We start from the raw sequence: 57671 nt of genomic DNA, 5'->3' as shown, positions 1-57671 counted from the left end.
CGTGGACCTTGGCGTTGCCCTTGTGGACGACGTTGGCGCCCCAGCGGGTCAGGCCGTTGATCACCCGGTACACCGCGTTCTCGTTGCCCGGGATGAGGGACGAGGCCAGGATCACCGTGTCGCCGTTGACGATGCGGATCTGGTGGTCGCGGTTGGCCATGCGGGACAGGGCGGCCATCGGTTCGCCCTGGGAGCCCGTGCAGACCAGGACCACCTCGCTGTCGGGCAGGTCGTCGAGCGTCTTGACGTCGACCACCAGGCCCGGCGGGACCTTGAGGTAGCCGAGGTCTCTCGCGATGCCCATGTTGCGGACCATGGAGCGGCCGACGAAGGCGACCCGGCGGCCGTACTCGTGGGCCGCGTCCAGGATCTGCTGGATGCGGTGGACGTGGCTGGCGAAGCTGGCCACGATGATCCGCTTGCGGGCGCTGGCGAAGACCTGGCGCAGGACGTTGGAGATGTCCCGCTCCGGCGGGACGAAGCCCGGGACCTCGGCGTTCGTCGAGTCGGACAGGAGGAGGTCGATGCCCTCCTCGCTGAGGCGCGCGAAGGCGTGCAGGTCCGTGAGCCGGCCGTCCAGCGGGAGCTGGTCCATCTTGAAGTCGCCGGTGTGGACGACCATGCCCGCGGGCGTGCGGATGGCGACGGCCAGCGCGTCCGGGATGGAGTGGTTGACCGCGACGAACTCGCAGTCGAAGGGGCCGACGCGTTCGCGGTGTCCCTCCGCCACCTCGAGGGTGTACGGACGGATGCGGTGCTCCTGGAGCTTGGCCTCGATGAGCGCGAGGGTCAGCTTGGAGCCGATCAGCGGGATGTCCGGCTTCTCGCGGAGGAGGAAGGGGACGCCGCCGATGTGGTCCTCGTGGCCGTGGGTCAGGACGATGCCCTCGATGTCGTCGAGGCGGTCCCGGATGGACGAGAAGTCCGGCAGGATCAGGTCGATGCCGGGCTGCTCCTCCTCGGGGAAGAGCACGCCGCAGTCGACGATCAGCAGACGGCCGCCGTATTCGAAGACCGTCATGTTGCGGCCGATTTCGCCGAGGCCGCCGAGGGGCGTGACCCGGAGGCCGCCCTTGGGGAGCGCCGGGGGACGGCCCAGTTCAGGATGCGGATGACTCAAAAGACTCTCCTCAACCACACGCGCCACGTACCGGTGGGCACGTGGCGCGCGTGACGTTCGTGCAGAAGCAGTTGTCGTATGGGGTGCGGGCACCGGTGGCCCGCCTATTCAGTTGTGAAGTCCGTCCGGTCGTGCGGTGGTGCGAAGTCTGATGTCAGAGCTGTACCCCGCCGGCGGCAAGATCGATCTTGAGCTGCTCGGTTTCCTCGGGCGTGAGGCCGACCATGGGGGCGCGCAGCGGCCCGGCGGGCAGCCCCTGGAGGGCGAGCGCGGCCTTGGTGGTCATGACGCCCTGGGTGCGGAACATGCCGGTGAAGACGGGGAGCAGCTTCTGGTGGATCTCCAGTGCCTTCTGTACGTCACCGGCGACGTGCGCGTCCACCATGGCGCGCAGTTCGGGGGTGACGACGTGGCCGACGACGGAGACGAAACCGACCGCGCCCACCGAGAGCAGCGGCAGGTTCAGCATGTCGTCGCCGGAGTACCAGGCGAGGCCGGAGCGCGCGATGGCCCAGCTGGCGCGGCCGAGGTCGCCCTTGGCGTCCTTGTTGGCGACGATCCGCGGGTGCTCCGCGAGGCGGACCAGCGTCTCGGTGTTGATCGGGACGCCGCTGCGGCCGGGGATGTCGTAGAGCATGACCGGGAGCCCCGCGGCGTCGGCGATCGCCGTGAAGTGCAGGTACAGGCCCTCCTGCGGGGGCTTGTTGTAGTACGGCGTGACGAGCAGCAGGCCGTGGGCGCCGACGCGCTCGGCGGTGCGGGCCAGCTCGATGCTGTGCTGGGTGTTGTTGGTGCCGACTCCGGCGACGACGTGTGCCCGGTCGCCGACGGCCTCCAGGACGGCTCGTACGAGGTCCGCTTTCTCCGCGTCGCTGGTGGTGGGGGACTCGCCGGTGGTGCCATTGATGATCAGGCCGTCGTTGCCTGCGTCCACCAGGTGGGTGGCGAGCCGCTGAGCGCCGTCGAGGTCGAGTGCGCCGTCCGCCGTGAAGGGCGTGACCATGGCGGTGAGGACCCGCCCGAAGGGGGTCTGCGGAGTGGAGGTCGGAGCCATGGGTTACACGCTACTCGTTGCTCAGGACGGGGTCTGCCCTCGGGGGAGGCAGCAGGTCGGAACGGAAGTGGAGCCCGGCACTGCCTGCTCGGGGGTTCAAGCAGTGCCGGGTCCCTTTGATCAGGCTAGATGAAGTTCTCCAAACGCCGCAATCCGGACACTTCGCATGGTTGATGCGTACATCTGTGCCCGGCCGGTCGGCCCGGGGCCGCTCGCGCTACGGCGCGACGCGGCCGTTGGCGTTGAAGGCGGCGTGGGTGAGCGGCATGAGGCGGGCCCACTCCTCTTCCATCCTCTCGCCGACCATCTCGATCTCCCGCTGCGGGAAGGAGGGCACCTTGGCCAGCTCGTGCTGGGTGCGCAGGCCAAGGAAGTGCATCAGCGAGCGGGCGTTGCAGGTGGCGTACATCGACGAGTACAGGCCGACGGGGAGCACCGCGCGGGCCACCTCGCGGGCGACGCCGGCGGCGAGCATCTTCTGGTACGTCGCATAGGCCTGGCGGTAGGAGTCCTCCATCGCGCTGCCGACCAGCTCGTGCTGCTCCGGGGTGCCCTCGACGAAGACGTACTTGCCGGGGCGGCCCTGCTGCACCAGCTTGCGGGAGGCGTCCGGCACGTAGAAGACCGGCTGCAGCTCCCGGTAGCGGCCCGACTCCTCGTTGTAGGACCAGCCGACGCGGTGCCGCATGAACTCGCGGAAGACGAAGATCGGGGCGCTGACGAAGAAGGTCATCGAGTTGTGCTCGAACGGGCTGCCGTGCCGGTCCCGCATGAGGTAGTTGATCAGGCCCTTGGAGCGCTCCGGGTCCTTCTTCAGCTCGTCCAGGGACTGCTCTCCGGCGGTCGAGACGCGGGCGGCGAACAGCACGTCGGAGTCGGTCGCGGCGCTCTTGACCAGCTCGACGGTGATGTCGCTGCGGAGTTCGGTCTTCGGATCGTCGGCGGGGATGTCGGTCACGGTGTGGAGGGCCTTCCCAGTCATTCTCGGCGCTTGGCGAGCCCACTCTACGACCCGCCCGGGGGTGCCGATTCGGGCGTTCGGTGCCGTGCCGCAATGAAGTCGGTGAAACAGGGCACCTGGAGGGCCGTTCGTTCGTCTGTATGAGTAACAGCACTTCATTCCAGTCCCTGAAGGGAGACGCAGCCCCTATGATCCGCCGGCGTGAACCCGTGCCGTTCGCCTTCGTCGCCGAGGCCGACAGGTTCCGCAGCAATGTCACACCCCCGCCCCGCGAGCGGGCGTCCTTCGGCCAGCTGGCCGGACGCTGGCTCCTCGGCGTCACCGTCGTCGCCGGTCTCGTGGGCTCCCTGGTGATCGGGATGCCCGCCCTGTCGGCCGACCAGCCCTCCCCGCACAAGCAGCCGTCGCAGGCGTCCGAGGGACGCTAGGCGCGTTGGGCAGGGGCGGCCCGACTCCGTCCGGACCCCCGAGGGTGGTGACCGGAGACACAGGTCGGTAGCCTCACCGGGCACAACACTTGCCTTGGAACGAGTGAGGACCAGCCGTGCCCCTGCCCTTCCTGACGGCCGACCGCGCCTTTGACACGGCCGACGACGTCGCGCTGCCGTACGACGACCGCGACCTGTGGCGCCGGCCCTACCGGCCGGGGCCGTGGCGGGTGGGAGCGGCGGCGCTGATGCTGCTGCTCGCCTCGTTCGTCCTGTTCGCGGCGGTCATCATCGCGGCGACGGGCGGGCCGTCCTCCGCCGCGGTGGTCTTCGGCCTCGCGGTCGTGGTCATCCTCTGCGCCCTGCGGATGCTGCGCATGGGCGCGTGGGTGAGCGCGCACGGGGTGCGCCAGGTGGGCTTCTTCACCACGCGCACGGTGGCCTGGCAGCAGGTCGCCAGCCTGCGCACGGTGCAGCAGCCGGTGCGCTGGCTGGGCCTGCCGCGCACGGTGCAGGGGCAGGCGCTGCTGCTCGTGCGGCAGGGCCGGTCGACGGAGCCCTCCCCGCTGCTGACCACGCACAACTGCGACTTCCTCGCCCGCGACGGCGCCTTCAACCGGGCGGCCGACGCGGTGGAGGCGTGGGCCGACGAGTACCGACGGGGCTGACGCACTCGAGAGTCGAGACGCCGGGGCCCGGACCGCACAGCTGCGGTCCGGGCCCCGGCGTTCGGTACGGGCCCGCTCAGGCGGCCTCGACGTGCTGGTCGTCGTGCAGGGCGATCGCCCGTTGCATCGCTTTGCGGGCGCGCGGGGTGTCGCGGGCGTCGTGGTAGGCGACGGCGAGGCGGAACCAGGTGCGCCAGTCGCCGGGGCTGTCCTCCGTCTCCGCCTTGCGCAGGGCGAAGACCGCGTCGGCCGACTCCCGGTCGACGCGGCCGCTGGGGGTGCGCTTCAGCTCGTCGACGGGCAGTCCGCCCTCGGCGTCGAGTTCGGCGGCGAGCTGGTTGGCCCGGCGGACGAACTGGGTGTTCTTCCAGAGGAACCACAGGCCGATCACCGGCAGGATCAGTACCGCGACGCCGAAGGTGACGGTGAGGAGCGTGCCGGTCTGGATGAGCAGCACGCCGCGGCTGCCGACCAGGGCGAAGTAGAAGACCAGGACGGCGGCCGTGACGAGGTAGGTGATCTTCGCGCGCATCAGGGTGAGGGTCTCAGTTCAGGTCCAGGAAGTGTTCCAGGCCGAAGGTGAGGCCCGGGGTGGTGACCACCCGGCGGGCGCCCAGCAGGATGCCCGGCATGAAGCTGCTGTGGTGCAGGGAGTCGTGCCGGACGGTGAGGGTCTCGCCCTCGCCGCCGAGCAGGACCTCCTGGTGGGCGAGCAGGCCGCGCAGCCGGATCGCGTGCACCGGGACACCGTCCACGTTCGCGCCGCGGGCGCCGTCCAGGGCGGTGGCAGTGGCGTCGGGCGCCGGTGCGGAGCCTGCCTTCTGCCGGGCCTGGGCGATCAGCTGAGCGGTACGGGTGGCGGTGCCGCTGGGGGCGTCCACCTTGTTCGGGTGGTGCAGCTCGACGACCTCGACGGACTCGAAGTACGGGGCCGCGATCTGCGCGAACTTCATGGTGAGCACGGCGCCGATGGAGAAGTTCGGCGCGATGAGCACGCCGGTCTCCGGGGAGGCGTCGAGCCACGCGTTCAGCTGCGCGAGACGCTCGTCGGTCCAGCCGGTGGTGCCGACGACGGCGTGGATGCCGTGGCGTACGCAGTAGTCGAGGTTGTCCATCACCGAGGCGGGGGTGGTCAGCTCGACGGCGACCTGGGCGCCGGACTCGGCCAGCGCCTCCAGGCCGTCGCCCCGGCCGAGGGCGGCGACCAGCTCCATGTCCTCGGCGGCCTCGACCGCCCGTACCGCCTCGGAGCCGATCCGGCCCTTGGCGCCGAGGACGGCCACGCGCAGCTTGCTCATGTTGTGTTCGCTTCCTTAACCGAGAGACCGGGAGTGTCAGGCGACGGCGTCGTGCAGCCGGGACGCCTGCTTGTCCTTGAGCGGGCCGATGACCGACAGGGACGGCCGGTGGCCCAGGACGTCGCGGGCGACGGCGCGGACGTCGTCCGGCGTGACCGAGGCTATCCGGGCCAGCATGTCGTCGACCGACATCTGCTCGCCCCAGCACAGCTCGCTCTTGCCGATACGGTTCATCAGCGCGCCCGTGTCCTCCAGGCCGAGGACCGTGGAGCCCTGGAGCTGGCCGATCGCGCGGCCGATCTCGTCGTCCGTGAGGCCGTGCTCGGCGACGTGGTCCAGCTCGTCGCGGCAGATCTTGAGCACGTCGTGGACCTGGGAGGGCCGGCAGCCCGCGTACACGCCGAAGAGACCGCAGTCGGCGAAGCCCGAGGTGTACGAGTACACGCTGTAGGCCAGGCCGCGCTTCTCCCGGACCTCCTGGAACAGGCGCGAGGACATGCCGCCGCCGAGGGCGGTGTTGAGGACGCCCATCGCCCACCGGCGCTCGTCGGTGCGGGCCAGGCCCGGCATGCCGAGGATGACGTGGGCCTGCTCGGTCTTGCGGCCGATCAGCTCGACGCGCCCGGCGGCACGGATGGTGCGCCGGCCGTCGCGCGGGGCGAGCGGCTGGGCCACCGGGTCCTTGAGGGCGCCGGCCTTCTCGAAGGCGGCGCGGACCTGGCGTACGACCTTGTTGTGGTCGACGTTGCCGGCCGCGGCGACCACCAGGTGGGTGGGGTCGTAGTGCTTCTTGTAGAAGCGGCGGATGCGGTCGGCGGTGAGGGCGTTGACCGTGTCGACGGTGCCGAGGACGGGGCGGCCCAGCGCGTTGTCGCCGAACATGGTGTGCGCGAACAGGTCGTGCACGCAGTCGCCCGGGTCGTCCTCGGTCATCGCGATCTCTTCGAGGATGGCGCCGCGCTCGACGTCGACGTCCTCCTCCTGGATCAGCGAGCCGGTCAGCATGTCGCAGACCACGTCGATGGCGAGCGGCAGGTCGGTGTCGAGCACGCGCGCGTAGTAGCACGTGTACTCCTTCGCCGTGAACGCGTTCATCTCGCCGCCGACCGCGTCGATGGCGGAGGAGATGTCCAGGGCGCTGCGCTTGCGGGTGCCCTTGAAGAGCAGGTGCTCCAGGTAGTGGGTGGCGCCGTTCAGCGCGGGGGTCTCGTCGCGGGAGCCGACGTGGGCCCAGATGCCGAAGGTCGCCGAGCGGACCGAGGGGAGGGTCTCGGTGACGATGCGCAGGCCGCCGGGGAGGGTCGTCCTGCGGACCGTGCCGATGCCGTGCTCGCCCTTGATGAGGGTTTGGGTACGGGCGACGGCCCGCGCCTCCGAGGAGGTGCGGGCCGTCGCCTTGGCGCTACGGGACGTCACTGGTCGGCGTCGTCCTTCTTCTCTTCGCCCTCTTCGCCCTCGACCACGGGGATCAGGGAGAGCTTGCCGCGGGAGTCGATCTCGGCGATCTCGACCTGGACCTTCTGGCCCACGCCGAGGACGTCCTCGACGTTCTCCACGCGCTTGCCGCCGGCGAGCTTGCGGATCTGCGAGATGTGCAGCAGACCGTCCTTGCCGGGCAGCAGGGAGACGAACGCGCCGAAGGTGGTCGTCTTGACGACCGTACCCAGGTAGCGCTCGCCGACCTCGGGCATGGTCGGGTTGGCGATGCCGTTGATCGTGGCGCGGGCGGCCTCGGCCTGCGAACCCTGGGCGGCACCGATGTAGATCGTGCCGTCGTCCTCGATCGTGATGTCGGCGCCCGTGTCCTCCTGGATCTGGTTGATCATCTTGCCCTTGGGGCCGATGACCTCACCGATCTTGTCGACCGGGATCTTCACGGTGATGATCCGCGGTGCGTTCGGGGACATCTCGTCCGGCGTGTCGATCGCTTCCATCATCACGTCGAGGATGTGGAGGCGGGCGTCACGGGCCTGCTTGAGGGCGGCGGCCAGGACGGAGGCGGGGATGCCGTCCAGCTTGGTGTCGAGCTGGAGGGCGGTCACGAACTCCTTGGTGCCGGCGACCTTGAAGTCCATGTCGCCGAAGGCGTCCTCCGCACCGAGGATGTCGGTGAGGGCGACGTAGTGCGTCTCGCCGTTGATCTCCTGGGAGATCAGGCCCATGGCGATACCGGCGACGGGGGCCTTGAGCGGCACACCGGCGTTCAGCAGCGACATGGTGGAGGCGCAGACCGAGCCCATGGACGTCGAGCCGTTGGAGCCGAGGGCCTCGGACACCTGGCGGATCGCGTAGGGGAACTCCTCGCGCGTCGGCAGCACCGGCACGATGGCGCGCTCGGCGAGGGCGCCGTGGCCGATCTCGCGGCGCTTCGGGGAGCCGACGCGGCCGGTCTCGCCGACGGAGTACGGCGGGAAGTTGTAGTTGTGCATGTAGCGCTTGCGGGTCACCGGGGAGAGGGTGTCCAGCTGCTGCTCCATGCGGAGCATGTTCAGGGTGGTGACGCCCAGGATCTGGGTCTCGCCACGCTCGAACAGCGCCGAGCCGTGCACGCGCGGGATGGCCTCGACCTCGGCGGCCAGGGTGCGGATGTCGGTGACACCGCGGCCGTCGATGCGCTTCTTCTCCTTGATGACGCGCTCACGGACCAGGGACTTGGTCAGCGAGCGGTACGCGGCGGAGATCTCCTTCTCGCGGCCCTCGAACTGCGGCAGGAGCTTCTCGGCGGCGAGCCCCTTGACGCGGTCCAGCTCGGCCTCGCGCTCCTGCTTGCCGGCGATGGTGAGCGCCTGCGTCAGCTCGGGCTTGACGGCGGCGGTCAGCGCCTCGAGGACGTCGTCCTGGTAGTCCAGGAAGATCGGGAACTCGCCGGTCGGCTTGGCGGCCTTGGCGGCGAGGTCGGCCTGGGCGCGGCAGAGCACCTTGATGAAGGGCTTCGCGGCGTCCAGACCGGCGGCGACGACCTCCTCGGTGGGGGCCTCGGCGCCGCCCTCGACCAGCTTGATGGTCTTCTCGGTGGCCTCGGCCTCGACCATCATGATCGCGACGTCGCCGTCCTCCAGGACGCGGCCCGCGACGACCATGTCGAAGACGGCGTCCTCGAGCTCGGTGTGCGTCGGGAAGGCGACCCACTGGCCGCGGATCAGCGCGACGCGGACGCCGCCGATCGGGCCGGAGAAGGGCAGGCCGGCCAGCTGCGTCGACGCGGAGGCGGCGTTGATCGCCACGACGTCGTACAGGTGGTCGGGGTTGAGCGCCATGATCGTGGCGACGACCTGGATCTCGTTGCGCAGGCCCTTCTTGAAGGACGGGCGCAGCGGGCGGTCGATCAGGCGGCAGGTGAGGACGGCGTCCTCGGAGGGCCGGCCCTCACGACGGAAGAAGCTGCCGGGGATCTTGCCGGCGGCGTACATCCGCTCCTCGACGTCCACCGTGAGCGGGAAGAAGTCGAGCTGGTCCTTCGGGTTCTTCGAGGCGCTGGTGGCCGACAGCACCATGGTGTCGTCGTCCAGGTACGCCACGGCGGAACCGGCGGCCTGACGGGCCAGGCGGCCCGTCTCGAAGCGGATGGTGCGGGTGCCGAAAGTGCCGTTGTCGATCACGGCTTCGGCGTAGTGGGTCTCGTTCTCCACTAGTGATTTCTCCGATGCTTGTCGTCTTTTGTCCGCCCCGCCCGTGTGGCGGAGGGGACGGTGCCGGAGAAGCGTTCCGTGCAATGCGGGCCGGTCTTCGATCGAAGCACCCGGGGATCTGCCCCCGGGGGCCACTACCGAGGACCGGCGGCGGCGAGGCCCGCTTCTCCTCGTACGTCTTGTTCTTCTGTTACCACACTACAAAGGGGCGGCGACAGCGCGCACGTACAGCAAAGGGAGCGGCCCCCTTACGATGGGAACCGCTCCCTTCACGGCGTGCTATCGGGCGCCCGCCGCACCGCGGCGGATGCCGAGGCGCTCGACCAGCGCACGGAAGCGCTGGATGTCCTTCTTGGCGAGGTACTGCAGCAGCCGGCGGCGCTGACCGACCAGGATGAGCAGACCACGACGGGAGTGGTGGTCGTGCTTGTGGGTCTTGAGGTGCTCGGTCAGGTCGGAGATCCGACGGGACAGCAGAGCGACCTGGACCTCGGGGGAGCCGGTGTCGCCCTCCTTGGTACCGAACTCGGTGATGATCTGCTTCTTCACTGCGGCGTCGAGCGACACGCGTACTCCTCTTGGTCTGTGACTTGCCACCGAGTGCCCCCGGTCTACGTCTCGGGGGATCTTCCGTGACTCGGAAGGCGGGGATCCGCTGGGCGCGACCTCCAGGGCTCGCGGCTCCGGGGGCGCGTACACAAACGGCCGTCACACAGCTTACCAGCCCGTAGGGACGCCCCCGCCCGTCCCCCGTACCGGTGCCTCCATGGGTGAACCGCTGACCTGGCGGAACGGGGGCAAGTATGGTGACCGCACAGTTCGTTGGCACAGCAGGAAGGACCCAAGCCGCGATGGCCGAGGCCGAGGACAAGGAACTCCGAGCACGCAAGGACCGGGAGCGGGACGAGCTCTACGCCCTCGACATCTCCGGCGTCGAATGGCACAGCGCGCCGGGCACCGAGTCCCATGAGGAACGGGTCGAGATCGCCTACCTGCCGGAGGGCGCCGTCGCCATGCGGTCCTCGCTCGACCACGACACCGTGCTGCGGTACACGGAGGCGGAGTGGCGGGCGTTCGTGCTGGGTGCGCGGGACGGGGAATTCGACCTGGAGCCGACCGCGGAGCGGTCCGGGGGGGACGTCGAGTAGGAGGGGCGGGCGTACGGCACACCCTTCCCCGCCGCGAACGGAAGGGTCCGCCGTTCCTCGTGCGCTGCGCGAGGCGTCCCTCAGTCGCCGGTCATCGACCGCGCCGCGGCGTAGACGTCGAACACGGCTAGGGCCAGGGGGATCAGCGTCAGGAGCACGAACACTTCGGCGATCTCCATGAAGCGTCCCCAGAAGGGCGTCACGCCGCGCCGAGGAGTGACCAGGCCGATCGCGGTGACCAGCGCCACAGCCGCGGCGACCGCCGCCGCCAGCCAGACGCTGCGCAGGTCCAGGGCGGCGGTGTCACCCTGGAGCGCGTCCCGCACGTACTCCACCGGCGGGTTCAAGGCCAGCCCCAGACCGAGGAAGACCAGGCAGGCCAGGCCGGCGGCCAGCATGGCGGCGACCTGGGTGGTGTAGCGGAACAGCTGTGCGCGCATCACCATCGCGACGCCGGTGGCGAGTGTCAGGAGCTGCGCCCACATGTTGCCCGTGAAGCCGAGGACGATCGACGCTCCCACGGAGACCAGCGCGCAGCCGCCGACCAGGCCCGCGAGGAGCTCGTGGCCCCGACGGGCCTGGGCCGCGATGCGCTCGACGTCCACGGGTTCCGGCGCGCCGGTCTCGTCCGCCGAGTAGGAGCCGCGCGGCTGGTTGGGCGGTTCGAAGCCGATGGGCAGCCGCGCGAAGCGCAGCGACAGGCCCGGCAGGAAGGCGAGGGCGCACACCGACAGGACCGCACAGACCGCGGCCGTCTCCATCGGCTCCAGGTGCGTCGGCATCGCCACGAACGTTCCGAGCAGGCCGACCATGGAGGAGAAGACGAACGCCACGAAGGCGCTGTCGCCGCTCGGTGACACCAGGGTGAGTACGACCGAGGCGACCAGGACCGCCGCGCACGCCAGGAGGAACTGGAGTCGTCCGATGCCCTGCCCCTCGGCGAGCGGGACCAGCCCCGAGCCCGCCACGGCGACGTTCGCGAGGGCGCCCAGTCCCAGGGCCAGGGCGGAACCCCGGTCCTTGTACACGCGCGCTCGCACGCACGCGAAGGTGACGAGCAGGACGCCGGCGACCGCGGCGAGGATGCCCTGCACGCTGTGCATGTCGTGTCGGACCTGCGAACTCCACGCCACGAACGCCAGCAGAACGGGGAACGTCCCCGCTCCGACCAGGCAGGCCACGCGGGTGAGCGCGCCGTCCCACAGCGTGCGGTCGTGGACGACGGCGGAGGCGACGGCCTCCGAGACGTCGTCGACAACCGCAGGGGGCAGGGAGTCGGCGAACGGCCGCAGGGTGAGCAGCTCACCGTCCAGGATGCGCTGCGCCGCGAAGGACCGGGCACTTTCGAGGACGGTCCCGTCACGGCGTACGAGGTGATAGCCGACCGGCGCGCCCTCTGCCGGGCTCTGCCGGGAGAACCGCAGGATCTCCGGGTAGAGGTCGGCGACGGGTACGTCGTCGGGCAGGGCCACGTCGATGCGGCTGTCCGGCGCCACGATCGTGACCCGACAGAATCCGAGCCCTGCACCGGATGCGGCCGGACCTGCGGCACGCGTGCCCGTTCCGCCTGGCGCGCCGGTCGGCGCGGAGGCCGTCATGCTCACCCGTTGTTCCCCCTCGTAGGTGAATCGGCGGATACGGCACCGGCACGCCCTGCCGGTCGGTGGCGTTCCCTGCCCGGTTGTCCCGTGTCACCCCTCACCACTGCGCGGCGCACGCGGGGTGCGCGTATCGAGCATTGTGCTGTCCGCGGGGTTGCGCAGGGTCCCAGGCGGTTCGCATCTGCTCACGCGTCTCACCGGCACCCTACCGCCCACTGCTGCCTGTGCGTGTCAGTAGGATCGCCCTTCGCGATCGACGTCCGCCGGGATACGGGCGGTGGACGGAACAGGTCGGGCCGGTAAGGGAATTGGTGCGAAGTGAGCCACATCGTCGTCAAGCGCCCACCTCGGGCGCTGCCGAAGAACGTGCCCACGGAGGAGGTCCACCTGCAGTCGCCCCCGGAGCTGCCACGCGGGCAGCAGGAGGGCGCGTGGATGCAACTCCTGCCCATGCTCGGCATGGGCGGGTCCGTGGTGTTCTTCTTCAACCCCTCCGCCCAGCCCATCATGAAGATCATGGGCATGGTGATGATCGCGTCCACGATCGCCATGGGCATCGCGATGCTGGTGCGCTACCGCCGCGGCAACCAGGGGCAGATGGCCGACACCCGCAGGGACTACCTCCGCTACCTCTCGCAGACCAGGCGCGCCGCTCAGGAGACGGCGAAGGCCCAGCGTGACGCCCAGTACTACCTGCATCCTTCGCCGGACCAACTGTGGGCGCTGGTCGCCGAGGGCAGCCGGCTGTGGGAACGGCGTACGGGCGACGAGGACTTCGCGCAGGTTCGCGTGGGTCTGGGCCCGCAGGCTCTGGCCACTCCCCTGATGGCCCCCCAGACCGCTCCGGTGGACGAGCTGGAACCGCTGACGGCAGGTGCCATGCACCGCTTCCTCGCCACGCACAGCACCCTTGAGGAACTGCCGATGGCGGTCTCCCTGCGGGCGTTCTACCACGTGACGATCAGCGGCGAACCGACCACCGTGCGCGGGGCCGCCCGGGCCGTCACCGCCTCGCTCGCCGCACTGCACTCCCCCGAGGACCTGGTGATCGCCGTCGCCACCGGGCGGGAGTCGGCGGCCGAATGGGAGTGGACGAAGTGGCTCCCACACGCGCAGGCGGACCACGCCACGGACGGCGCGGGTTCCCGGCGGCTGGTGACGGCCGACCCGACGGCCCTCGAAGAGCTGCTCGGCGCCCGTCTCGAGGGCCGCCCGAGGTTCCACCCGGCCGGCCGGCCGGTGCCCGACCAGCCGCACCTGGTCATCGTGCTCGACGGAGTCTCACTGCCGCCGACGTCACTTCTGGCGAGTCCGGAGGGCCTGCAGGGGGTGACCGTCATCGAGGTGGTCCCGGGCTCCCTCACCACCGGACGCGGGGACCTCTCACTCGTCGTGCAGCCGAAGGAGCTGCGCCTCGAAGCGGCGCACGGTGCCCTCTACGAGGGCACTCCCGACGTCCTCTCCCAGGAGAGCGCGGAAGCGTTGGCGAGGCAGCTGGCGCCCTTGCGGGTGGGAACGGGCGGGGACGACGACGAGCCGCTCCTGGCCAATCTGGAGTTCACCGATCTCCTCAACCTCGGTGACGCCGCTTCCGTAGATCCGCGCCGGACCTGGCGGCCCCGCTCCCCGTCCGAACGGCTCAGGGTGCCCATCGGCGTCGGGGAGGACGGCCGGCCCGTGATGCTCGACCTCAAGGAGGCGGCGCAGGAGGGCATGGGGCCCCACGGCCTGTGTGTGGGCGCGACCGGTTCCGGCAAGTCGGAGCTGCTGCGCACCCTGGTCCTCGGCCTGGCGGTGACGCACTCGTCCGAGACCCTCAACTTCGTACTCGCCGACTTCAAGGGCGGCGCGACGTTCGCCGGTATGGCTCAACTGCCGCATGTCGCGGCCGTGATCACCAACCTCGCCGACGACCTGACCCTGGTCGACCGGATGGGCGACTCGATCCGCGGCGAGCTCAACCGGCGTCAGGAGATGCTCCGCGACGCGGGCAACTACGCCAACATCCACGACTACGAGAAGGCCCGCGCGGCCGGCGCCGCGCTGCAGCCGATTCCCTCCCTCGTCCTCGTGATCGACGAGTTCAGTGAGCTGCTCACGGCCAAGCCCGACTTCATCGAGATGTTCGTCCAGATCGGTCGCATCGGCCGGTCGCTGGGCGTCCATCTGCTGCTCGCCTCGCAGCGGTTGGAGGAGGGCCGCCTGCGCGGGCTGGAGACCTACCTGTCCTACCGCATCGGTCTGCGCACCTTCTCCGCGGCCGAGTCCCGGTCCGCGCTCGGCGTCCCGGACGCCTACGAACTGCCGAACGTCCCCGGCTCCGGCTTCCTGAAGTTCGGTACGGACGAGATGGTGCGCTTCAAGGCCGCCTACGTCTCGGGCGTGTACCGCACGAGTGCGCAGCAGGCGGCGGCTCCCGGCGGCCCGCGACCGGTTGACCGGCGGCCCGTGCTGTTCACCGCCGCCGAGGTCCCGGTCCGGTACCTGCCGGTGCCGCCGCAGCGCGAGGAGACTCCCGACGAGACGGGCGACGCCCTCGCCGACACCGTGCTCGACGTCGTGGTCCGGCGCCTGGAGGCGCAGGGCCCGGCAGCCCACCAGGTGTGGCTGCCGCCGCTGGACAGTCCGCCGTCGCTCGACGCACTGCTGCCCGGCCTCGCCCAGGTGGCGGGGCGCGGCCTGACCCAGCCCGGCTACGAGGGCGCGGGGCGACTCGTCGTGCCCGTCGGTATCGTCGACAAGCCGTACGAGCAGCGCCGGGACCCGCTCTGGGTGAACTTCGGCGGCGCCGCCGGCCATATGCAGATCCTGGGCGGACCTCAGTCCGGCAAGTCGACGCTGCTGCGCTCGATCGTCGCGTCCTTCGCGCTCACGCACACTCCGCACGAAGTGCAGTTCTACGGCCTGGACTTCGGTGGCGGCGGTCTGTCCGCGGTGGCCGGCCTGCCCCATGTCGGCGGCGTGGCCTCACGCCTCGACCCCGAGAAGGTACGGCGTACGGCGGCCGAGGTCTACGGCGTGATGACCCGCCGCGAGGAGTACTTCCGAAGCGCCGGTATCTCCTCGATCGCGGAGTTCCGCGCGCGCCGCGCGCGAGGTGACATCTCGGTGACCGACCAGCCGTGGGGCGACGTCTTCCTCGTCATCGACGGCTGGGGGAACTTCCGCGCGGACTACGAGGCGCTGGAGTCGGTCGTGCTGGACATCGCGGCACGCGGCCTCGGCTACGGCATCCACGTGATCCTCACCGCGTCACGCTCCATGGAGGTCCGCAGCAACCTCAAGGACCACCTGATGAACCGCCTCGAGCTGCGGCTCGGGGACACCATGGACTCGGAGTTCGACCGCAAGGTGGCGGCGAACGTACCGACGGGTGTGCCCGGGCGCGGCCAGACGCCACAGAAGCAGCACTTCATGGCGGCGGTCCCGCGCATCGACGGGCTGTCCTCGGACACCGACCTCGCCGAGGCCACACAGGCGCTCGGGACCGAGGTCGCCCGCCACTGGCAGCAGCCGGGTGCGCCCGCGGTGCGGTTGCTGCCGCGCGAGTTCCCGGCACACCAGCTTCCCCCGGGGGACCGGTTTCCCCGTCGGGGGGTGTCCTTCGCGCTCGACGAGGACAACCTGGAACCGGTGTTCGTGGACTTCGAGCAGGACCCGTTCTTCGTCGTCTTCGGCGAGAGCGAGTCCGGCAAGTCGAACCTGCTGCGGCTCCTCATCCGACGGCTCTGCGAACGCTACGACGGCGACTCCTGCAAGCTGTTCGTCATCGACAACCGCCGCTCGCTGCTGGGGGTCACCCCGCCGTCGCACCTGGCCGAGTACGTTCCCATGTCGAACCAGATGCAGCACCACATGGACGCGCTGGCCGAGCTGATGCAGCGCCGGACGCCGACCGCCGACGTCACGCCGGAGCAATTGCGCGACCGCAGTTGGTGGCAGGGGCCGACGGTGTACATCGTCATCGACGACTTCGACCTGGTCGCCACGTCGAGCGGCAACCCGCTGGGGCACCTCACCGAGCTTCTGCCCTTCGCCCGGGACGTCGGCGTGCGCTTCATCATCGCCCGTTCGACCGCGGGCGCGGGCCGTGCCGGCTACGAGGCCTTCATGCAGCGCCTCAAGGAGCTCGGCGCCCAGGGCGTCGTCCTCAGCGGCGACCCGGCCGAGGGCGACCTGCTGGGCGGGGTGCGTCCGCGTCCGATGCCTCCGGGGCGGGGCGTGTTCGTGTCGCGGCGACGGGGCCGGCCGGTGGTTCAGGTGGGGTTGGTGGAGGACGGGGGCGGATGGTGAAGGTCGTCCGCAGGCTCTCGCTCTACTGCGTCCTCCCCCTGGTGCTCGTCCTCACTGCCGCCTACACCTGGTACCGGGTGAGCGACACGGGCAATGGATGGCGGTACAAGGACAAGCTCGCGACCTACTGCGGCGGGCTGATCCCGTACGACGAAGCGACGGCCTTCACTGGCCTCAATACCGACAGCCTCTCCCGGGACCGGGTGGAGGGGTACGGCGCGGATCGCTTCCGCTCGTGCCGGATCGCAAACCTCACGGTGAGCATCGGCCTGGTGCTTGCCGACGCGGTCCGTTCGGACAGCGTCCCCAACATGCTCAGCGCGCTGAACCGAGAGAGGTCGGACCACCTGCCCGTGGGGCTGGGCGGTGGCTGGCGTGGCTACACGGACGGGCGGACCACGGCTGTCGTACTGCCCTGTACCAACAAGGACGCCTCCCTGGTGGTGAACATCGCGGGTGACTCGTCCCACGAGAACGGCGACGGGAGCCGCGCCGTGGGGGAACTGGCCACCGCCATCGCGCGCAAGGCCGCCGACCGGCGGTCGTGCGAGGCGTCCTTCGGCCGACGCCTACCGGAAATCTCGCTCTGGAACGGGCAGTACTCCCCGGCCGGTACCTCAGGCACCTGTGAGGGCCTCCAGATACCGGAGTCCCAGTGGGTCGACTGGGTCCAGGGAAGCGTGGCATCGGACAGCTCCCCGCTGGAACTCTGTCTGCTGGGTGAGAGCAAGGCGCGGGACGAGGTCCTCTACTCCATGGAGGCATCGTTCGGCCCCTACGCACAGCGTCTCCGGTCGGCCGACCACGACGAGCCCTGGCCGGAACCAGGCCTCACGCACGACAGCGCGACGGCGACGGCGTCCTGCCCCGGCAGCACCGTTCCAGCCGTCTTCCGCATCCACGCGACGGTCTATGCGGCACCGACTGAGCAGTTCCTCCGCTCGGCTCTGCACACCTTCGCCGAGCGGTCGGCGGCCCGGCACGGTTGTACGGGCCTTGAGCTGCCCGACTGACCCCGGCCCCGAAACGCGGCGAGGGTGGGCGTCTCCCGCGCACGCCCACCCTCGTCACTGCCGCGATGCTGCCGCTGTGTCTACTGCAGGTACCTGGACGCCGCCAGGTCACCCTCCATGTACGTACCGCCGGACGATCCCACGACATGGCCGATGCCCATGAGGGCCTGGTGGATGTCGGTGGTTTCCTTGCGCCAGAGTTCCAGCTTGAGCGCGTAGGCCTCCTGAGCCTTGCCCGCCCAGTACTGCTTGCTGCTTTCCACCATCTTGGTGAGCTGCTGAATGTCCTCGTCGAGCAGTTTCGCCTCGTTGGCGAGGTTGGTCGCCGCGAAGTCGAGCCCGTCGTATGTCACCTGCAGACCGTCGGCGTTACGGCTCATCTCTGCTTACCTCTTCTCGTTCGGAATGTGCTGCGGCTGTGGCTGACGTCTGCCGCTCGCCTCAGAACGAGCTGAGGGGCGACGACTGCACCGTGGGAGCACCGTCGTTGACGTTGATCTTGTTCACGGCGGCGAGGACTTCGTCTTCCTTGCTGTCCTTGATGTTGCGCGTCGCGGTCATCGCGTCCACGACGTCGGCGAGGATGCGGCCCATGTTCTGCAGCGACGTGTTGATCTCGTACTGCTTCTTGTCGAACGCGGCACGGCCGATGCCCTGCCACTGACCCTCAAGGCTGTCGATCACACCCTGCAGGTTGTGGACCCGCTTGCGGATGCTCTCGAACTTCTCGTACATGTCCTTCTGCAGCTTGACTACCGCTGCGTCTTCGAGCTTCTGGTCGACGGCCATGATCCGCCCCTGCCCTCCCTGTTGCTTCTCTCCATACGACACCGACGACGCCGGTGTCAGTTCGCGCGCCGAGCCCGCAGTACGGCGAAGGCGCCGCCACCGATCACGACCACGGCTGCGGCGGCGCCGAGTGCGATCCACAGCGTGCTGCCGCTGCCGCTCGACGCGTCGGCCGCCGCGGTCTTCGCATCGTCCGATCCTGCCGCTGCCTGCTTGTCCTTGGAAGATCCCGCGACACCCTCTGACGGGGCTGTTGCGCCCGAGGAAGGCTTCGCTGAGGCGGGCGCCGGCGGAATCTCCGTGACCAGCTTCTCCCCCTCCTGCGTGTTCTCCTTCCGCAGCGGGTCGGAGTACGGCTCACCGGCGTCGTAGTTCGGGTCCGCCAGCACCGACCGGGGGCGGATGGTCCCGTAGCCGGCGGTCGAGGTCGGCTCGTCCTTGGGCCACTTGCGACCGGCCGTGTCGATCAGGGCGCGGGTGACCTGGTTGGCCGTCCAGTCGGGGTGTGCGGACCAGATGAGGGCGGCTGCGGCGGAGGCGATGGCGGTGCTGAAACTGGTGCCGTTGAGGTTGTGGCAGTACTTCTCGAAGTTCCCGTTGCAATACGCGGGGAGGTTCTCGCCGGGCGCAACCAAGTCGACCTGGCCACCCGACTGGCCGAAGTCCGAGATGCGGCTGTTCTTATCGATCGACGACACACCAATAACGTATTCGTACGCCGCCGGATACTCGATGTAGCCACTGTCCTGGCCGCTGTTCCCGACGCTCGCGATCAGAATCTTTCCCTTGGATGCGGCATACCGCACCGCTGCGGCCTCTCCTGCTCCGTAGAACTCGTTTCCGATGGACATGCTGATAATGCGCGCGTCGCTGTCTGCGGCAGCCCTGATCGCCTCCGCCGAGGTAGGCGCCAGTTTCTTGTCCTTGGCGCTGGACGAGCCTCCCAGCACAGCCCTGTACGGCACGATTTTCGCATCAGGCGCCAGGCCTTGGAGTCTCCCGTCTGCCCCTGTACCAGCGATCAACTCTGCCATGGTCGTCCCATGGCCCACATCGTCGTCCGTGGCGCCGTATGCAACTTGCTTCGGCACTTCGTCGACCAGGACCTGGCCTCTGAGGGAAGGCGTGTCGGGGTTCACGCCAGTGTCGATCACAGCGACCTTGACACCCTCCCCCGTGCTGGTCTTCCACATCTTCTCGGCCTGCATCGGCCCCAGGTACCACTGCTCCGGCTGCACGTCGGCCGCGGTGGCACCAGGAGCAAAGCTCACGCCGACGGCAATCAGGGCGCTCGCGGCGGCGCCCCCTACCCGCACTCGCAGCCTTCGGCGTGTTGCTGACTTCATGATGGGGTGAGTCCTCGCTCGCGCTCAGTTGACAACCGGCGGCACATCGCGCCGCGGATTCGTGGGCAGGTGTGTCTCTTCGTCCTCGACCAGGTAGTCGGGGCGCTCCACGCCTTCCTCCCTGCGTTCATCACGTCGGCGCCCACGTCCGCCAGGGCCGCGCACGAGCCCCGCACCACCTCGGGTCATGCCGTTCCGTTCGGCACGGGCGGCAGACCTCGACGCTGCGGGCACACCGGTGATACCAGGCTTCGCCACGGAGCGGCCCTTGCCCGACTGAGATCCGGCGTCGGCCCCGACGACCACGCCACGGGGGAGCCTCGGACCACTCCGTCCCGTCATACCTGGAGTACTCGCCGGCCGACCGCCGACCACACCACCGGCACGGCCGGCTCCAGTGACTGGGCCACCCGCCGGTCTCGGGGCCATCGTGGGATTGGGACGCGGTGTACCGCCGCTCACTCCGGGCCCCATGGGGGACGGCTTCGCTCCTGACGTGATCCCCTTTGCCACGGGCTGTTGCCCGGCAGGCGTTGGACGTCCCACCTGATTGAAGGGGCCCTGGTTACCCGGACGTCCCGGGCCCGGCCCCCCACCCTGACCGGGAGGAGTCACACGCCCCTGGACGGAGAATGGCGCCCTGGTACGGCTGGGGCCACCATCAGCCCGACCGGAGCGGCCAGGAGGCACCGGAGGGCCGAAGCCCGGACCGAACGGGCCTGTCGGTCCACCACCGTCGCCCGACGGCAGTGTGGTTGGCAAAGTAGGCCCCGGGCCGGGGGCTGTGGGGAGCATCGGCGTGCCGACACCGTCAATGTTCGTCGCAACAGGAATATCGGTGTAGACCGACTGCCGTGTAATGCTCGCAGGTGCAACGACCGTGCCGTCCGCTGCATACGGCTGAGCCCGGCCTTCCACGGCCAAATGCGAATCGCTGTCTGAGACGTTGCCACTGTCGCTTCCCTGGATGCGACGCGGCTGAGGATCGGTCGGCGCACCAACTCGGTACACGTTTTCAGGCTTCGGAATTCCCACATCCGGCATAGCCTTGAACGTCGGCGGTTCCAGTCCCGCCAGCAACTCCTCCGACACAGCGTAGTAGGACGACAACCGGTTCATTTGGTTGATCGCCTCTTGGCGGTTCTTCTCGACACGAACCGCTTCCGCGTACTCGCTGTTGCCCTCGACCTGCATAGGCGTCGGGAGCTGCTCAGGTCGCAGCGCTTTGGTCGTCGGCCTCGTATCGCGTTCCGGCATCGCGGTGCGTACGTTCGCCAGGCCCACGGCAGCAGCGGTGATCTGATCTCCCGCCCCGCCGGCAAAGGCACTCAGGCCGTGTGTACTGGTGACGAGAGAACGCCCCCACTTGCGAAAGGCTTCGCCCGCCTCGCCCACCCAACGAACATTGCCGATGTGACCGTCCAGCTCCTTGGCTGCTTCTTTGATGGCGTCCCGCGCTTCCCACAGAGCCTTGCCCGAGGTCTCCAGGTCTTCCGGATTCGTCTGTTCTACGAGGTCGACCATCTCGTTGAGGTCGTGGTCCTCGAAGTTCGTCCGGCCTTGCATGGCCGAACCCAGCGGCGTCGATTCGACAGCCGACTTCAACAGCCCGCCGAAGAGCCTAAACGAAGGCCGTTCTTCCAGGCCACGTGTCAGGTCCGCAGCGGTGTTCTGCTGGGAGACTCGGTCGTAGTCCGCCTCGTGATGCTGGTCGGACATCGTTAGAGACTCCCGCTGGTAGCCGTCTGCTTCTTGTGCATGCCGTCGCCCCTGGCATCCTCGATGTGCTTGAGCTGCGTCTGGATCAGCTGGAACCGGCGGCGCTGCTCCTCTTCGAGGTTGTCGAAGCCCACGTGCGCACCCCTGACCGCGATGCCGATCGCCTCGATCTGAAGGTGCAACGTCTTCGAGAGGCTGGTGAGCTCTTCGTGGACCCGGTTGTACTGCAGATACAACGCGTGCGCCTCTGGAAAGGCGGCCGCGCTGCCGCTGTTGAGCGAAGAGGGCTTGATCCTTTTTGCGCCGATGCGCGTCGGGTCACCCGCCGAACCTTCAAGATTGCTGAGCGCACTGTCCACTCGCTTCACGAACGTCGACAACGCCTCGCCCGTGACCTCCAGGTTGGCCGCCCTGCCGGCGGACACCCCTCCCACCATTTCAGCTGGAAGCATGCTGCAACCTCCCCCGCTTCCCCGTACATTCCTCGCTCGAGCCAGCCTGGACCGCTCGCACGCGCAACTGATCGTAACCGCAAGAGATCGTCACTGTAGTCACCGGGTAGCCCGTGCCCAACCGCCATTTACGCCAGCCTCGTTGCGGCCACACAAAAATTCCAAAGTTCAACCTTCAAGGCGACGCCAAGGTCTCGTCGGCGGACCCACCAGAGATCGGAGCCTTCCTGACCATGTGAACGACGACTCCGCCGAGCCCCAAGGGCCGGTGTTCCACCCGGCTGTGACGTAGCTGCGCCATCTCTTGACGTTTCATGTCTCAACCTCAAGAGGGGCCCGACGGACGGCCGTTAGCAGGGCCTGGCTGTGCGCGGGGAGCTCGTCGTCCAGCCCTCATTCCGCAGAGTAGTTGCTTGCTGACCCAGCCGTCTCCTCCCTAATTTGCCGTAAACAGTGCGCCGGCAGTACGGCCTGCCCCGCGTCGCTGTCACCGGCCGACTTGTCGAACCGGTTGGGCCAAGAGGACCCTCGCACCGCTATGGGTGACGGTGCACCGTGTGGCCGGCGCCCGGCTTCTCGCTCGGCCTGCCGCCCGCGGAGGCCGTGCTGGCCTCTCCCGGTGTCCAGACCATGGCCGCGGTGCGTCTACACATCGTCCACCGTGAACGTTCCGTGCATGCGGCGCCGTCGGTCTTGCGCTACACCCCGATGGCCTACTGGCGTAGGCAGGCCCCTGAAGTCTCGATTGGCACGCAGGCGCGAGTTTGAGTCGCCTGGCTGGGGAATCAACCACCGACCCCAACAGACACAGTCAATGATAGAAGTGACAGCTGATCGGGTTGATGGCCGCACGAGTGCGGCGGCGAGGCGAGTCCGGATGGGCTGGGGGAATCGTGACGTTCGAGCAGGACTGGGCGCAGCTGCGCGAGGCGGCGGCGGCCAAGCAGGCCGCCATGCAGATCGACAGCCTTCCGGCCGAGGGTGGCGGAGGTGGCGGCGGGAAAGACTTGGTGGTCCATCGGGACGACCTCGGCGCCATCGGCAACGACGCGTATGACCTGTTGGGACGGCTGACGAAGGACGGTGACCACGCCCGTGTCTCCACGTTCGACGCGGCGACGGCGTTGACCAATGGGAACTTCGAGAGCGGTTCGGGGCTGCTGAAGGTGCACGACAACTGGCAGACCCATCTCAGGACGTTGCTGGACGCCTGCGGACAGGTATCGAATCACCTCGATTACAGCAAAGCCCGGCACGCCAAGGACGAGGCGAAGGTCGAGGGGGATCTGACCCGGATCTCCGTACTCACGGAATACATGAAGTAGGGCTCGGGGGAGCGCGCAGCATGCTGAAGTACGAGGACATCATCGACGCCCCGTTGGGGAAGCTGAAGACCGCCGTCGACGACTGGTCGGAAATGGCGCGAAAGCTGGACACACTCGCCACCGACGCCACCGGCGGAATGAAAGCCAAGGCGGACAAGGCGTCCTGGGAGGGCGTCAACGCAGGCGTCACCAAGGCATTCATCGGCAAGGCCGCAAAGGAGTTCGCGGACGCCGTGGTCGAGGCCAAGGGCGTGCACCGGATCCTTCAAGAGGGCTACACGGCCATCAAGAAGGCCAAGGACGACCTGGTCAGCATCCGGGACCACGAGGGTCCCGAGGCCGGCATCCGGGTGGACGGCAAGGGCAAGGTCACGGCGAAGAAGCCGTTGTCCGAGATCCCCGCGGCGCGCCGCGACCCCGACTACAGCAAGCTCCTGCAGGAGGAGAAGAGGAACATCGAGTCGTGGCAGAAGAAAATCGACCTCATCGTCGACAACTGCAGCGACACTGACGTCTCCTTGAACAACGCCCTTGCGGCCAACGCCACCGGCCGCAAGGACTTCGGCGCCCCCAAGTACACGAAGCTGGACCAGGAGGAAGCCGCCCGTGCCGCAGCCCTGGCAGCCAAGGGCCGGGACATCACGCACAAGGACCTGGCGGAGCTCAACGAGCTGTTGAAGGACAACAGTTCGTCGACGGAGTTCTCCAAGTACTTCTACGAGAAACTCGGACCCCAGAAGTCACTCACGTTCTTCGGCCAGCTCGCCACGGACACGTATGACTACAGTAAAGTCGACGCGGAGCGTCTCAAGGACGTCCAGGAGCTTCAGAAGAACCTCGGCCTCAACCTGGCCACCGCCTCCCACGACAAGGCGTTCACCGACAAGTGGGGACCCGAGCTGCGCAAGCTGGGCACAGAGCACATCGTGTTGTCCAAGTACGACTCGACCGGGCCCTTCGGATACCAGTTGCTCGGCGGGATCATGCGGTACGGGAACTACGACGCGAAGTTCCTCACTCCGATCGCCGAGCACGTGGCGCAACTGCACGCGAAGGACCCAGGCCTGTTCGCCGAGACAAAGATGGTGAACGGCTGGCTCAAGAATCCGTACAACCCCTCGGGAGTGAACGGCGCCGGCTACGAGCCGACCACCGCCATGCTGGAGGCGCTCGGCAACAGCCCGGAAGCTGCGAAGAAGTTCTTCACCGACCCCCCGACCGCGTACAACGAGGACGGTACGGTCAACCACGGTGCCACGGCTGACCTCGGCAAGGACAAGGACGGCGAGGAGTTCGACAACTACCTCGACTTCTTCACCAACGAGAAATGGGAGTCCTTCGGTGACGTCAACTCGACTGATCCGAAGGAATTCGAGGCGTCGGTCGGATTCATGCCCGACGCCCTCGGCCACGCCCTGGAGTCGGCGACCCTCGGCTATCCGGCCGGACATCCGGACGTCAGTGTGGTGCGGGACGAGGACAACGTCGCGGTCATGCAGCAGGTCATGGAGAAGTACGCCGATGACCCGGGCCTCCTGAAGGAGCGCCACGAGGCGATGGCCGACAGCCTGGGCGTCATGGGCGCGGGCTACATCGACGACATCAACTGGGCGTTGGCCAAGAATGATCCGGAGAGCGTGTTCGCGCCGAGCAAGAATCCGGAAGGGCACCTCAACTTCTCGGACACGGTGGACGGGAACGGGCGGAGCGTCGTCCGAGGCTTCCTCAGCACCCTGGGGCAGCACCCGGACGCCTACGCGACGTTGTCGACCGCGGAGCAGGTCTACGCACGCAGTGTGCTGGAAGGGACCGTAGGCCCCGATGGGATCAATGAGGGCGCCGCCAGGGCGACCGTGCGTACGGGTGCCGAGGTACAGGGCATGCTCGACCAGTCCCGGGCCGACCAGGTGGAGGCGACGAACCTCAAGACCCACGAGGACTACGAGAAGGCGGTCGCCAAGCGGGCGGGCTGGGTCGAGTTCGGGGCTGCGGCGGGCATTGCGGCGGGCGTCGCCTTCCTGCCCGCGACCGCGGCCGTGGGCACGGCCGCAGTGCTCATCCCGTTGGCCACCGATACCGCAAGCGGTGCTGCGGAACAGCTCATCGGCCAGATGGTCGGCGACATGTCCGACAACTCTGTGGATGAGCACAAGGAGAAGATCGAGGATCTCACCGACAAGGAGAAGGACAAGATCTACTCTGCCGGTGAGAGTATGGCCGAGGCTCCGATGGAAGAGTTCCTGACACACAATGGCGTGGATAAGAACAGCGACTTCAATCAAGACCTGCGCGAATCAATGCTGATCGGCTACGGGGTCGGTAACGACCGGGAGAACCAGCAGGGCAACGATCCGGAATCCGGTTGATACCGGACGGACGGCCGAAGACACGTAAGGATACGAACAGTGATCAGTCGTGGGTCGGTGCGCGGGGGGCTCCTCGCAGTCGCCGTAGCCGGTTCTTTGCTCGTCGGGGCCACCGGTTGTGGAGGGGACGGGAATGCGGACGGAGCCCCGGACGACTACAAGGTTGTTGGGGGGACGCAGCTCTGCGGTGGCAACGCCATCTCCGCCGACGCGTCCAAGGCGCTGAAGGTGATTACCGGGTCGTCACGGTTCGAGGCGTCGGCGGAGGAGTACACCGTCAAGCAAGCGGCAGCAGACCTTGTCGATGAGTACCCGCTCTCCACCGTGACCAACGACGTCTGCCGGATTTATACGCCCCGCGAAACCCCGGACTTCGACCTCCGAGTCACCTGGAACCTGGAGGACGGCCCCCCGACAAGCGACTCGGCCTCGGAATTCACCGAACTGAAGATGGGTGAACTGGCCGTGGCGGCGGCGGACAAGGCATACGTCTTTTTCGCCTGCCAGAGCGACAAGTTGGGGTCCTCGCCGGACGTCCACATCGTCGTTGGAGTGCAGCATTGGGCCATGTCAACAGAGCCCGAAGGTGACATCAAGGCGTTGAAAGACGCCTACGCGACCGTGGCACACTCCTTCTCACTGGCCATGGCCAAGGAACTCGGCTGCGCGAACAACGGCGGGCTTCCCGCGAAGCCCGTGCTGGATCCCGCCTAGCGATCGGAGCCTCAACCCCCTGACGGCGCCGTCAGCCAAGCCACCCCCGCCCGCCACCCCGCCGCCGCCGTGAGTCCCGTACCGCCACTGCTGTCCCGCCCAGGCCGGCGGCGAGGACCAAGGCGCCGACGGCCGCGTAGGTGCCCAGGCGGGTGTTGCGTTCCTCGGCGGTTTCGCCGAGGTGGAGCGGGGGGACGTCGGGGGCCTTGGCTTGGACGTCCGGCTTTTCGGCTGCGGGGGATTCCACCGGGTGGGCCGGGTCCACGTCCGTCAGGGCCTTGACCGGGTCGATCACGCCCCAGCCGACGAGGCGGTCGTGACCGGGGATGGAGCGTTCGGCCGTCTGCTCGATCTGGGCGACGACCTGCTCGGCCGTCCACTTGGGGTGCGCCGACTTCAGCAGCACCGCCACCGCCGCCACGTAGGGCGCAGAGAAGCTGGTGCCGTTGTCCGAGCAGTGGCCGCCCCCGGGGACGGTGGAGATCATGTCGACGCCGGGGGCGGCCACGCCCACGAACTCGCCGGCCTGGGAGAAGGAGGCGCGTTCGTTGTTGCGGTCGGAGGAGGCGACGGCGAGGACGCCCTCGTAGGAGGCCGGGTATGTCGTCTTGTCCTTGCCTCCCAGGCCGTCATTGCCCGCCGAGGCGACGATCACGACCTCCTGGTCCAGGGCGTAGCGGACGGCCGACTCCAGGGTTGAGGCGGGTTTCACTGCCTTGGCCGTGTCCTGGGAGACGTTGATGACGTCGGCGCCGGCGTCCACGGCGTAGCGGATGGACGTGGCGAGGGTGTCGGCCGTGCCGTTGCCCTCCGCGTCGTTCTGTTTGACGGGGATGATCGTGGCCTCCGGCGCCAGGCCGACGAATCCGGTGCCCTTGGCGGGGCGGGCCGCGATGATGCCGGCCACGCGTGTGCCGTGGCCGACGGTGTCGGTGGTGCCGTGGGCGTTGCCCCGTTCGAGCTTCTCGCCCTTGTCGTCCTTCTCGGGGAGGTAGTTCCTGCCCTTGGACGCGTCGACGGCGTTGGCGAGTTGGGGGTGCTTGACGTCGACGCCCGTGTCGATCACGGCGACCTGGACTCCCTTGCCCTTCGACTGCGCCCACAGCGCGTCCAGGTTGACGCGCTGGAGGGCCCATGGCCTGCCGCCGTAGTCCTTGGAGGGGAAGGTGCACTGCCCGCCGTCGGCTGCCCGCGCCGCGGGGGCGGCGGGGAGGAACGTGAGGACGGTCGGTGCGGCCAGCACCATGGCGGTGAGCAGGGCCGTCGTCAGGGTCCGGCCCCGGCCGGCACCGCGCACGGCCTTCCGCTTCTGCATGGTTTCGGTCCTCCGGGCAGACACGGGCGTCACGAGCCCTGGGGCTGGCGTGCGGCCGCCTCGGACAGGCGTGGGCCGGTGGGCAGGAACGTCGACCACGTCACCGGAACGGGTGATGGTGCCACGTTCTCGTAGCCGAGCCTCGTCTGGGCGATCCGGGACTCGCTCAGTTCCCGCTCGCGCTTCTTGTCGGACGTGCCGATGCCCTGATCGTCGCCGGCGCTGTCGCTGTTGGACTGCAGGGCGTAGCGCAGTCCGGTGTCGGTGACGAGGAAGACGCCGCCCGCCTTCGTCTCGCTGCCCTGGAACTGGCGGTAGAGCTGCCCGGAGCCGGGCGTCACGTACGCGCTGGAGGAGCCGGTGGGCAGTTGGGCGGGGAAGTCGGTGCTCGTCCAGGTGGAGAGGGTGGTGGTGCCGTTCTCGGCGTCCACCGAACGCAGGACGTTGCAGACGGTGTTGCGGCCGGAGGTCGCGGAGGTGCCGTTGTTGACCGTCTTCGGGCGGTACGACGGCCAGTCGCGCCGGCCCGCGAACCCGACGCTGTCGACGACCGCGCCGGGGCTGACCTGCTGCGCCTCGCCCGCCTGCCCGACGTCGACAAGGGCGCCGCTGTTGAGGAGCAGGGTGGCCGTGAACTCCGAGACGCGGGCCACGGCACCGCTCTGCACGACGTAGTACTGCATGCGCCGCCCGTCGTAGGCCTTGATGACCATGCCCACCTTGTCGTACTGCCCCAGCATGTCGGAGGCGCCGGCGGCCGCGCCGGGCGTGCCCTTGATCTCCGGGATCGCGATCGGGTCGCCCTTGTGGAGCGTGTCCAGCCATTCCTGGGAGACGCGCTGCGGGGCCCGGCCCTGGGTGTCCAGGGCCTTGAGGAGTTCCTTGTCCGTCGGATCGGCCAGCGCGTAGGCGGAGCCGTGCGAGTCGACGACGTACTGGGATGTGCCGTCCGGTCCGACGACGTACATCAGGTCGCCTCCGGAGAGTTTGTTCCTGCCCTCCGTCCTGGACCAGTCCTTCTCCGCGAAGACGAACGCCGCCTTCTGGATCGCCCGGCCGCCCGGGCCGGGCCGTTCGCAGACGGCCCAGCGCTTGGCCTGCTCGGCGTCGTCGGAACCGGGCAGGCGGTCGGGGGCGTAGGGAATGCCGATCGTGGCGCCGTGCGGTGGCTCGCCGCTGTCGAGGACGCCCTCGTCCACCGTGATGACGCTGTCCTTGTCGGGGTCGAGGAGGAGCTTGGCCGAAGCCATGTTGAGGACCGGGTGCAGCTGCTTCTTCCCGTCGGTCTTCAGGACGACGTACCGCGTCGTGGAGTCGCTGGCCACGATCACGTGCCCGCCGGCCTCGTCCCACCCCTTCGGTGCGGTCGGGCTGAACAGTCCGACCGCACCGAACACGGCGAGCACCACGATGCCGACGACCGCGCCGGGGACGATCGCGCGCAGCGGCCTGGGGGCGCCTTCCTCCGAGCCTGAGGGGGACGGTTGAAGGAAAGACGCGAGTGTGCGGCGCTTCGCGAAGGTGTAGGCGTTCAGTTCATCGCGCCGTGATGCCATGTGTCTTCGTTCTCTCCCCGTACGAGTCAGACCCGGCCCCTACTATGCCTGTTGCCGGACGGTGCATGGGGCACCGGTAGGCTTCCGGAGCCTGCCGTGTGCTGAGCACGATGTCTTCGGTGAGAGTTCGGGGGATTTGAGTGATGGCTTCCGCGTCGCGGACCCGGTCACGCACGCAATCGGCTGCCCGGACCTCTGCCACCCCGCATCTGCGAACGCGCCCGGCGCGCGGCGGCTCCTCGACCCTGCAGCGGCTGGTGCTGCTGGAGTTGGCCGCCGCGCTCGCGGTGTGCGGCTGGCTCCTCGGACCGGTGGCGATGGTGCCGTCGGTCGCCGTCGCCGTGGTGCTGGTGCTCCTGGCTGTGGTACGTCGCCGTCGGCGCTGGCTGCCCGAGTGGCTGGCCAGCCATCTCGCGTTGCGTGCCCGCCGCCGAAACGCACCGCGGGTTCCGGTGCCGCAGGGCATCGACGCCGGCCTCGCCCCGGCAGTGGAATGCGAGCCGAATCTGCGCACGTACAGCTTCGTCCACCGGGACGAGCGTGACCGTCGGCAGGTGGGCATGGTGGGTGACGGGTCCTTCCTCACCGCCGTGCTTCAGGTGGAGGCCGACGCAGGGGCGCTGCGCGCCGAGCGCGGCCTCAGACCGCTCCCGCTGGCGCTGGTCCGGGACGCGGTCGACGTGGACGGCATTCGTCTGGAGTCGGCGCAGATCGTGTTGCACACCCAGACCGCGCCCGCGCCCCACCTGCCACGCCAGTCGGTCGTGGTGGCCAACTACGCACAGCTGCAGTCAGAGGTCGCCGCCCCTGCCGTCCGCATCATGTGGATCGCGTTGAAGCTCGATCCCGAACTGTGTCCCGACGCGGTGGCCGCGCGCGGCGGCGGGCTGCCGGGGGCACAGAAGTGCCTGGTGCGGTCGGCCGAGCATCTGTCCAGCCGACTGACGGGTGCCGGCTTTCGGGTGAACCTGCTGACCGAGGAGGAGGTGTCGTCCGCCCTCGCCACCTCCATGTGCGCCAACCCGATGGTGACCGTCCAGTCGGGGCAGGACGACGCATCCCGGCCGCGGACCGAGGAGTCCAGCCGCAGTTGGCGCTGCGACAACCGGCGGCACACCACGTACTGGGTACGCCGCTGGCCCCAGTTGGGCGGTCAGGGTGTCGGGTTGCCCCAGCTGGTGGCTCAGCTGACGGCGGTACCCGCGCTGGCGACCACGTTCAGCCTCACCCTGGCGCCGAGCGGGCACCAGGACGTGGCGATCACCGGGCACGTGCGGGTGACCGGCCGCAGCAGCACGGAGCTGGCCGACGCCCGCCGGGGCCTGGAGAGCGTCGCACGCCAGGCGCGGACCGGTCTCGTGCGTCTGGACCGCGAACAACTGCCCGGCATGCTCGCCACACTTCCCCTCGGAGGTGCCCGCTGATGGCCTTTACGCCGTCCACCGCTCCGACTCCGGGGGCCGCCGCCTCCGGGCGCCCGGTCACGGGCCCGCGGGAGCGTCTGCGCGCCGGCTTCGGTCTCCTGGGGCCCCGTCACCCGCGGCACACGCTCTCCATGGCCCAGGCCGACACGCTCGGCCTGCCCGTCGGGGACGACGGTGTCGTGGTGGGCGTCAACGGCGAGGGGCAGCCCGCCGTGCTCGGGGTGAACCGCCCGACGCCCTTTGACGTCCTGCTCATCGGCGGACTGTGGACCACGCAGGTCCTGGCGCTGCGCGCTGCGGCGACCGGAGCCCGAGTGGCCGTGGAAACGGGTCGCCCGGCTCACTGGGCCCAGGTGGTGCAGGCGGTCGGTGGTGGTCAGTCCGGCATGACCGTGCACGAGGTGGGCCGGGTCCCTCCGCAGGGGGCCTCGGCGACGGCACCGGTCCTGGTCATCCGGGACTGCGGCATGCGTCCGCCTCGCGGACGGGTGGTCTCCGCGCCCTGGCAGTCCGTGCTGACGCTGCTGCCCTACCTGAGTCCTCTCGCGCCGCGGCTGATGCGTCAGGCGCGCCTGGTGGGCGTGCAGCGCGTCTCACCGGACGAGGCGGTGGAGATCGGCCGGGTGACCGGCCTGCCCCGCTCCGAGTACGAGGCACTGCCGACCCTCGCCGACGGGGTCACCCTGTGGTGCACGGAACGGGACCGGCAGTACGTGATGACGCAGCCGACCGATGTGGAGGCCGGACTCCTGGGTGCGCCCCGGAGGATGGACTGACCGAACCGCGCAGGGTGGATCACCCGATTACGTCCGGTACGACGTGAAAGAGCCCGATTTTTGCGTCACTTGTGACCTTGGGCACCCAGGTGGGCAGGGGTACGGGGGCCTGACGGGGGCGGGACACTCGTGATTAGGCTGGTGTGGGGCGCGACACCAGAACCCGTGGAGGGGGCGTCTGCGTCTCAGGGGGAAAGCCGGTGGATCGGACGACCTCGAACGGCCTCGGACCAATTCGAATGACAAGCAAGGGTCGCCCCAGCACGGCATGAGGGTGCTCGACCACACCAGGAGGAACTGTGAGCAGCGATCGGGACGGGATCCGCGGGGGCTGGGCTACACCCGGCGATGACCAACCCGACGCGGAGTCCTCCGTCGAGACGACCGGCGAGTTCACCATCGACTACGCGCCGCCCGCCTGGTACACGCAGAACGCGTCCGGCGACGGTGGAGAGGGCGAGGGCGAGGGGGGCGGTTCGACTGACGGCGCCTCTGCCGACTCGTCCGCTTCCTCTTCCTCCTCTTCCTCCTCGTCCTCCAGTTCGTCCGGTTCTTCGTCTCCTTCCGCTCCAGCCGCTCCGCCTGCTCCTCGGGGTCCTGTTCCGCCGTTGCCGGGGTTGACTCCGCCGCCGCACGCGACGGCCAACGGGGCTTCCTCCGTTCCGGCTCCGGCCCCGGGCGCTCCTTTCACGCCTCCGCCTCCGGCTCCCGCTCCGGGTGCCGCGTTCACGCCGCCTCCGCCGCCGGGGCCGGGTGCGCCGTTCACGCCGCCCGCGCCGCCGAGCGCGGGGCCTACCGGGGTGCCCAGGTTGCCGGTGGGGAGTGGGTTCGAGCCTCAGCCTGCGCCGTCGCAGCAGCCGGCGCCGCCGGAGCCCGAGCCGGAGCCCGAGGCCGACCCGGCGCCTGCCGCGGATCTCGCCTCGCCCACGGCCCTGCCGACGTTTCCGGCCGGTGGGTTCCAGCTCCAGGCTCCCGCTCCGTCGCCCGCCGAGAAGCCCGAGGCACCCGAGGCAGTGGCAGAAGCAGAGCCCGAGGCAGAGGCCGAGCCCGACAGCGTCGATCTCGACAACGGCGACCTGGAGAGCGGTGCGACCATGCGCTTCTCCGCCGTCGCCCTCCAGCGTGAGATCGCCGAGCGGGCCGCGGCGGAGGACGCCGCCGAGGAGTCCCCGGCGGCCGGTTCCGACGAGGTGGGTGACACTCCGGAAGAGGCACACCCGGGCGCGGCCGAGACCGACGTCGACTCCGACGATGACTCCGAATCCGGGTCCGGCTCCGACTCTGACGAGGGGGCGCTTCGGGACGCCGAACCAGCGCCGGTCGCCCTGACCGCCGTTCCCGGACCCGAGGTCGCGGACGAAGGCGAGGTCGCGGACGAGCCTCAGGACAGCGTCCCGGACAAGGACGAGCCCGAGGACGCGGTGCCCACCGACGCCGCGCCGCCCGCCGACAGCGTGCCGCAGGATGCGCCGCCGCCCCCGGCGCCGGACGGAATGCCGCCGCTGCCCCCGTCGTACCCGCCGGTCGCGCCCGCGCCCGCCCACCAGTGGCCCGCACAGCCGCAGCCCGCCCCCGCGCCTCCCGAGCAGCCGGGCGTACCGGCCCAGCAGCCGCCCTTCCAGCCGCACGCACCGCAACCGGCGCCCGCGGCATGGAACCAGCCGCCCGCCGCCCCGCAGCCCGGTGCGCAGGCTCCCCAGCCCCAGCCCCCCTTCCCCGGCCGGCCCGGCGGATACGGCTTCCCGCAGGCGCCGCACGGGCCGTCGGCGCAGCAGCCGTACCCCGGAGTTCCGCAGCAGGCGCCGCAGCCCCAGCAGCCGCAGGGCGAGGGTCAGGCCCCGCCCGCCCAGCCCGGCCAGCCGGTCCAGGCGCCTCAGCCGGTGCAGCAGCCCGCGCACCCGGCGCAGCAGCCGGAGTACCAGCCCCTCCCGCCCCAGCAGCAGGCGCCGCAGCAGGCACCGCAGCAGCCACACCCGTACCCGCAGCCGCAGCCGCCCCAGCAGCCCGCCGATCCCCGGCTCGGTGCCGCCTGGCCGCAGCCCATGCAGCACGACCAGCGGCAGCCGACCAACCCGGGCGCCGCGCCGCTCGGTTACACGGCGGCCGTGGAGCTGTCGTCCGACCGGCTGCTCAACAACAAGCGGCAGAAGGCGAAGAGCAGCCGTCCCGCGGCCGGGGGGTCCCGGTTCAAGCTGGGCGGGAAGAAGGAAGAGGCCGAGCGGCAGCGGAAGCTGGAGCTGATCCGCACGCCGGTGCTCTCCTGCTACCGCATCGCCGTCATCAGCCTCAAGGGCGGCGTCGGCAAGACGACCACCACCACCGCGCTCGGCTCCACGCTCGCCACCGAGCGGCAGGACAAGATCCTCGCGATCGACGCCAACCCGGACGCCGGCACGCTCGGCCGCCGGGTGCGCCGGGAGACCGGCGCCACCATCCGCGACCTCGTCCAGGCGATCCCGTACCTCAACTCGTACATGGACATCCGGCGGTTCACCTCGCAGGCGTCGTCCGGTCTGGAGATCATCGCCAACGACGTCGACCCGGCGGTGTCCACGACCTTCAACGACGAGGACTACCGGCGCGCGATCGACGTGCTCGGCCAGCAGTACCCGATCATCCTCACCGACTCGGGCACCGGTCTCCTCTACAGCGCCATGCGCGGCGTGCTCGACCTCGCCGACCAGCTCATCATCATCTCGACGCCGTCCGTGGACGGTGCGAGCAGTGCCAGTACGACCCTGGACTGGCTGTCGGCGCACGGGTACGCCGACCTCGTCTCCCGGTCGATCACGGTCATCTCCGGGGTCCGCGAGACCGGCAAGATGATCAAGGTCGACGACATCGTCGGGCACTTCCAGACCCGGTGCCGGGGTGTCGTCGTGGTCCCGTTCGACGAGCACCTGGCCGCGGGCGCCGAGGTCGACCTCGACATGATGCGGCCGAAGGTCCGGGAGGCGTACTTCAACCTCTCGGCGATGGTCGCCGAGGACTTCGTCCGCCACCAGCAGGCGCACGGCCTGTGGACGGCCGACGGCAACCCGCCGCCGGTCGCCGCCCCGCCCATGCCGGGCCAGCAGATGCCCGGGCAGCAGATGCCACCGCAGCAGCAGCCCGGGCAGCCCATGCCGCCACAGCAGCAGCCGGGGCAGCCGATGCCGGGGCAGCCGTACCCGCCGCAGCCCGGGCCCGGACAGCAGCAGCCGCCGCATCCTCAGCCCGGTTACGGCCAGCCCTACCCCCAGCCCGGTTACGGATATCCACAGCAGGGGCAGCCGGGACAGCCGGGGCAGCCGGGGCAGCCGGGACAGACTCCCCCTCCTCCCCCGCCCCAGCAGTAGCTCCACCCACCTCCGAAGGCCCGCGCCGTCCCCGACGGTGCGGGCCTTCGGGCGTGTGCGAACGACAACGTCCGTCCCAGCCGCCACGCTCTCACCAGGCAAGCGCCAGTGGTCTGCGCCAATGAGGGTGACGTATGGGTCAACTCGCCGTTTCCGCAGGCCACATGGGGTTTGACTTACCGTTGACGCGCGCAGACTGCCGCTGGTAGACACACACTTCATTCCGTGTTCACCACCGTTCAAGCCCGCCTCACGCAAGGACGCCCGGCGTCTGCGCGTGCGATGACGCGAGGTCAGGTAGTCATGAACAGACACGATCAGCACGGCAGCGGACGTACCGCCCACCGGCCGTGGCGCACCCGTCTCCTCGCGGCAGCAGGCGCCGGCGCGCTGCTCCTCGCGTCGGGGGCGGTCGCCCCCTCGGTCGCGGCGAAGGACGGCGACGGGGGCGACGGCGGCGACAAGGTGCTCACCGTCGCCGTGGCCCAGAGCGTCGACTCGCTCAGCCCCTTCCTGGCGGTACGGCTGCTCAGCACGAGCATCCACCGGCTGACGTACGAGTACCTGACCAACTACGACGCCAAGGACAACCACGTCATACCGGGGCTCGCCACCGAGTGGAAGTCCTCCCCGGACAAGCTGACCTGGACGTACACGATCCGTTCCGACTCCAAGTGGTCGGACGGCGAGCAGGCCACCGCCGAGGACGCGGCGTGGACGTTCAACACGATGATGACCGACCCGGGCGCCGCCACCGCCAACGGCAGCTTCGTCGGCAACTTCGAGAAGGTCACCGCGCCCAGCCCGACCCAGCTGGTGATCCGGCTGAAGAAGCCGCAGGCCACGATGACCGCGCTGGACGTCCCGATCGTGCCCAAGCACGTGTGGGAGAAGGTCGACGACTTCTCGAAGTTCAACAACGACAAGGACTTCCCGGTCGTCGGCAACGGCCCCTTCGTGCTCACCGACTACAAGCCGGACAGCTATGTGCGGCTGAAGGCCAACAAGGACTTCTGGCGCGGCGCCCCGAAGTTCGACGAGCTGGTCTTCCGGTACTACAAGGACCAGGACGCCGCGGTCGCCGCCCTGCGCAAGGGCGAGGTGTCGTTCGTCGCCGGGTCGCCGTCGCTGACCCCGGCCCAGGCCGACTCGCTCAAGGGCGAGGAGAACATCCGGGTCAACGACGCCCCCGGCCGCCGCTTCTACGCCCTGGCCACCAACCCGGGCGCGCGGGCGAAGGACGGGACGAAGTTCGGTGACGGCGACCCCTCGCTGCTGGACCAGCGGGTGCGCAACGCGCTGTTCATGGCGGTGGACCGCAAGGCGATCGTCGACAAGGTGTTCCAGGGCCACGCGGTGGAGGGCGCCGGGTACATCCCGCCGCGCTTCTCCTCGTACTTCTTCGAGCCGTCGGCCGGGCAGGAGCTGGCCTACGATCCCGAGAAGGCCGCGCGGATGCTCGACGAGGCGGGCTACCGGACGAACGCCGACGGCAAGCGCCTCGGCAAGGACGGCAAGCCCCTGGACTACCGCATCCTGTGCCACGCCACCGACCCGAACGACAAGGCGGTCGGCAAATACCTCCAGGAGTGGTGGGGCGAGCTAGGCATCTCGGTCACCCTCAACTGCCTGGACAATGTGACCGACCCGTGGCTGGCCGGCAAGTACGACCTCGCCTTCGACGGCTGGTCCGTCAACCCCGACCCGGACTTCGTGCTCTCCATCCACACCTGCGCGGCTCTCCCGGCGACGCCGAAGGACACCGGCGCCACCGACAACTTCATCTGCGACAAGAAGTACGACGACCTGTACGCACGGCAGTTGGCCGAGTACGACGCCGACAAGCGCGCGGAGATCGTCAAGCAGCTGCAGTCCCGGCTGTACGACACCGGGTACATGAACGTCATGGCGTACCCGAACGCGGTGGAGGCCTACCGCACGGACCAGATCAAGTCGATCACCACGATGCCGTCCGCCGCGGGCAACATCTACGGGCAGGACGGCTACTGGAGCTGGTGGTCGGCCGTGCCCGCCGACTCCGGTGACTCCTCCGGGAGTTCGTCGTCGACCGGCACCGTGATCGGGATCGTCGCGGGCGTCGTCGTCCTCGTCGGTCTCGGGGTGTTCTTCGCCGTCCGCCGCCGGGCCTCGGCCGACGACCGTGAGTAGCGCGACCGACTCCGCGAGCGTCTCCGCGATCGGGAAGCGGCCGACCGAGGCGCCGCGGGGGCGCACCCGCAGCGCGTATCCGCGGTACGTGGCGGGGAAGCTGGCGGGCGCGGTGGTCTCCCTGTTCGCCGTCCTCGTCACGAGCTTCTTCCTCTTCCGGCTGATCCCCGGCGATCCGGTGAAGTTCATGACCGGTGGCCGCCCGGTCTCGGCCGAGCAGCTCGCGGTGTACAAGGAGGAGTTCGGGCTCGACCTGCCGATGTGGGAGCAGTTCACGGACTACTGCGTCAAGGCGCTGAGCGGGGACCTGGGCACGTCGTACCAGTTCCACGCGCCCGTCGTGGACAAGATCACCGAGGCGCTGCCGAACACCCTGCTGCTCACCGGCACGGCCTTCGTGCTCTACACGGCGCTGGGTGTCTTCCTCGGCACCCGTTCGGCGTGGCGGCACGGGGGTCTCGGTGACCGGCTCAACACCGGGCTGGCGCTGACGCTGTACTCCATCCCCTCCTTCTGGCTGGGGCTGCTGCTCATCATCGTGCTGTCGGTGGGGGTGGACCCGATCCCGGGGCTGTTCCCGACCGGGGGCATGGAGTCGGGCCGCGAGGAGGGCTTCGCCCACGTGCTCGACGTGGCCCACCATCTCGTGCTGCCGGTGGTGACGCTGGTCGCGGTGGAGTACGGGCAGACGCTGCTGGTCACCCGGTCGGCGCTGCTGGACGAGATGGGCAGCGACTATCTGACGACCGCGCGGGCCAAGGGTCTCAGGGACGACCTCGTACGGCGTCGGCACGCCGTGCCCAACGCGCTGCTGCCGACGGTGACGCTGGTCTTCGTCAACCTGGGGCGGACCGTGGCGGGGGTCATCCTCGTCGAGACGGTCTTCTCCTGGCCGGGGCTGGGCGGACTGTTCTACCAGGCGCTCAGCGTGCCCGATCTCCCGCTGGTGCAGGGGCTGTTCTTCGTCTTCGCCGCCGCGGTGATCCTGATGAACACCCTGGCCGACCTGTTGTATCCGATGCTCGATCCGAGGGTGGGCCGATGACCGCCGAGACCACCGCGCCTCCTGTGAAACCGGGCGGGCCCAGTCCGCGCGCTCTCGCCCGGCGGCGGCGCCGTGCCTCCGTCGCGCGCTTCTGGAGGGAGTACCGCAAGCACCGTGCGGGGGTGTTCGGGCTGGCGGCGCTGGTGCTGTTCGTGCTCGTGGCACTGACCGCGCCGCTGACCGTCGGGTCGGACGTGGACAGTGTGACCGACGCGCCCGGTCAGCCGCTGGAGAGCCCGAGCGGCCGGTTTCCGCTGGGCACCGACCAGTTCGGGCGGAGCCTGCTGGGTCTGCTGATCTGGGGCTCGCGCGTCTCGCTCCTGGTCGGGCTGCTCGCGGCGGTGCTGTCGGTGCTGATCGGCGCGCTGATCGGGATCACCGCCGGGCACTTCCGCGGCTGGTACGCCACGGTGATGATGCGGATCACGGACTGGTTCCTGGTGATGCCGACGCTGGTGCTGGCGATCGTGCTGGCCACGGTGCTGTCCCGGTCGCTCGGCACGATCGTGCTCGCGATCGGCGTGACCACCTGGCCCACCACGGCGCGCCTGGTGCGGGCGCAGACGCTGGCGGTGGAGTCGCGGCCGTACATCGAGCGGGCGAAGGCGCTCGGGGGCGGCCACTGGCACATCATGTCCCGGCACGTGCTGCCCAACGTCATGCCGCTGATCCTCGCGCAGACGACGCTGATCATCTCCTCCGCGATCCTGGCGGAGGCGACCCTGGCCTTCCTCGGTCTCGGGGACCCGGCGGTCGTGTCCTGGGGCGGGCTGTTGCAGGACGCGCGGGAGGCGGGGTCCGTGAGTTCCGGTGACTGGTGGTACCTGGTGCCGCCGGGCGTCGGGATCGCGGTCGTGGCGCTGGCGTTCACGCTGTGCGGGCGTGCGGTGGAGGCCGTTCTCAATCCCAGGCTGGGGGTGTCCCGTTGAGTCTGCTCGAGGTGCGGGACCTGAAGGTGACGTATCCCGGCGGTGCGGCCGCCGTGCGCGGGGTCGACCTGGCCCTGGAGGCGGGCGAGAAGCTCGGTGTCGCGGGCGAGTCCGGCTGCGGCAAGTCCACCCTGGCCCTGGCACTGCTGCGGCTCCTGCCGCCCGGTGCGCGGGTCGGCGGGGAGGTGCTGCTGGACGGCGAGGACGTGCTCACGATGAAGTGGGGCCGGGTACGGGCGGTCCGCTGGGCCGGTGCGTCGATCGTCTTCCAGGGCGCGATGCACTCCCTGAACGCCGTCCACCGCATCGGTGACCAGATCGCCGAGCCGATCGTGCTGCACCGCAGGGCCACCCCGGCCGGGGCGCGCAAGCGGGCCGGGGAGCTGCTGGAGCAGGTCGGTCTGCCCGCGGCCCGGGCGAGTGCCTACCCGCACGAGCTGTCCGGCGGGCAGCGGCAGCGGGTGATGATCGCGATGGCGCTGGCGTGCGACCCGCGGCTGATCGTCGCCGACGAGCCGACCACGGCGCTGGACGTGATGATCCAGGCGCAGATCCTGCGGCTGATCGAGGGCCTGGTGGGCGAGCAGGACGTCGGCCTGATCATGATCAGCCACGACCTCGCGGTGCTGGCCGACACGTGCGACCGGCTCGCGGTGATGTACGCGGGCCGGGTGGTCGAGGAGGGCCCGGCCCGGCAGGTGTACGACGACGCCCGGCATCCCTACGGCCGGGCGCTGTCGGAGGCGTTCCCCACGATCGGGAACCCGGCCTCCCGGTTCGCGCCCCGCGGACTGCCGGGCGACCCGCCCGACCCGGCGGCGGTGCCGTCCGGGTGCGCGTTCCATCCGCGCTGCCCGGTCGCGCTGGACCTCTGTGCCACCCAGGACCAGCCCCTGCGGGCTGCGGGCGCGCGACGCCGTGCGGCATGCGTGCACGTGGGCCCGGACGGCACGGGAGCACCGGACGGGACCGCCGCCGGGTCGGGCGGGGTCGCGTCGGCGGAGGACGACGGAGTGAGGAGCAGTGCCCCATGATCAGCACCGCGTCCAGCGGCACCCCCACCGGCACCCCCGGTGACACGCCCCCGTTGCTGAGGGTCCAGGGGCTGCACGTCAGCTTCCCCGGCCGGCGCGGGGCGGCCGCCGCGCGAGCCGTCGACGGGGTCGACCTCGACATCCGGCGCGGTGAGATCGTCACGCTGGTCGGCGAGTCGGGCTGCGGCAAGACGACCCTGGCCCGTTCGCTGCTCGGCCTGGTGAGGCCGACCGAGGGACGCGTCACCTTCGACGGCGCGCCCCTCACCTACTCCGCCCGGGCGCTCAAGGCGTACCGCAGGCGGGCCCAGCTCGTCCTGCAGGACCCGAGCGGTTCGCTGAACCCGCGGCACACGGTGTACGACATCGTCGCCGAGGGCCTGCGCATCCACGGCCACGCCGGGGACGAGCGGACGGCGGTGGCCGAGGCGCTGTCGCGGGCCGGGCTGCGGCCGCCGGAGCGGTTCTTCCTGCGTTACCCGCACGAGCTGTCCGGGGGCCAGCGCCAGCGGGTCGTCATCGCGGGCGCGCTGGTCCTGCGACCCGAGCTGCTCGTCGCCGACGAACCGGTGGCCTCCCTCGACGCGTCGGTGCGGGGCGAGATCCTCGCGCTGCTGCTGCGGCTGCGCACCGAGCTGGGCCTGGCCGCGCTGGTGGTGACCCACGACCTCGGCCTGGCCTGGAACATCGCCGACCGGGTCGCGGTGATGTACCTGGGCCGGATCGTCGAGACCGGCCCGGTGGAGCAGGTGCTGACGGCACCCCGGCACCCGTACACCCAGGCCCTGCTGTCCGTGCTGCCCGAGGCGCCCGGCGCCCCCGTCGTGCTCACCGGGGAGCCGCCGGACCCGTCGTACATCCCCGGCGGCTGCCGCTTCCACGTGCGTTGCCCGGTCCTGGCGGGCGGCGAGGCCGAACGGGCGGGTGTCGCGGACGCCTGCCGGAGCCAGGGGCTGGAGATCCTGCGCGGCGGCGACGAGTCCCAGGTCGCCTGCCACTGGGCGCGGGCGACGCAGCCCGCGGCCGAGCTGACGGCTGACGGCTGACGGCTGACGGCTGACGGGGCAGGAAGCCGGGGGACGGCACCAGGCCCAGCAGGGGGTCGTCGGCTGTCGGACCCCGGCGTGACCTCGGTCGTCAGCCCCGGGTGCGCCCTCGACCGCCGGACCGGAGGCGTCCCGGGTCTCAGGCCCCGGGGGCGTCCGTCGCGGTGATCTCGCGGCACCGGTCGACGTCCTCGGCCATCTGCACCAGGAGCGCGTCCAGCGTCTCGAACTTCGCCTGTCCGCGTACGAAGGCCACGAAGTCCACGGCGACGTGCAGCCCGTACAGCTCCAGGCCCACCCGGTCGATGGCGTACGCCTCCACCGTGCGCTCGGTGCCCTCGAACTGCGGGTTGGTGCCGACGGAGATCGCGGCCGCCATCGCCTCGCCCTGGGCGTGCAGCCAGCCGGCGTAGACGCCGTCGGCCGGGATGGCGGTGTGCGGGAGGGTCTCGACGTTGGCCGTGGGGAAGCCCATCTCACGGCCGCGCTGGGCGCCCCGCACGACGACGCCCTCGACGCGGTGCGGTCGGCCCAGGATCTCCGCGGCGCCGGACACGTCGCCCTCGGCGACCAGGCGGCGGGTCAGGGTGGAGGAGAACGGCTCGCCGCGGCCCGCCTCGCCGGTGACGTACAGATCGACGACCTCGACCTCGAAGTCGTAGACCTTGCCCTGCTCGATGAGGAAGTCCACGTTCCCGGCGGCCTTGTGGCCGAAGCGGAAGTTGGGGCCCTCGACGACCGCCTTGGCACGCAGCCGGTCGACCAGGACCTTGACCACGAACTCGGCCGCGGAGAGCTTCGAGAACTCCTTGGTGAAGGGGAGGATCAGCACCGCGTCCACGCCGAGGTCCGCCATCAGCTCGGCCCGGCGGTGGTGCGGGGCGAGCAGCGGGGGGTGGCTGCCGGGGCGGACGACCTCGCTGGGGTGCGGGTCGAAGGTGACGACGACGGACGGAACGCCCAGCTCGCGGGCGCGGTCCACGGCGTGCTTGATGATCAGCTGGTGTCCGCGGTGAACGCCGTCGTAGGAGCCGATGGTGACGACGCTGCGTCCCCAGTCCTCGGGGATGTCCTCCAAGCCACGCCAGCGCTGCACTGTGTCCGCTCCTCGGTGCTTCCGTGGTTGCCATGGTTCCGTGGTGACCCTTACGCAGGTCTAAGGGTGCCATGCCGTCCGGCTCCGGCCCGCATCGGCATCGGCATCGGCGCTGTGACCGGGGGCGGGGTCAGGCGGGGACGCGGGCGCCCGCCAGGTGCTCGATCGTGCGGCGGGTGCTGGGGCCCACCAGCGCGGCCCAGTCCTGGGGCGCCTCGGTGAGCCAGCCGGTCAGTCGGCGGGCGAAGCCCGGGAGGTGGCGGGCCAGGTCGACGAGGCCGCGGTCGAAGCGGGTGGCGCCCTCGGGGGTGCGGACGAGGAGCAGCCCGGTGCGCTGGACGAGGGCGCGCAGCTCCTCGCCGTCGCACCGGGCGGCCGCGTGCAGCAGCGCGTCCAGCACGGCGGGTTCGTGCTCGTGGGTGAACAGGTGCTCCCGCAGTGCGCGGCGGAGCGGGGCGCCGGCCGCCGCCCCGTCGGCGGCGAGGACCGAGGCGAGCGCGGCCCGCACCGGCTCGGGACCGTCGTCCAGGAGACGGGTGACCAGGGGCAGGAGTACGGCGCTGGGTGCGGGGTCCCGGTCCAGGCGCCGGTCGACGTACGCGGCCAGGTGCCCGGCGGTCTCGGGGCGCTCGGCCACCGTCCGGCCGAGGAGGGCGGCCACCCGGTCGGCCAGCGCGGGCGTGGTGGCGTCGGCGAGCCTGCGCAGCGCCTCCCCGGCGTCCGGGCCGAGCAGTCGGGCCCGGAAGGCTTCGAGCACGGGCCCGGGGTGGGTCGGCAGGGCGGCGGCCACCGCGCTCGGCGGGAGGTACGGGTCACCGGCGGTGAAGTGGTCGAGCGCCCTGGGGAGGTGGCGGTCGCGGCAGGCGGGGTCCTGGACGAGCAGGGCGAGCGCGCCGCCGCGCAGCGGGCTGTCGGAGGGTCCGGCGAGCAGGACCAGGGCGGCGTGGCGGAGCAGGGTGCGGTCGGCGCCGGTGCGCGCGTGCGGGGCGGTGCGCAGGCCGTGGGTGACCGCCGCGGTCTGCCGCGCGGGGCGCTCGTCGCGCGCCCACCGCTCCACCGCGCGGCAGAGCGCCGACGGCTCCTCCTCGGCCAGGACGGCGAGCAGTTCGTCGGCGCGTCGGTGCGCGCTGTCGACGAGTACCTCGGTGAGGCCGTCCAGGCCGCGGTGGCGGTGGGTGTGCAGCAGTGCCTGCGCGGCCGTCGCGACGGTGGCGTGCGGGGTGGCGGGCAGCGGCCGTTCGTCGTCGAACCAGCGGACGAGCAGCGGCTGTACGGCCGCGGGGTCGGCGACGAGCAGCGCGGCCACGGTGTCGAGGTGGCGGGGGCCGGGCTGGTGCGGTGGTCCGTCGGCGAGGACGAGGCGGCGCAGCAGGTCCAGGCGGACGGTCTCCGGCACCCGCAGCGCCGTCCAGAAGCCGGGCCCGAACACCCGGGGCGCGGGGTGCCCCTCGCCACCCCGTTCCGCGATCCCGTCGGCGAGCAGCCGCAGCACCTCCGTGTACGGCGTCGCGTCGGGTACCCGGATCAGCACCTCGGCGAGCAGCCGGGCGGCCCACCAGGAGTGCGGGTCGCGGTCCAGGGCGTGCACCAGCTCTTCGAGGGTCAGGGCGAGTTGGGGGACGCCGTGCTGACGGGCGAGGAGCAGGACCGCCTCGACGACGGAGCCGACGCGGTGGTGCGGGACGGGCAGGGTGGGGGTGCCGTGCGGGGTGTCGCGGCGGTGGACGAGGGCGCGCAGGGCCTCCTCCAGGTCGAGGTGGGTGCCCTGGATCCAGTCGGCGAGCTCCTCGTGCGCGAAGCGGTAGCCGCTGCCCGCGGGTGCGAAGAGGCCCTCGGCGAGCACGGCGGGGGCCCAGCCGGTGCCGCCGCCCAGCCGGGCCGGGGCCGGTCCCCAGGGGAACAGCGCTTCGAAGGACTCCCGGTCCAGTCCGCCCTGTCCGGGCCCGAGGCTGCGCCGGGCCGCCTCGTGGACTTGCCCGGAGACCTTCGCCGCGAGTCGGCGCACGGCGGTGCCGTGCAGGCCGTTCTCCCCGGCCAGGCGGGTGGCGACGCGCAGGCACTTCAGGTCCAGGTAGGCCGCGAAGACCGCGTCCCGGGTGACGTGTACGGGGGCCGGGGAGCCGGGGAGGGCGGCGTGGACCTCCGAGAGCAGGCGCAGGGTGAGGGGGTGGCGGGCGTCCGGGTCCGCCAGGGCGCCCTCCGGGACGCCGTGGCGTGTGCGCGCCTCCCGGGCCTCCTCGTCGCTCAGGTCGCCCAGGCGGACACAGGGCGGTAGCGCGGCGAGCGGGCATCCCCGGGAGCCCGCGGGCACCGGGTCGGCCGACGCCGGTCCGGGTCCGGCTTCCGTCCCGCCCGAGGGGCCCGCGGCGGCCGACCCGGTCACCGGTCGCGGTCCCACGGCGGCGACGGTGCGCGGCGGCTGCGGCGCCGCGCCGGTCCCGGACCAGGACACGCCACCATCCGCGCCCGATCCCGGCCCCGGCAGGGCAAGCGCCGCCCCGGACGGCGGCACCCCACCCACCGCCCGCCCCGGACCGCCCGGACCGCCCGGTCCGGGCCACGATCCCGGCGCGGCGGTCCCCTCCGCCATCCGCTCGGACGCGTACAGCAGCTCCCTCGGGAACTCCGCCCCCGCGTGCTCCCAGTACTCCCCGCGGCAGGCCACCACGAGCCGTGCTCCCGTCTCCCGCAGCCAGGTGGCCGTGCCCTCGGTCCACTCGGGGAGGCGGTGCGCCAGGACGGGCGGCATCTCCTCGGGGCCGTCGAGGAGGACCAGGAGGGGCCGTCCGGCGGCGCGGGCCAGGTGGGCGAGGCGCTCCGGGGTGATGTCGCCGAGGTCGCCCGGGCCGGGGCGGCGGTCCGAGGCGGCGATGATGCGGGCGGCCCGGGTCAGCGTCCGGCGAGCCGCGTCCGCCAGCGACATGTCGTCGTCGTGCAGATCGGCCCCGCGCAGCCAGAGCGTGGGCGCCGCGTCCGCGCCCCTGGAACGACGGGCGGCGAGGGCCGCCAGCTCGGTCGTGCGGCCGCTGCCCGGCGCGCCGACCAGGCCCAGCACCCGGGCACGACCGGCGGTGAAGGCGGCGAACTCACGTGTCACCGCCGCCCGTTCGACCGGTTCCCCCGCGCCGTGTCCGCCGCCCGGCGCGGCCGTGGGGTCCCCGTCCGTGACCGACGTCGCCGTGAGGGCGAGCACCCCGGCCAGATTGAGGTCGGCGCCGTACGCCGGGACCGTCGCCGCGTTCTCGGCGAGCAGCGCGGCGAGCGGGCCGGTGGCCGCGCGGCGCAGCGGTACGGCGAAGCCGACGTCGCTGTGTCCGGAGCTGAGGGCGGTGCCGAGGACGCCGAGGACGGCGCCGGTCGCCACGTCGAGCACGGGACCGCCGGCCGCGCCGCCGCCCAGCCGCAGGGCGTCCCGGCCACCGGTGCCGACGGCCAGTTCGAGGGCGTCACCGAGGAGGTGGAAGCGGTCGGTGGCCGTGTAGGTGACGTCGGTGGCGCCCAGGACCCGGGCCTCGCGCCAGCCCCCGGCGGCGATCCGGACGTACGTCCCGGCCTCGACGCGGTCCCGCGCGGTGAGGGGCAGCGGGTCGACGCCGAGCCCCTCGGTGCGCACCAGGGCCAGACCGAGGGCGGGCAGCGGGGTCACGTCGGCGGCGGCCACGACGCGCCGACGCTCCTCGGCGGTGCTCAGGACCAGCCGGGTCAGGCCGTCGACCGCTTCGTGGCTGGTGAGCACCGTGCCGTGGTGGTCGGCGACGAATCCCGTGCCGCGGGGGCGGCCGGCGAGGTCGTGGAAGCGGATTAGGGCGGCGTCGTAGGCGTAATCCGCCGAATCGGACGTGCGTCCCGCCGGATCGGCCTCCCGGAGAGCCGGGGGCCCGCCGCGCGCTTCCCGGGAGCCGCCCGCGGGCCGCTCCCCCGCCCTGCCGCCCGTCGCCTCCCGGGACCGGTTCCTCGACGCCATCGTCGAACCTCCCCGCCGTACACCCGTGCCGTGTGTCCGACGGTAGGCGCGAGATGATCAGCGGGACAGATCCCCTGGCGAACGCGCCCCCTTCCACTCCCCCGGTTCACTCCGAGCGCCTGCCCGGACGGGTGAACAGAAGGGGTGGGTTGGATACAACCTAGGGGGTGGGGGAACCGAGGGGGGACCGTGGAGCGGCGACAGAGGCAGTCCCCGTGATCGCCGCTCCACGGGCGGGCCTGACGGCGGGTCGGCTCAGCCGAAGACGGCCAGGCTCTTCGCCTTGCCCTTGTGCTCCTCCACGAGAGCGATGAGGCGCCCCTCGGGATCGAAGACGGCGACGGCACCGGCGCCGGTGTACTCCTCGGGCATCTCCAGCCGTACGCCGTTGGTGAGCAGCCGGGCCCGCTTCGCGTCCACGTCCCAGCGGGGGAAGGCGGCACCGGCCGCGTCCGCGACGGGCATGACGGTGAGTTCCTGCTGGAGCTGGTCCAGGGTCCGGGCGCCGTCCAGCTTGTACGGCCCGACGCGGGTGCGCCGCAGGGCCGTGAGGTGACCGCCGACGCCGAGTCCGGCGCCCAGGTCGCGGGCCAGGGCCCGGATGTAGGTCCCGGAGGAGCAGGTCACCGAGACCACCAGGTCGAGCACCGGAGTGCCGTCCTCGGCGACGGCGTCCCGGACGTCGTACACCGCGAAGGAGGAGACGGTGACGGGGCGGGCGGGGATCTCGAAGTCCTCGCCCTCGCGCGCCCGCTTGTAGGAGCGCACGCCCTTGATCTTGATGGCGCTGACCTTGGACGGCACCTGCATGATGGTGCCGCTCAGCTCGGCGATGCCGGCGTCGATCGCGTCCCGGGTGACCTTCGAGGCGTCCCGCGACCCCGTGATCTCGCCCTCGGCGTCGTCGGTCAGCGTCGTCTGCCCGAGCCTGATGGTGCCCAGGTACTCCTTCTCGGTGAGGGCCAGGTGGCCGAGGAGCTTGGTCGCCCGCTCCACACCGAGGACCAGGACGCCCGTCGCCATCGGGTCGAGCGTGCCGGCGTGCCCGACGCGCCGGGTGCGGGCGATGCCCCGCATCTTGGCGACGACGTCGTGCGAAGTGAAGCCCGACGGCTTGTCGACGATGACAAGGCCGTCGGGCGTGGTGTGCTTGTCGGTCATTTAGCGGTGTCGTCCGTCTCGTCGGCCTCGGTCTCGTCCTCGTCCGGCTTGCGGTACGGGTCCGCCTCGCCCGCGTACTTGGCGCCCGCGGACGCCTCGCGCACCTTCTCGTCGGACTGCCGCGCCTTGTCGAGGAGGTCCTCGATGTTGCGGGCGGTGTCCGGCAGGGCGTCCATGACGAAGGTCAGGGTCGGCGTGAACTTCACGCCCGCCGCCTTGCCGACCTCGGAGCGCAGGATGCCCTTGGCGCTCTCCAGGCCCGCCGTGGCGGCGTTGCGCTCCTCCTCGTCCCCGTAGACCGTGTAGAAGACGGTCGCCTCCCGCAGGTCACCCGTGACCCGGGTGTCCGTGATGGTGACGTGCGAGCCGAGCCGCGGGTCCTTGATCCCGCGCTGCAGCTTCTGGGCCACCACCTCTCGGATGAGGTCCGCCAGCCTTTTCGCCCGCGCGTTGTCGGCCACTGGTCCGTCTCCCGTTCTTTCTTCTCTTGCCTGATCTGGTCTTCTGCCCGATCTGGTCAGTCGTCGTCGCCGTGGAAGCGCCGTCTGACGGACAGCAGCTCCACCTCCGGCCGGCCGGCCACCAGCCGCTCGCACCGGTCGAGCACGTCGCTGAGGTGGCCCGCGTCGCCGGACACCATGGCCAGGCCGACGACCGCCCGGCGATGGAGGTTCATGTGCTCCACCTCCGCCGCGCTCACCGCGTACTTCCGCTGGAGCTCGGCGACGATCGGGCGGATCACGGAGCGCTTCTCCTTCAGCGAATGTACGTCGCCGAGGAGGAGGTCGAAGGACAGCGTCCCCACATACATGTGCAGCCGGTTCACCCGCCGGTCCGGGATCGATGGCCCCGCCGCGAACGGGCGGGATCACCAGAACCGTACAACGAACGGCCGGGGCCGATCGACGGATATTGTGCTCCGCCGACCGGCCCCGGACCGGTCACTCCCGGAAGGCGCGGTACTTACACCCGCGGCTTCTCGCGCATCTCGTACGTCGCGATGACGTCGTCGACCTTGATGTCGTTGAAGTTTCCGAGGTTGATACCGCCCTCGAAGCCTTCGCGGATCTCGGTGACGTCGTCCTTGAAGCGACGCAGACCCTCGATGTTGAGGTTCTCCGCGATGACCTTGCCATCGCGCAGGAGGCGCGCCTTGGTGTTGCGCTTGACCTCGCCGGAGCGGATGAGAACACCCGCGATGTTGCCCAGCTTGGAGGAGCGGAAGACCTCGCGGATCTCCGCCGTGCCCAGCTCGACCTCTTCGTACTCCGGCTTGAGCATGCCCTTGAGGGCCGCCTCGATCTCCTCGATCGCCTGGTAGATGACCGAGTAGTACCGGACGTCCACACCCTCGCGCTCGGCCATCTGCGCGGCACGCCCGGCGGCGCGCACGTTGAAGCCGATCACGATGGCGTCGGAGCCCATCGCCAGGTCGATGTCGGACTCCGTGACCGCACCGACGCCGCGGTGCAGGACGCGGATGTCGACCTCTTCGCCGACGTCCAGCTGGAGCAGGGAGGATTCCAGCGCCTCGACCGATCCGGACGCGTCGCCCTTGATGATCAGGTTGAGCTGCTGGACCTCGCCGGCCTTCAGCACCTTGTCCAGGTCCTCCAGCGACACGCGGCGCGTGCGCTTGGCGAACGCGGCGTTGCGCTCGCGGGCGGCGCGCTTCTCCGCGATCTGGCGGGCCGTACGGTCCTCCTCGACCACGATGAAGTTGTCACCGGCGCCCGGGACGTTGGTCAGACCCAGCACCTGGACCGGCGTGGACGGACCCGCCTCGGCGACGTTGTTGCCGTTGTCGTCGAGCATGGCGCGGACGCGGCCGTAGGCGTCGCCCACCACCATCGTGTCGCCGACCCGCAGGGTGCCTCGCTGCACGAGGACCGTCGCCACGGCACCGCGGCCGCGGTCGAGACGGGACTCGATCGAGATGCCCTGCGCGTCCTGGACCGGGTTGGCCCGCAGGTCGAGCGAGGCGTCCGCGGTGAGGACCACGGCCTCCAGCAGGGAGTCGATGTGCAGACCCTGCTTGGCGGAGATGTCGACGAACATGGTGTCGCCGCCGTACTCCTCGGCCACCAGGCCGTACTCGGTCAGCTGACCGCGCACCTTGGTCGGGTCGGCGCCCTCGACGTCGATCTTGTTGACCGCGACGACGATCGGGACCTCGGCCGCCTTGGCGTGGTTGAGCGCCTCGACCGTCTGCGGCATGACGCCGTCGTTGGCCGCGACGACCAGGATCGCGATGTCGGTCGACCGCGCACCACGGGCACGCATGGCGGTGAACGCCTCGTGACCCGGGGTGTCGATGAAGGTGATCTTGCGCTCTTCTTCGTTGACCTCGGTCGCGACCTGGTAGGCACCGATGTGCTGGGTGATGCCGCCGGCCTCGCCCGCGATGACGTTCGTCTTGCGGATGGCGTCGAGCAGCCGGGTCTTACCGTGGTCGACGTGACCCATGACGGTCACGACCGGCGGACGGACGACCAGGTCCTCCTCGGAGCCCTCGTCCTCGCCGAACTCCAGGTCGAAGGACTCGAGCAGCTCGCGGTCCTCCTCCTCCGGGCTGACGATCTGAACCGTGTAGTTCATCTCGTCGGCGAGGAGCTGGAGCGTCTCGTCGGAGACGGACTGCGTGGCCGTGACCATCTCGCCGAGGTTCATCATGACCGCGACGAGCGACGCCGGGTTGGCGTTGATCTTCTCCGCGAAGTCGGTGAGCGACGCACCGCGCGACAGGCGAATGGTCTCGCCGTTGCCGCGAGGCAGCATCACGCCGCCGACCGACGGGGCCTGCATGGCCTCGTACTCCTGGCGCCTCTGCCGCTTCGACTTGCGACCGCGACGCGCAGGACCGCCGGGACGACCGAAGGCGCCCTGCGTGCCACCACGGCCACCGGGACCACCGGGACGACCGCCGAAGCCGGGACGGCCACCGCCGCCGCCGAAGCCGCCGCCACCGCCGGGACGACCGGCGAAACCGCCGCCGCCACCGGGACGACCGGCGCCGCCACCGCCACCGGGACGACCGGCGAAGCCGCCGCCGCCGGGACGACCGCCGCCGCCGGGACGACCGGCACCGCCGGGACCGCGACCGCCGCCACCGGGGCCGGGACGCGGGCCGGCAGCGGGACGCTGCGGCATCATGCCGGGGTTGGGACGCGGGCCGCCGCCGGGACGGGGACCGGCGCCGCCGCCCTGCGGACGCGGCATCGAGCCCGGGCTCGGACGGTTGCCGCCCGGAGCCTGGGGACGGGGGCCGCCGCCCTGGCCGCCGGGACCCTGCGGACGGGGACCGGCGCCGGGGGCACCGGGACCGCCCGGACGCGGGCCGCCCTGCGGACGGGGCGCCTGCGGGCGCGCCATTCCGGCGTTGCCGCCGGAGGTGAAGGGGTTGTTACCCGGACGCGGACCGCCGGGACGACCGCCGGGACGCTGCGCCGGGGCGCCGGGACGCTGGCCGCCGGGACGGCCCTGGCCGCCCTGCTGACCACGGTCCTGACCCGGACCGGACGGACGGGCGCCGCCGGGCTTGGGGGCACCGGGACGCGCACCGCCGGGCTTCGGACCGGACGGAGCCGGAGTCGAGGCGGCGGGAGCGGCCGGGGCGGCCGGAGCGGCCGGCGGAGCGGTGAACTCCGGGGCGGCCGGGGCCGGACGCGGCGCGGGCTTGGGGCCCGGCGTCGGACGCGGACCCTGGGACGGAGCCGGCGCGGGGGCCGACGGAGCCGCGGGCTGCTCGGCAGCCGCGGGCTTGGGTGCGGCCGACGGACGCGGGGCGGCCGGACGGTCCCCCGCCGCCTTGGCGGCCTGGGAGGGACCAGCCTGCGCCGGAGACGGCGCCGACGGCCTGGGGGCGGCCTTCTTCGGGGCCGCGGGGCGGCCGGCGGAACGGCCGTTGCCGCCACCCTGCTGGAACGCGTCTGTCAGCTTGCGTACTACGGGCGCTTCGATGGTCGAAGACGCCGAACGGACGAATTCACCGAGTTCCTGGAGCTTGGCCATGACGACCTTGCTCTCGACACCGAACTCCTTGGCGAGTTCGTAGACCCGGACCTTAGCCACTTCGCTCCTCTGAGGTCCGGGTTGCGTCCGGACCGTCGCTAGTTCATGGGCGTACTCATCGCGTACTCATCGAGTGCTCATCGCAATCTCGACCTGCTTTCGACTCGCGAGGTACCAAGCCGCGCGGGGTTCCGCGCGGCATGTCTTCCTTACCACGTTGCTCACATGCTGCTTTCAGCAACCGTGCTGCAACCTTCTGCCTGCTCGACGTAGTGGCGCAACGCCTTTACGTCGAGCGGACCCGGGACGCGGAGCGCCCGCGGAAACGCCTTGCGGCGCACCGCCTGGTCGACACAGACCGGTACGGGGTGTACGTACGCACCCCGGCCGGGCAGCGTACCGCGTGGATCGGGGGTGCAATGACCCTCGATCGCCACGGTGCGCAGCAGCTCACTCTTGACCGCTCGCTCCCGGCACCCCACGCAGGTGCGCTCGGGGCATGCTCGGGTACGTGTCCGGCCAGACACTCCTAAGTCTACCTCCCCGGACCGACCTCACCCCTTCGGGGCAAGAATCGAACACGTGCCGCACGCAAAGCTGTCGTGATCTCAGCGTCCGTGCGGCTTGGATCTATTCCCCGCGGCCCTCGGACGGCTGCTCCGCCGACCCGTCGGCGGGCTGCTCGGTGTCCGGGCGGATGTCGATCCGCCAGCCGGTCAGCCGGGCCGCCAGCCGGGCGTTCTGACCTTCCTTGCCGATCGCCAGCGACAGCTGGTAGTCGGGCACGATCACGCGCGCGGAGCGGGCCGCCAGGTCCACGACCTCCACCTTGGAGACGCGGGCCGGGGAGAGCGCGTTCGCCACCATCTCGGCCGGGTCGTCCGACCAGTCGACGATGTCGATCTTCTCGCCGTTCAGCTCGCCCATGACGTTGCGAACCCGGCCGCCCATGGGGCCGATGCAGGCGCCCTTGGCGTTCAGACCCGAGCGCGTGGAGCGTACGGCGATCTTGGTGCGGTGGCCGGCCTCGCGGGCGATCGCGGAGATCTCGACGGACCCGTCGGCGATCTCCGGCACTTCGAGGGCGAACAGCTTCTTCACCAGGTTGGGGTGCGTGCGGGAGAGCGTCACGGAGGGGCCCCGGACGCCCTTGGCCACCCGGACGACGTACGAGCGCAGGCGCGTGCCGTGCGGGTAGGTCTCGCCGGGCACCTGCTCCTGCACCGGGAGGATGGCCTCCAGCTTGCCGATGTCGACCAGCACGTTCTTCGGGTCGCGGCCCTGCTGGACCACGCCGGTGACGATGTCGCCCTCACGCCCGGCGTACTCGCCGAGCGTCGCGTCGTCCTCGGCGTCGCGCAGCCGCTGCAGGATGACCTGCTTGGCGGTGGTGGCGGCGATGCGGCCGAAGTCGGACGGGGTGTCGTCGAACTCGCGGGCCGCCTGGCCCTCCTCGAGGTCGTCCGGGTCCTCCTTCGCCCACACGGTCACATGGCCGGTGTTCCGGTCGAGCTCCACGCGCGCGTGCCGGCGGCTTCCCTCGGTGCGGTGGTAGGCGATGAGGAGGGCCGACTCGATCGCCTCGACCAGCAGGTCGAAGGAGATCTCCTTCTCCCGTACCAAGCCCCGCAGGGCGCTCATGTCGATGTCCACGGCTACGCCTCCTCCTCTTCCGTCTTGTTGTTGCTCTTGTTGTCGCTGTCTTGTGCGTCTTTGGCGTCCTTGCGGTTGAACTCGACCTGGACGCGTGCCTTGTCGATGTCGCCGAAGGACAGTCTGCGGGTGGTGGGCTTGCGGCCCTTCACCCCCGGTACTTCGAGGTCGAGCCCGTCCTCGTCCACGGCGAGGATGCGGGCGAGCAGTTCGCCGCCCTCGTGCAGCTGGAAACGGACCAGGCGGTCCGTGGCGCGCACGTAGTGGCGGTGCTGGGTCAGGGAGCGCTCCGCGCCGGGGGTGCCGACCTCGAGGGTGTACTCCCCCTCGCCCATCGCGTCGGTCTCGTCGAGCTTCGCCGAGAGCGCGCGGCTCACATCGGCGATCCGGTCCAGGTCCGCTCCGGTGTCGGAGTCGACGACCACGCTCAGCACACGCCTGCGGCCGACCGAGTCCACCGCGATCTCTTCGAGGTCCAGTCCCTGGGAGGCGACGAGCGGTTCCAGCAGCTCTCGCAGCCTCTCGCTCTGGGTGGTGCTCATCCGGGTGACTCCTCGGCCGCGTGTGCTGTTGTGGGACGGTGCGTGTGTCTCGTCAAAGGGTATCCGGTCGCGGGGGGTGTTGCCGTCCACCCCACCGTCCACCCCTGGTCCGGCGGTGCCGATGAGTGGTGGGCGGGCGGGGCGCGGGTACCGTGATCACGGGCGGGCGGGAATGCGGGTTTCCTTCGCGTTGATCGTCCTTCTGTCGTCGTTTGCCGTCGCTTCTGCCGTCGCTTTTGTCGTCGCTTTTGTCGTCGTATCCGTACGAGTCTGTCGAGGACGTCTGCCGTGTCGTTTCTCCCATCGCCGCGCCCGCTCCGGGGGCCGCGCAGAAGGAGCCTGCTCGCGTCGGCCGCCGGGGCCGTCGGGGCCGCCGTGCTCGTCGGCTGTACCGGGGGGCCGGGCTCCGGCGAGCCGGGGGCCGACCCGTCGACCGCCGAGCGGGTCCGCGCGCGTGCGGCCCGGGACAGCGAGGACCTTGCCGCGCGGTACGCGGCGGTGATCGCGGCCCATCCCGGGCTGGCGGAGCGGCTGGAGCCGCTGCGGGAAGAGGTCGTGCGGCATGCGGAGGCGTTCGGTGCGGTGCGGGCGAGTTCGCCGACGGAGTCGGGGACGGCGTCGGCCGCGTCGCCGTCGGTCTCCGCTCGGGCCGCCGGGCCGGCGGACGACTCCGGTGCCGTGCCCGCGGACGAGAAGGGTGCCCTGGCGCTGCTCGTCGGTGCGGAGCGCAGGCTCGCCGATCGGCGGGCCGGGGCGCTGCTCGACGTGCCGGGCGAGTTGGCGCGGCTGCTGGCCTCCGTCGCGGCGGCCGGGGCGGCGCACGTGTTCCTGCTGACGGAGGGCTGACGGATGGGCAAGGCGGAGGACGGGCGGCTGGACGCCCTCCAGGCGGCGCTGGCCGCGGAGCACGCGGCGGTGTACGGCTACGGGGTCGTCGGCGGGCGGATCGTCGAGGAGCGGCGTGCCGAGGCGCGGACGGCGTACGACGCGCACCGGGCGCGACGGGACGCGCTGGCGCGCGAGGTGCGGGACCTGGGCGGGGAGCCGGTCGTCGCGGCGGCGGGGTACGCGTTGCCCTTCGCCGTGCCGGACTCGGCGGCGGCGGTGCGGTTGGCGGCCGAGTTGGAGGACCGGGTGGCCGGGGTGTACTCCGACCTGGTGCGGGCGGCCGAGGGCGCGGGGCGGGCCTCGGCGGCCTCGGCACTGCGCGAGGCCGCGGTCCGCGCGGTGCGCTGGCGGGGCGGGAGCGTAGCCTTCCCTGGGCTCGCCGAGCGGGCCGCGACGGCTTCACCGACTGCGTAACACGTACGGCATTCCGTACGGGAAGGGAACGGCTCGCGCATGGCTTTCGAACCGCCGCGGCGTTTGGTCAGGGCGCTCGGCGAGACGGCACCGGACGGTGACGACTGGTTGGCGAAGCTGCCCGAAGTGGCGGAGCGGGCGGTGGCGCGGCGCGAGTTGGCGGTCGAGCGGGTGCAGGTGCCCGGCGGGCGGAGCAGCCTGGTCGTGCTGGTGCGGACGGCCGAGGGGGCGCCGGCGGTGCTGAAGCTCGCCCCGCGCCGGGCGCGTCCGGAGAGCGAGCGGGCCGCGCTCGTGCACTGGGGTGGGCGGGGTGCCGTGCAGGTGCGCGAGGAATCTGCCGAGGAGGGTGTGCTGCTGCTTGAGCGGCTGCATCCGGATGTGTCGGTGCGGTCGCTGCCGGAGGCGAAGGCGTTGCTGGAGGCCGCGGGGACGTTGCGGCGGCTGTGGGTGGAGCCGCCGGACTCTCATCCGTTCGAGACCGTCGCCGAGCGGACCGGGCGGCAGGCCGAGGCGATGCGGGCGGGCGCGGCGGCGGACGCCGAGGTGGCGCCGCTGGTCGACGCGGCGCTCGCGGTGCGGGCGGAGCTGCTGGCCGAGCCGCCGGAGCGGCGGCTGCTGCACGGGACGTTCCGGCAGAGCAAGGTGCTGGCCGGGGATCGGATGCCGTGGCTTGCGGTGGGGCCGGATCCGGTGGTCGGGGAGAGTGCGTTCGATCTGGCGCGGTTGGTGCGGGACCGGGTGGAGGATCTGATCGCGCAGCCGTCGGGGGCGTCGACGACTCGGCGGCGGATCAAGCGGCTCGCGGAGTCGCTGGAGGTCGATCAGGAGCGGCTGCGCGGGTGGACGCTGTTCCGGGCGGTGGAGTCGGGGGTGCGGGCTCGGCGGGTGGGGCGGGAGCAGGACGCGGAGCTGTTGTTGGAGTTCGCGGGCTGGTTGTGAGGTGTGGTGCCTGCGGCGCCTGTGCGGGCTCGGTGGGGGTGCGCGTAGCGCGGTGCGTCCGGTGGGTGGGTCGGGGCCGCGCCGGGGGGTGTCCGTCCTCGGAACGGCGCGGAATCGGTCGGCCACAGAAGCGAACTCTGTTGACGCGCCAACCGCTGCGGGCGGACACCCCCCGACACGACCCCTGCTCGCCGTACGCGCCTGCGGCTCGCCAACCCTCCGCGGTTCCCGTCCCGCCGTACGCGGCTGTCCCGCCGCGTCGCCACGCCGCCCGGCTGCGGGCAGTCGCCTCCCGCCCCAGCTGCGGGCAGTCGTGCCTCCCCCAGTGCCTGAACGGCCTGGGAGGTACCCCCAGGCGGCACGGGTGGGCGGTGGGGGCACCTCCCGCTCGAGCGAAGCCGAGAGTGGGGGAGGCACCCCGGCAGCGCCGGGCCGCGCGACCCACCCCCGCGCCCGCACCCATCCCGGGGGCCAAGAACGCCGGACCTCGCCTCGGCCCCGGAGGGCGTCAGCTGGTGAGGCGGGTGAGGGCCTCCTCGACCGTTACTTCCTCGCGCTCGCCCGTGCGGCGGTCCTTGAGTTCCACCACGCCCTCGGCGGAGCGGCGGCCGGCCACCAGGATCTGCGGGACGCCGATGAGTTCGGCGTCGGTGAACTTCACGCCCGGGGACACGCCCGCGCGGTCGTCCACCAGGACGCGGACGCCGGCCGCGGCCAGCTTGTCGGAGACCTCCAGGGCCAGCTCGGTCTGGAGTGCCTTGCCGGCGGCGACGACGTGGACGTCGGCCGGGGCGACCTCCTTGGACCAGACGAGGCCCTTGTCGTCGGCGTGCTGCTCGGCGAGGACGGCCACCGCGCGCGAGACGCCGATGCCGTAGGAGCCCATGGTGACGCGGGCCGGCTTGCCGTTCTGGCCGAGGACGTCCAGCTTGAGGGCGTCGGCGTACTTGCGGCCCAGCTGGAAGATGTGGCCGATCTCGATGGCGCGGTCCAGCTTGAGGCCGGTGCCGCAGTTGGGGCAGGGATCGCCCTCGCGGACGACCACGACGTCGACGTAGGTGTCGACCTCGAAGTCGCGGCCCGCCACGACGTTCTTGGCGTGGGTGTCGGGCTTGTTCGCGCCGGTGATCCACGCGGTGCCGGGCGCGACGCGGGGGTCGGCGATGTACTTGACCTTCTCGCCCAGGCCCTGCGGGCCGACGTAGCCGCGGACCAGGTCGGGGCGGCCGACGAAGTCCTCGGCGGTGACCAGTTCGACCGCGGCGGGGGCGAAGTGGGCCTCGACCTTGTCCATGTCGACCTCGCGGTCGCCGGGGACGCCCACGGCGACGATCTCGCCGTCCACCTTGACGAGGAGGTTCTTGAGGGTCGCGGAGGCCGGGACGCCGAGGGAGGCGGCGAGGGTCTCGATGGTGGGGGTGTCGGGGGTGGCGATGTCCTCGGCCGCGGGGGTGCCGGTGGCGTCCGTGGGCGTGAGGGGGTAGGTGATCGCCTCGGTGTTGGCGGCGTAGTCGCAGTTCGGGCAGTCGGCGAAGGTGTCCTCGCCTGCCTCGGCGGGGGCCAGGAACTCCTCGGACTTGGAGCCGCCCATGGCGCCGGCGGTGGCCGCGACGATGCGGTAGTCGAGGCCGAGGCGGTCGAAGACGCGCTGGTAGGCGGCGCGGTGCAGGGCGTAGGACTCGGCGAGGCCCTCGTCGGCGACGTCGAAGGAGTAGGAGTCCTTCATGAGGAACTCGCGGCCGCGCAGGATGCCGGCCCGGGGGCGGGCCTCGTCGCGGTACTTGTTCTGGATCTGGTAGAGGATGACCGGCAGGTCCTTGTAGGACGATGCCTGGTCCTTGACGAGCAGGGTGAAGATCTCCTCGTGGGTGGGGCCCAGGAGGTAGTCGCCGCCCTTGCGGTCCTGGAGGCGGAAGAGTTCGGGGCCGTACTCGTCCCAGCGGCCCGTCGCCTCGTACGGCTCGCGCGGCAGCAGGGCGGGGAGCTGGACCTCCTGGGCGCCGATGGCGTCCATCTCCTCGCGGACGATGCGCTCGATGTTGCCGAGGACCTTCTTGCCGAGCGGCAGCCAGCTCCACAGGCCGGCGGCGGTGCGGCGCACGTAGCCGGCGCGGACCAGCAGCTTGTGGCTGAGGACCTCGGCGTCCGCCGGGTCGTCGCGCAGCGTCTTCGCCATCAACTTCGACATGCGCTGGACCGGTGCGTTGGCCATGGTTCTCGTGTCTCCTGCTGCGTAAGGGTGGTGCTAGGAGGTTAGCCGGGCGGTCGGGCGCGGTGGAAATCGGTTATCGACCGGCCGGTGGCCTGTGCAGGGGCAGCGGGGCGCCCATCACCGCGTACGGCTTGGGGGCGCTGGGGAAGAGGACCTGGCGGGCGAGGTCCTGGTAGCCGAGGGAGCGGTAGAGGGCGCGGGCGGGGCTCTCGGTGTCGATCGCGGAGAGGATCGA

General features: G+C 70.9%; 46 protein-coding genes (2 of these 46 cut by a window edge). 19 read left to right on the top strand and 27 right to left on the bottom strand.

What is annotated here, in order from left to right; all coding sequences use genetic code 11:
* The 3 genes from ACGH52_RS28300 to thyX form a co-directional block, all read right to left on the bottom strand.
* A protein-coding gene (locus ACGH52_RS28300) for a ribonuclease J (RefSeq protein WP_076976603.1) crosses the window boundary here: on the bottom strand, window positions 1-1120 show its 5' portion. It extends 566 nt beyond the left edge of the window; 1120 of the gene's 1686 nt are visible here — the first part of the coding sequence; its start codon is at window positions 1118-1120; its stop codon lies off the left edge, out of view.
* Between the two features lie 154 nt (window positions 1121-1274).
* Complete coding sequence (dapA, locus tag ACGH52_RS28295; protein WP_076976602.1) at window positions 1275-2174, bottom strand: 4-hydroxy-tetrahydrodipicolinate synthase; 900 nt, start codon at window positions 2172-2174, stop codon at window positions 1275-1277.
* A gap of 217 nt (window positions 2175-2391) precedes the next feature.
* Window positions 2392-3132: an FAD-dependent thymidylate synthase gene (gene thyX / locus ACGH52_RS28290; protein ID WP_076976601.1), complete on the bottom strand. Its 741-nt coding sequence runs from the start codon at window positions 3130-3132 to the stop codon at window positions 2392-2394.
* 191 nt (window positions 3133-3323) lie between these two features.
* Between thyX and ACGH52_RS28285 the strand changes: the two genes are divergently transcribed.
* Both ACGH52_RS28285 and ACGH52_RS28280 read left to right on the top strand, forming a co-directional pair.
* Window positions 3324-3563 (top strand): hypothetical protein, encoded by a 240-nt coding sequence (locus tag ACGH52_RS28285; protein ID WP_076976600.1) that lies wholly within the window; start codon window positions 3324-3326, stop codon window positions 3561-3563.
* Window positions 3564-3679: 116 nt separating this feature from the next.
* A complete protein-coding gene (locus ACGH52_RS28280; RefSeq protein ID WP_121701544.1) occupies window positions 3680-4231 on the top strand; it encodes a hypothetical protein in 552 nt (183 codons plus the stop codon).
* A gap of 76 nt (window positions 4232-4307) precedes the next feature.
* Here the strand turns inward: ACGH52_RS28280 and ACGH52_RS28275 are convergent, their stop codons facing one another.
* The 5 genes from ACGH52_RS28275 to rpsO all read right to left on the bottom strand — a co-directional run bounded on the left by ACGH52_RS28275 (window position 4308) and on the right by rpsO (window position 9725).
* Window positions 4308-4763, bottom strand: coding sequence for a hypothetical protein (locus ACGH52_RS28275; protein WP_210974495.1), 456 nt, complete (start codon window positions 4761-4763; stop codon window positions 4308-4310).
* Window positions 4764-4776: 13 nt separating this feature from the next.
* Window positions 4777-5529 (bottom strand): 4-hydroxy-tetrahydrodipicolinate reductase, encoded by a 753-nt coding sequence (gene dapB / locus ACGH52_RS28270; RefSeq protein WP_076976597.1) that lies wholly within the window; start codon window positions 5527-5529, stop codon window positions 4777-4779.
* Window positions 5530-5565: 36 nt separating this feature from the next.
* Window positions 5566-6945, bottom strand: a complete 1380-nt coding sequence (locus tag ACGH52_RS28265; protein ID WP_121701546.1) for a pitrilysin family protein — start codon at window positions 6943-6945, stop codon at window positions 5566-5568.
* Window positions 6942-9158, bottom strand: a complete 2217-nt coding sequence (locus ACGH52_RS28260; RefSeq protein ID WP_076976595.1) for a polyribonucleotide nucleotidyltransferase — start codon at window positions 9156-9158, stop codon at window positions 6942-6944. The genes ACGH52_RS28265 and ACGH52_RS28260 overlap by 4 nt, the downstream gene beginning before the upstream one ends.
* A gap of 279 nt (window positions 9159-9437) precedes the next feature.
* On the bottom strand, window positions 9438-9725 hold the full coding sequence (gene rpsO / locus ACGH52_RS28255) for a 30S ribosomal protein S15 (protein ID WP_003973291.1): 288 nt from the start codon (window positions 9723-9725) through the stop codon (window positions 9438-9440).
* A gap of 284 nt (window positions 9726-10009) precedes the next feature.
* Here rpsO and ACGH52_RS28250 point away from each other — a divergent pair, with 284 nt between their 5' ends.
* Window positions 10010-10306 carry a DUF397 domain-containing protein gene (locus ACGH52_RS28250; protein ID WP_076976594.1) on the top strand — a complete coding sequence of 99 codons (297 nt, stop codon included), beginning with the start codon at window positions 10010-10012 and terminating at the stop codon, window positions 10304-10306.
* A gap of 80 nt (window positions 10307-10386) precedes the next feature.
* Here ACGH52_RS28250 and eccD read toward each other — a convergent pair whose 3' ends face one another.
* Entirely contained in the window at window positions 10387-11904 is a 1518-nt protein-coding gene (gene eccD / locus ACGH52_RS28245; protein ID WP_399946901.1) for a type VII secretion integral membrane protein EccD, read from the bottom strand.
* 321 nt (window positions 11905-12225) lie between these two features.
* Between eccD and eccCa the strand changes: the two genes are divergently transcribed.
* The gene (eccCa, locus tag ACGH52_RS28240; protein WP_399943370.1) at window positions 12226-16200 is read left to right on the top strand and encodes a type VII secretion protein EccCa; all 3975 of its coding nucleotides are present in this window, start codon (window positions 12226-12228) and stop codon (window positions 16198-16200) included.
* Window positions 16194-17213 carry a hypothetical protein gene (locus ACGH52_RS28235; protein ID WP_076976592.1) on the top strand — a complete coding sequence of 340 codons (1020 nt, stop codon included), beginning with the start codon at window positions 16194-16196 and terminating at the stop codon, window positions 17211-17213. The genes eccCa and ACGH52_RS28235 overlap by 7 nt, the downstream gene beginning before the upstream one ends.
* 80 nt (window positions 17214-17293) lie before the next feature.
* Here the strand turns inward: ACGH52_RS28235 and ACGH52_RS28230 are convergent, their stop codons facing one another.
* The 5 genes from ACGH52_RS28230 to ACGH52_RS28210 form a co-directional block, all read right to left on the bottom strand.
* On the bottom strand, window positions 17294-17593 hold the full coding sequence (locus ACGH52_RS28230) for a WXG100 family type VII secretion target (protein WP_076976591.1): 300 nt from the start codon (window positions 17591-17593) through the stop codon (window positions 17294-17296).
* 61 nt (window positions 17594-17654) lie between these two features.
* Complete coding sequence (locus ACGH52_RS28225; protein WP_076976590.1) at window positions 17655-18002, bottom strand: WXG100 family type VII secretion target; 348 nt, start codon at window positions 18000-18002, stop codon at window positions 17655-17657.
* 56 nt (window positions 18003-18058) lie between these two features.
* The gene (locus ACGH52_RS28220) at window positions 18059-19318 is read right to left on the bottom strand and encodes a S8 family serine peptidase (RefSeq protein ID WP_399946898.1); all 1260 of its coding nucleotides are present in this window, start codon (window positions 19316-19318) and stop codon (window positions 18059-18061) included.
* 54 nt (window positions 19319-19372) lie between these two features.
* A complete protein-coding gene (locus ACGH52_RS28215; protein ID WP_399943365.1) occupies window positions 19373-21067 on the bottom strand; it encodes a WXG100 family type VII secretion target in 1695 nt (564 codons plus the stop codon).
* A gap of 2 nt (window positions 21068-21069) precedes the next feature.
* On the bottom strand, window positions 21070-21519 hold the full coding sequence (locus ACGH52_RS28210; RefSeq protein WP_399943362.1) for a hypothetical protein: 450 nt from the start codon (window positions 21517-21519) through the stop codon (window positions 21070-21072).
* 893 nt (window positions 21520-22412) lie between these two features.
* Between ACGH52_RS28210 and ACGH52_RS28205 the strand changes: the two genes are divergently transcribed.
* From ACGH52_RS28205 to ACGH52_RS28195, 3 genes are read left to right on the top strand one after another with little or no spacing between them, the layout of a single operon-like run.
* Window positions 22413-22844 carry a hypothetical protein gene (locus ACGH52_RS28205; RefSeq protein ID WP_399943359.1) on the top strand — a complete coding sequence of 144 codons (432 nt, stop codon included), beginning with the start codon at window positions 22413-22415 and terminating at the stop codon, window positions 22842-22844.
* Between the two features lie 20 nt (window positions 22845-22864).
* Window positions 22865-25210 carry a hypothetical protein gene (locus tag ACGH52_RS28200; RefSeq protein ID WP_399943356.1) on the top strand — a complete coding sequence of 782 codons (2346 nt, stop codon included), beginning with the start codon at window positions 22865-22867 and terminating at the stop codon, window positions 25208-25210.
* Between the two features lie 39 nt (window positions 25211-25249).
* Window positions 25250-25924, top strand: a complete 675-nt coding sequence (locus ACGH52_RS28195; protein ID WP_399943353.1) for a hypothetical protein — start codon at window positions 25250-25252, stop codon at window positions 25922-25924.
* Between the two features lie 31 nt (window positions 25925-25955).
* Here the strand turns inward: ACGH52_RS28195 and mycP are convergent, their stop codons facing one another.
* Window positions 25956-27239, bottom strand: coding sequence for a type VII secretion-associated serine protease mycosin (gene mycP, locus ACGH52_RS28190; RefSeq protein WP_399943350.1), 1284 nt, complete (start codon window positions 27237-27239; stop codon window positions 25956-25958).
* A gap of 29 nt (window positions 27240-27268) precedes the next feature.
* Window positions 27269-28795 carry a type VII secretion protein EccB gene (gene eccB / locus ACGH52_RS28185; RefSeq protein ID WP_399943347.1) on the bottom strand — a complete coding sequence of 509 codons (1527 nt, stop codon included), beginning with the start codon at window positions 28793-28795 and terminating at the stop codon, window positions 27269-27271.
* Between the two features lie 143 nt (window positions 28796-28938).
* Between eccB and eccE the strand changes: the two genes are divergently transcribed.
* The 8 genes from eccE (at window position 28939) to ACGH52_RS28145 (ending at window position 40556) form a co-directional block, all read left to right on the top strand.
* Window positions 28939-30219, top strand: coding sequence for a type VII secretion protein EccE (gene eccE / locus ACGH52_RS28180; RefSeq protein WP_399943344.1), 1281 nt, complete (start codon window positions 28939-28941; stop codon window positions 30217-30219).
* Window positions 30219-30995 (top strand): hypothetical protein, encoded by a 777-nt coding sequence (locus tag ACGH52_RS28175; protein ID WP_399943341.1) that lies wholly within the window; start codon window positions 30219-30221, stop codon window positions 30993-30995. The genes eccE and ACGH52_RS28175 overlap by 1 nt, the downstream gene beginning before the upstream one ends.
* 299 nt (window positions 30996-31294) lie before the next feature.
* On the top strand, window positions 31295-34333 hold the full coding sequence (locus ACGH52_RS28170) for an SCO5717 family growth-regulating ATPase (RefSeq protein WP_399943338.1): 3039 nt from the start codon (window positions 31295-31297) through the stop codon (window positions 34331-34333).
* Window positions 34334-34636: 303 nt separating this feature from the next.
* Window positions 34637-36502: an ABC transporter substrate-binding protein gene (locus ACGH52_RS28165; RefSeq protein WP_399943335.1), complete on the top strand. Its 1866-nt coding sequence runs from the start codon at window positions 34637-34639 to the stop codon at window positions 36500-36502.
* Window positions 36495-37547, top strand: a complete 1053-nt coding sequence (locus tag ACGH52_RS28160) for an ABC transporter permease (protein ID WP_076976580.1) — start codon at window positions 36495-36497, stop codon at window positions 37545-37547. The genes ACGH52_RS28165 and ACGH52_RS28160 overlap by 8 nt, the downstream gene beginning before the upstream one ends.
* Window positions 37544-38476, top strand: a complete 933-nt coding sequence (locus tag ACGH52_RS28155) for an ABC transporter permease (RefSeq protein WP_121701329.1) — start codon at window positions 37544-37546, stop codon at window positions 38474-38476. The genes ACGH52_RS28160 and ACGH52_RS28155 overlap by 4 nt, the downstream gene beginning before the upstream one ends.
* Complete coding sequence (locus ACGH52_RS28150; protein ID WP_399943331.1) at window positions 38473-39510, top strand: ABC transporter ATP-binding protein; 1038 nt, start codon at window positions 38473-38475, stop codon at window positions 39508-39510. Before ACGH52_RS28155 ends, ACGH52_RS28150 begins: the two co-directional genes overlap by 4 nt.
* The gene (locus ACGH52_RS28145; RefSeq protein WP_399943328.1) at window positions 39507-40556 is read left to right on the top strand and encodes an ABC transporter ATP-binding protein; all 1050 of its coding nucleotides are present in this window, start codon (window positions 39507-39509) and stop codon (window positions 40554-40556) included. Before ACGH52_RS28150 ends, ACGH52_RS28145 begins: the two co-directional genes overlap by 4 nt.
* Window positions 40557-40695: 139 nt before the next feature.
* Here ACGH52_RS28145 and ACGH52_RS28140 read toward each other — a convergent pair whose 3' ends face one another.
* From ACGH52_RS28140 to rimP, 9 genes are all read right to left on the bottom strand, one after another.
* Window positions 40696-41652 (bottom strand): bifunctional riboflavin kinase/FAD synthetase, encoded by a 957-nt coding sequence (locus ACGH52_RS28140; protein WP_210974490.1) that lies wholly within the window; start codon window positions 41650-41652, stop codon window positions 40696-40698.
* Window positions 41653-41782: 130 nt separating this feature from the next.
* On the bottom strand, window positions 41783-45616 hold the full coding sequence (locus tag ACGH52_RS28135; RefSeq protein ID WP_399943325.1) for a trypsin-like peptidase domain-containing protein: 3834 nt from the start codon (window positions 45614-45616) through the stop codon (window positions 41783-41785).
* A 255-nt stretch (window positions 45617-45871) separates the two neighbouring features.
* Complete coding sequence (truB, locus tag ACGH52_RS28130; RefSeq protein ID WP_076976574.1) at window positions 45872-46777, bottom strand: tRNA pseudouridine(55) synthase TruB; 906 nt, start codon at window positions 46775-46777, stop codon at window positions 45872-45874.
* Window positions 46774-47238 carry a 30S ribosome-binding factor RbfA gene (gene rbfA / locus ACGH52_RS28125; RefSeq protein ID WP_121700944.1) on the bottom strand — a complete coding sequence of 155 codons (465 nt, stop codon included), beginning with the start codon at window positions 47236-47238 and terminating at the stop codon, window positions 46774-46776. Before rbfA ends, truB begins: the two co-directional genes overlap by 4 nt.
* Before the next feature lie 56 nt (window positions 47239-47294).
* Window positions 47295-47588, bottom strand: a complete 294-nt coding sequence (locus ACGH52_RS28120; protein WP_104636674.1) for a DUF503 domain-containing protein — start codon at window positions 47586-47588, stop codon at window positions 47295-47297.
* 152 nt (window positions 47589-47740) lie between these two features.
* A complete protein-coding gene (gene infB / locus ACGH52_RS28115; protein WP_210974487.1) occupies window positions 47741-50848 on the bottom strand; it encodes a translation initiation factor IF-2 in 3108 nt (1035 codons plus the stop codon).
* Between the two features lie 161 nt (window positions 50849-51009).
* The gene (locus tag ACGH52_RS28110) at window positions 51010-51315 is read right to left on the bottom strand and encodes a YlxR family protein (protein ID WP_076976571.1); all 306 of its coding nucleotides are present in this window, start codon (window positions 51313-51315) and stop codon (window positions 51010-51012) included.
* Between the two features lie 103 nt (window positions 51316-51418).
* Complete coding sequence (gene nusA / locus ACGH52_RS28105) at window positions 51419-52441, bottom strand: transcription termination factor NusA (RefSeq protein WP_076976570.1); 1023 nt, start codon at window positions 52439-52441, stop codon at window positions 51419-51421.
* 2 nt (window positions 52442-52443) lie between these two features.
* Window positions 52444-52983: a ribosome maturation factor RimP gene (gene rimP, locus ACGH52_RS28100; protein WP_121700942.1), complete on the bottom strand. Its 540-nt coding sequence runs from the start codon at window positions 52981-52983 to the stop codon at window positions 52444-52446.
* Between the two features lie 288 nt (window positions 52984-53271).
* Here rimP and ACGH52_RS28095 point away from each other — a divergent pair, with 288 nt between their 5' ends.
* From ACGH52_RS28095 to ACGH52_RS28085, 3 genes are read left to right on the top strand one after another with little or no spacing between them, the layout of a single operon-like run.
* Window positions 53272-53829 (top strand): hypothetical protein, encoded by a 558-nt coding sequence (locus tag ACGH52_RS28095; protein ID WP_399943318.1) that lies wholly within the window; start codon window positions 53272-53274, stop codon window positions 53827-53829.
* Between the two features lie 3 nt (window positions 53830-53832).
* Window positions 53833-54285 (top strand): ferritin-like domain-containing protein, encoded by a 453-nt coding sequence (locus tag ACGH52_RS28090; RefSeq protein WP_076976567.1) that lies wholly within the window; start codon window positions 53833-53835, stop codon window positions 54283-54285.
* 39 nt (window positions 54286-54324) lie between these two features.
* On the top strand, window positions 54325-55224 hold the full coding sequence (locus ACGH52_RS28085) for an aminoglycoside phosphotransferase family protein (protein ID WP_399943315.1): 900 nt from the start codon (window positions 54325-54327) through the stop codon (window positions 55222-55224).
* Between the two features lie 508 nt (window positions 55225-55732).
* On the opposite strand, the gene ACGH52_RS28080 is transcribed toward ACGH52_RS28085, so the two are convergent.
* A complete protein-coding gene (locus ACGH52_RS28080) occupies window positions 55733-57436 on the bottom strand; it encodes a proline--tRNA ligase (protein WP_076976565.1) in 1704 nt (567 codons plus the stop codon).
* A gap of 73 nt (window positions 57437-57509) precedes the next feature.
* Window positions 57510-57671, bottom strand: partial view of a GNAT family N-acetyltransferase gene (locus tag ACGH52_RS28075; protein WP_059300869.1) — the end only. It continues 381 nt past the right edge of the window; only the last 162 of its 543 coding nucleotides appear in the window; the start codon falls outside the window, past its right edge; it ends in the stop codon at window positions 57510-57512.

This window comes from Streptomyces sp. BBFR25 (assembly GCF_044590125.1).
GTDB classification, from domain to species: domain Bacteria; phylum Actinomycetota; class Actinomycetes; order Streptomycetales; family Streptomycetaceae; genus Streptomyces; species Streptomyces canus_D.
The sequence above is the reverse complement of the archived record's forward strand: the minus strand, read 5'-3'. Positions and strand labels throughout refer to the sequence as shown.

What these genes read in the sequence shown, in the direction of transcription:
- eccB (WP_399943347.1), bottom strand. Translation starts at nt 28,795, where the DNA reads ATGGCATCACGGCGCGATGAACTGAACGCCTACACCTTCGCGAAGCGC.
- ACGH52_RS28215 (WP_399943365.1), bottom strand. Translation starts at nt 21,067, where the DNA reads ATGTCCGACCAGCATCACGAGGCGGACTACGACCGAGTCTCCCAGCAG.
- ACGH52_RS28120 (WP_104636674.1), bottom strand. Translation starts at nt 47,588, where the DNA reads ATGTATGTGGGGACGCTGTCCTTCGACCTCCTCCTCGGCGACGTACAT.
- ACGH52_RS28165 (WP_399943335.1), top strand. Translation starts at nt 34,637, where the DNA reads ATGAACAGACACGATCAGCACGGCAGCGGACGTACCGCCCACCGGCCG.
- ACGH52_RS28250 (WP_076976594.1), top strand. Translation starts at nt 10,010, where the DNA reads ATGGCCGAGGCCGAGGACAAGGAACTCCGAGCACGCAAGGACCGGGAG.
- dapA (WP_076976602.1), bottom strand. Translation starts at nt 2,174, where the DNA reads ATGGCTCCGACCTCCACTCCGCAGACCCCCTTCGGGCGGGTCCTCACC.
- ACGH52_RS28145 (WP_399943328.1), top strand. Translation starts at nt 39,507, where the DNA reads ATGATCAGCACCGCGTCCAGCGGCACCCCCACCGGCACCCCCGGTGAC.
- ACGH52_RS28230 (WP_076976591.1), bottom strand. Translation starts at nt 17,593, where the DNA reads ATGAGCCGTAACGCCGACGGTCTGCAGGTGACATACGACGGGCTCGAC.
- ACGH52_RS28235 (WP_076976592.1), top strand. Translation starts at nt 16,194, where the DNA reads ATGGTGAAGGTCGTCCGCAGGCTCTCGCTCTACTGCGTCCTCCCCCTG.
- ACGH52_RS28085 (WP_399943315.1), top strand. Translation starts at nt 54,325, where the DNA reads ATGGCTTTCGAACCGCCGCGGCGTTTGGTCAGGGCGCTCGGCGAGACG.
- ACGH52_RS28090 (WP_076976567.1), top strand. Translation starts at nt 53,833, where the DNA reads ATGGGCAAGGCGGAGGACGGGCGGCTGGACGCCCTCCAGGCGGCGCTG.
- dapB (WP_076976597.1), bottom strand. Translation starts at nt 5,529, where the DNA reads ATGAGCAAGCTGCGCGTGGCCGTCCTCGGCGCCAAGGGCCGGATCGGC.
- ACGH52_RS28285 (WP_076976600.1), top strand. Translation starts at nt 3,324, where the DNA reads ATGATCCGCCGGCGTGAACCCGTGCCGTTCGCCTTCGTCGCCGAGGCC.
- mycP (WP_399943350.1), bottom strand. Translation starts at nt 27,239, where the DNA reads ATGCAGAAGCGGAAGGCCGTGCGCGGTGCCGGCCGGGGCCGGACCCTG.
- ACGH52_RS28210 (WP_399943362.1), bottom strand. Translation starts at nt 21,519, where the DNA reads ATGCTTCCAGCTGAAATGGTGGGAGGGGTGTCCGCCGGCAGGGCGGCC.
- ACGH52_RS28155 (WP_121701329.1), top strand. Translation starts at nt 37,544, where the DNA reads ATGACCGCCGAGACCACCGCGCCTCCTGTGAAACCGGGCGGGCCCAGT.
- rimP (WP_121700942.1), bottom strand. Translation starts at nt 52,983, where the DNA reads ATGAGCACCACCCAGAGCGAGAGGCTGCGAGAGCTGCTGGAACCGCTC.
- ACGH52_RS28200 (WP_399943356.1), top strand. Translation starts at nt 22,865, where the DNA reads ATGCTGAAGTACGAGGACATCATCGACGCCCCGTTGGGGAAGCTGAAG.
- truB (WP_076976574.1), bottom strand. Translation starts at nt 46,777, where the DNA reads ATGACCGACAAGCACACCACGCCCGACGGCCTTGTCATCGTCGACAAG.
- ACGH52_RS28275 (WP_210974495.1), bottom strand. Translation starts at nt 4,763, where the DNA reads ATGCGCGCGAAGATCACCTACCTCGTCACGGCCGCCGTCCTGGTCTTC.
- ACGH52_RS28225 (WP_076976590.1), bottom strand. Translation starts at nt 18,002, where the DNA reads ATGGCCGTCGACCAGAAGCTCGAAGACGCAGCGGTAGTCAAGCTGCAG.
- ACGH52_RS28080 (WP_076976565.1), bottom strand. Translation starts at nt 57,436, where the DNA reads ATGGCCAACGCACCGGTCCAGCGCATGTCGAAGTTGATGGCGAAGACG.
- ACGH52_RS28135 (WP_399943325.1), bottom strand. Translation starts at nt 45,616, where the DNA reads ATGGCGTCGAGGAACCGGTCCCGGGAGGCGACGGGCGGCAGGGCGGGG.
- eccD (WP_399946901.1), bottom strand. Translation starts at nt 11,904, where the DNA reads ATGACGGCCTCCGCGCCGACCGGCGCGCCAGGCGGAACGGGCACGCGT.
- ACGH52_RS28175 (WP_399943341.1), top strand. Translation starts at nt 30,219, where the DNA reads ATGGCCTTTACGCCGTCCACCGCTCCGACTCCGGGGGCCGCCGCCTCC.
- eccE (WP_399943344.1), top strand. Translation starts at nt 28,939, where the DNA reads ATGGCTTCCGCGTCGCGGACCCGGTCACGCACGCAATCGGCTGCCCGG.